The 57671-nt window shown below is 64.6% G+C and carries 47 protein-coding genes and 7 pseudogenes (2 of these 54 running past the window's edge); 23 read left to right on the top strand and 31 right to left on the bottom strand.

Features of this window, described 5'->3' with window-relative positions; translation table 11 throughout:
* The 3 genes and pseudogenes from QP164_RS04295 to QP164_RS04285 all read right to left on the bottom strand — a co-directional run.
* Nucleotides 1–1597 carry the 5' portion of a type I secretion system permease/ATPase gene (locus QP164_RS04295; RefSeq protein WP_333922262.1) on the bottom strand. It extends 212 nt beyond the left edge of the window, so only the first 1597 of its 1809 coding nucleotides appear in the window; its start codon is at nucleotides 1595–1597; the stop codon falls past the left edge of the window.
* Nucleotides 1598–1913: 316 nt separating this feature from the next.
* A pseudogene (locus QP164_RS04290) lies at nucleotides 1914–2432 on the bottom strand (hydantoinase B/oxoprolinase family protein); the annotation flags it as partial.
* Between the two features lie 10 nt (nucleotides 2433–2442).
* Nucleotides 2443–4491 (bottom strand): hydantoinase/oxoprolinase family protein, encoded by a 2049-nt coding sequence (locus QP164_RS04285; protein ID WP_333922261.1) that lies wholly within the window; start codon nucleotides 4489–4491, stop codon nucleotides 2443–2445.
* Nucleotides 4492–4680: 189 nt separating this feature from the next.
* Between QP164_RS04285 and QP164_RS04275 the strand changes: the two are divergent.
* Nucleotides 4681–6174: pseudogene (locus QP164_RS04275) on the top strand (aldehyde dehydrogenase family protein).
* A 308-nt stretch (nucleotides 6175–6482) separates the two neighbouring features.
* Here QP164_RS04275 and QP164_RS04270 read toward each other — a convergent pair.
* Nucleotides 6483–7384, bottom strand: a pseudogene (locus tag QP164_RS04270) (SDR family oxidoreductase).
* A gap of 96 nt (nucleotides 7385–7480) precedes the next feature.
* Here QP164_RS04270 and QP164_RS04265 point away from each other — a divergent pair.
* Nucleotides 7481–8317, top strand: a complete 837-nt coding sequence (locus QP164_RS04265; RefSeq protein WP_333922259.1) for a helix-turn-helix transcriptional regulator — start codon at nucleotides 7481–7483, stop codon at nucleotides 8315–8317.
* 161 nt (nucleotides 8318–8478) lie between these two features.
* Here QP164_RS04265 and QP164_RS04260 read toward each other — a convergent pair whose 3' ends face one another.
* The gene (locus tag QP164_RS04260; protein ID WP_333922258.1) at nucleotides 8479–9330 is read right to left on the bottom strand and encodes an alkaline phosphatase D family protein; all 852 of its coding nucleotides are present in this window, start codon (nucleotides 9328–9330) and stop codon (nucleotides 8479–8481) included.
* Nucleotides 9331–9348: 18 nt separating this feature from the next.
* Between QP164_RS04260 and QP164_RS04255 the strand changes: the two genes are divergently transcribed.
* Nucleotides 9349–9534, top strand: coding sequence for a hypothetical protein (locus tag QP164_RS04255; protein WP_333922257.1), 186 nt, complete (start codon nucleotides 9349–9351; stop codon nucleotides 9532–9534).
* Between the two features lie 2 nt (nucleotides 9535–9536).
* Here the strand turns inward: QP164_RS04255 and QP164_RS19760 are convergent.
* Nucleotides 9537–9605: pseudogene (locus QP164_RS19760) on the bottom strand (hypothetical protein); the annotation flags it as partial.
* A 415-nt stretch (nucleotides 9606–10020) separates the two neighbouring features.
* Here QP164_RS19760 and QP164_RS04245 point away from each other — a divergent pair.
* The 4 genes from QP164_RS04245 (at nucleotide 10021) to QP164_RS04230 (ending at nucleotide 13066) form a co-directional block, all read left to right on the top strand.
* Nucleotides 10021–11241, top strand: a complete 1221-nt coding sequence (locus QP164_RS04245; protein WP_333922255.1) for an MFS transporter — start codon at nucleotides 10021–10023, stop codon at nucleotides 11239–11241.
* A 145-nt stretch (nucleotides 11242–11386) separates the two neighbouring features.
* Nucleotides 11387–11704: a hypothetical protein gene (locus QP164_RS04240; RefSeq protein ID WP_333922254.1), complete on the top strand. Its 318-nt coding sequence runs from the start codon at nucleotides 11387–11389 to the stop codon at nucleotides 11702–11704.
* A gap of 25 nt (nucleotides 11705–11729) precedes the next feature.
* Nucleotides 11730–12134, top strand: a complete 405-nt coding sequence (locus QP164_RS04235) for a (R)-mandelonitrile lyase (RefSeq protein WP_132736742.1) — start codon at nucleotides 11730–11732, stop codon at nucleotides 12132–12134.
* Between the two features lie 65 nt (nucleotides 12135–12199).
* Nucleotides 12200–13066: a LysR family transcriptional regulator gene (locus tag QP164_RS04230; protein ID WP_333924179.1), complete on the top strand. Its 867-nt coding sequence runs from the start codon at nucleotides 12200–12202 to the stop codon at nucleotides 13064–13066.
* 228 nt (nucleotides 13067–13294) lie between these two features.
* Here the strand turns inward: QP164_RS04230 and QP164_RS04225 are convergent, their stop codons facing one another.
* Nucleotides 13295–13480 carry a hypothetical protein gene (locus tag QP164_RS04225; RefSeq protein ID WP_333922253.1) on the bottom strand — a complete coding sequence of 62 codons (186 nt, stop codon included), beginning with the start codon at nucleotides 13478–13480 and terminating at the stop codon, nucleotides 13295–13297.
* Between the two features lie 15 nt (nucleotides 13481–13495).
* On the opposite strand from QP164_RS04225, the gene QP164_RS04220 reads away from it, so the two are divergent.
* On the top strand, nucleotides 13496–13939 hold the full coding sequence (locus QP164_RS04220; protein ID WP_333922252.1) for an alpha/beta fold hydrolase: 444 nt from the start codon (nucleotides 13496–13498) through the stop codon (nucleotides 13937–13939).
* Nucleotides 13940–14048: 109 nt separating this feature from the next.
* Here QP164_RS04220 and QP164_RS04215 read toward each other — a convergent pair whose 3' ends face one another.
* The gene (locus QP164_RS04215) at nucleotides 14049–16529 is read right to left on the bottom strand and encodes a PAS domain-containing hybrid sensor histidine kinase/response regulator (protein WP_333922251.1); all 2481 of its coding nucleotides are present in this window, start codon (nucleotides 16527–16529) and stop codon (nucleotides 14049–14051) included.
* Nucleotides 16530–16612: 83 nt separating this feature from the next.
* Nucleotides 16613–17185 carry a TetR/AcrR family transcriptional regulator gene (locus QP164_RS04210; RefSeq protein ID WP_132896561.1) on the bottom strand — a complete coding sequence of 191 codons (573 nt, stop codon included), beginning with the start codon at nucleotides 17183–17185 and terminating at the stop codon, nucleotides 16613–16615.
* Between the two features lie 346 nt (nucleotides 17186–17531).
* Here QP164_RS04210 and QP164_RS04205 point away from each other — a divergent pair, with 346 nt between their 5' ends.
* Nucleotides 17532–18644, top strand: coding sequence for an alkene reductase (locus tag QP164_RS04205; RefSeq protein ID WP_333922250.1), 1113 nt, complete (start codon nucleotides 17532–17534; stop codon nucleotides 18642–18644).
* 213 nt (nucleotides 18645–18857) lie between these two features.
* Here QP164_RS04205 and QP164_RS04200 read toward each other — a convergent pair whose 3' ends face one another.
* The gene (locus tag QP164_RS04200) at nucleotides 18858–21332 is read right to left on the bottom strand and encodes a PAS domain-containing protein (protein WP_333924178.1); all 2475 of its coding nucleotides are present in this window, start codon (nucleotides 21330–21332) and stop codon (nucleotides 18858–18860) included.
* Between the two features lie 617 nt (nucleotides 21333–21949).
* The gene (locus QP164_RS04195) at nucleotides 21950–23566 is read right to left on the bottom strand and encodes a M28 family peptidase (protein ID WP_333922249.1); all 1617 of its coding nucleotides are present in this window, start codon (nucleotides 23564–23566) and stop codon (nucleotides 21950–21952) included.
* Between the two features lie 270 nt (nucleotides 23567–23836).
* Here QP164_RS04195 and QP164_RS04190 point away from each other — a divergent pair, with 270 nt between their 5' ends.
* Both QP164_RS04190 and QP164_RS04185 read left to right on the top strand, forming a co-directional pair.
* The gene (locus QP164_RS04190) at nucleotides 23837–24943 is read left to right on the top strand and encodes a helix-turn-helix transcriptional regulator (RefSeq protein WP_333922248.1); all 1107 of its coding nucleotides are present in this window, start codon (nucleotides 23837–23839) and stop codon (nucleotides 24941–24943) included.
* A 333-nt stretch (nucleotides 24944–25276) separates the two neighbouring features.
* On the top strand, nucleotides 25277–25663 hold the full coding sequence (locus QP164_RS04185) for a hypothetical protein (protein ID WP_132896565.1): 387 nt from the start codon (nucleotides 25277–25279) through the stop codon (nucleotides 25661–25663).
* Nucleotides 25664–25921: 258 nt separating this feature from the next.
* On the opposite strand, the gene QP164_RS04180 is transcribed toward QP164_RS04185, so the two are convergent.
* Both QP164_RS04180 and QP164_RS04175 read right to left on the bottom strand, forming a co-directional pair.
* On the bottom strand, nucleotides 25922–26377 hold the full coding sequence (locus QP164_RS04180; protein ID WP_277982828.1) for a phosphate-starvation-inducible protein PsiE: 456 nt from the start codon (nucleotides 26375–26377) through the stop codon (nucleotides 25922–25924).
* Nucleotides 26378–26461: 84 nt separating this feature from the next.
* The gene (locus QP164_RS04175) at nucleotides 26462–27016 is read right to left on the bottom strand and encodes a fasciclin domain-containing protein (RefSeq protein WP_333922247.1); all 555 of its coding nucleotides are present in this window, start codon (nucleotides 27014–27016) and stop codon (nucleotides 26462–26464) included.
* A 473-nt stretch (nucleotides 27017–27489) separates the two neighbouring features.
* Between QP164_RS04175 and crtI the strand changes: the two genes are divergently transcribed.
* Nucleotides 27490–29154, top strand: coding sequence for a phytoene desaturase family protein (crtI, locus tag QP164_RS04170; protein ID WP_333922246.1), 1665 nt, complete (start codon nucleotides 27490–27492; stop codon nucleotides 29152–29154).
* Nucleotides 29155–29238: 84 nt separating this feature from the next.
* Here crtI and QP164_RS04165 read toward each other — a convergent pair whose 3' ends face one another.
* The 6 genes and pseudogenes from QP164_RS04165 to QP164_RS04140 all read right to left on the bottom strand — a co-directional run bounded on the left by QP164_RS04165 (nucleotide 29239) and on the right by QP164_RS04140 (nucleotide 34579).
* Nucleotides 29239–29664 carry a fasciclin domain-containing protein gene (locus QP164_RS04165; RefSeq protein ID WP_332756231.1) on the bottom strand — a complete coding sequence of 142 codons (426 nt, stop codon included), beginning with the start codon at nucleotides 29662–29664 and terminating at the stop codon, nucleotides 29239–29241.
* Nucleotides 29665–30055: 391 nt separating this feature from the next.
* Entirely contained in the window at nucleotides 30056–30877 is an 822-nt protein-coding gene (locus QP164_RS04160; RefSeq protein ID WP_333922245.1) for a phospholipase domain-containing protein, read from the bottom strand.
* A gap of 12 nt (nucleotides 30878–30889) precedes the next feature.
* Nucleotides 30890–31024, bottom strand: a pseudogene (locus tag QP164_RS04155) (alkaline phosphatase family protein); the annotation flags it as partial.
* Nucleotides 31025–31137: 113 nt separating this feature from the next.
* Nucleotides 31138–32004, bottom strand: a pseudogene (locus QP164_RS04150) (alkaline phosphatase family protein); the annotation flags it as partial.
* Nucleotides 32005–32216: 212 nt separating this feature from the next.
* Nucleotides 32217–33932 (bottom strand): TonB-dependent receptor domain-containing protein, encoded by a 1716-nt coding sequence (locus tag QP164_RS04145; protein ID WP_333922244.1) that lies wholly within the window; start codon nucleotides 33930–33932, stop codon nucleotides 32217–32219.
* Complete coding sequence (locus QP164_RS04140) at nucleotides 33869–34579, bottom strand: Plug domain-containing protein (RefSeq protein ID WP_333922243.1); 711 nt, start codon at nucleotides 34577–34579, stop codon at nucleotides 33869–33871. The genes QP164_RS04145 and QP164_RS04140 overlap by 64 nt, the downstream gene beginning before the upstream one ends.
* 163 nt (nucleotides 34580–34742) lie before the next feature.
* On the opposite strand from QP164_RS04140, the gene QP164_RS04135 reads away from it, so the two are divergent.
* Complete coding sequence (locus tag QP164_RS04135; protein ID WP_243693272.1) at nucleotides 34743–35501, top strand: DeoR/GlpR family DNA-binding transcription regulator; 759 nt, start codon at nucleotides 34743–34745, stop codon at nucleotides 35499–35501.
* Nucleotides 35502–35507: 6 nt separating this feature from the next.
* On the opposite strand, the gene QP164_RS04130 is transcribed toward QP164_RS04135, so the two are convergent.
* Both QP164_RS04130 and QP164_RS04125 read right to left on the bottom strand, forming a co-directional pair.
* Nucleotides 35508–36782: a DUF5690 family protein gene (locus QP164_RS04130; protein WP_333922242.1), complete on the bottom strand. Its 1275-nt coding sequence runs from the start codon at nucleotides 36780–36782 to the stop codon at nucleotides 35508–35510.
* Between the two features lie 183 nt (nucleotides 36783–36965).
* Complete coding sequence (locus QP164_RS04125; protein ID WP_333922241.1) at nucleotides 36966–38120, bottom strand: alkaline phosphatase; 1155 nt, start codon at nucleotides 38118–38120, stop codon at nucleotides 36966–36968.
* Nucleotides 38121–38390: 270 nt separating this feature from the next.
* Here QP164_RS04125 and QP164_RS04120 point away from each other — a divergent pair, with 270 nt between their 5' ends.
* The 4 genes from QP164_RS04120 to QP164_RS04105 are packed head-to-tail and all read left to right on the top strand — an operon-like array spanning nucleotide 38391 to nucleotide 42722.
* Nucleotides 38391–39113, top strand: a complete 723-nt coding sequence (locus QP164_RS04120; RefSeq protein WP_333922240.1) for a TonB-dependent receptor plug domain-containing protein — start codon at nucleotides 38391–38393, stop codon at nucleotides 39111–39113.
* A complete protein-coding gene (locus tag QP164_RS04115) occupies nucleotides 39020–40897 on the top strand; it encodes a TonB-dependent receptor (RefSeq protein WP_333922239.1) in 1878 nt (625 codons plus the stop codon). Before QP164_RS04120 ends, QP164_RS04115 begins: the two co-directional genes overlap by 94 nt.
* Before the next feature lie 14 nt (nucleotides 40898–40911).
* Nucleotides 40912–41985, top strand: a complete 1074-nt coding sequence (locus QP164_RS04110; RefSeq protein ID WP_207894121.1) for a phosphatidylinositol-specific phospholipase C1-like protein — start codon at nucleotides 40912–40914, stop codon at nucleotides 41983–41985.
* Entirely contained in the window at nucleotides 41982–42722 is a 741-nt protein-coding gene (locus tag QP164_RS04105; protein WP_333922238.1) for an acid phosphatase, read from the top strand. Before QP164_RS04110 ends, QP164_RS04105 begins: the two co-directional genes overlap by 4 nt.
* On the opposite strand, the gene QP164_RS04100 is transcribed toward QP164_RS04105, so the two are convergent.
* The 7 genes from QP164_RS04100 to QP164_RS04070 all read right to left on the bottom strand — a co-directional run bounded on the left by QP164_RS04100 (nucleotide 42713) and on the right by QP164_RS04070 (nucleotide 48667).
* Nucleotides 42713–43195 (bottom strand): hypothetical protein, encoded by a 483-nt coding sequence (locus QP164_RS04100; RefSeq protein ID WP_333922237.1) that lies wholly within the window; start codon nucleotides 43193–43195, stop codon nucleotides 42713–42715. The genes QP164_RS04105 and QP164_RS04100 overlap by 10 nt on opposite strands.
* A 61-nt stretch (nucleotides 43196–43256) precedes the next feature.
* Nucleotides 43257–44069, bottom strand: a complete 813-nt coding sequence (locus tag QP164_RS04095) for an NPP1 family protein (protein ID WP_333922236.1) — start codon at nucleotides 44067–44069, stop codon at nucleotides 43257–43259.
* Nucleotides 44070–44181: 112 nt separating this feature from the next.
* Entirely contained in the window at nucleotides 44182–46362 is a 2181-nt protein-coding gene (locus QP164_RS04090) for a TonB-dependent receptor (protein ID WP_333922235.1), read from the bottom strand.
* Entirely contained in the window at nucleotides 46328–47173 is an 846-nt protein-coding gene (locus tag QP164_RS04085) for an STN domain-containing protein (protein WP_333922234.1), read from the bottom strand. Before QP164_RS04085 ends, QP164_RS04090 begins: the two co-directional genes overlap by 35 nt.
* A 155-nt stretch (nucleotides 47174–47328) precedes the next feature.
* On the bottom strand, nucleotides 47329–47844 hold the full coding sequence (locus QP164_RS04080) for a FecR family protein (protein WP_333922233.1): 516 nt from the start codon (nucleotides 47842–47844) through the stop codon (nucleotides 47329–47331).
* Complete coding sequence (locus tag QP164_RS04075; protein ID WP_333922232.1) at nucleotides 47841–48107, bottom strand: hypothetical protein; 267 nt, start codon at nucleotides 48105–48107, stop codon at nucleotides 47841–47843. The genes QP164_RS04080 and QP164_RS04075 overlap by 4 nt, the downstream gene beginning before the upstream one ends.
* Complete coding sequence (locus tag QP164_RS04070) at nucleotides 48104–48667, bottom strand: RNA polymerase sigma factor (protein WP_333922231.1); 564 nt, start codon at nucleotides 48665–48667, stop codon at nucleotides 48104–48106. Before QP164_RS04070 ends, QP164_RS04075 begins: the two co-directional genes overlap by 4 nt.
* 1250 nt (nucleotides 48668–49917) lie before the next feature.
* Between QP164_RS04070 and QP164_RS04065 the strand changes: the two genes are divergently transcribed.
* From QP164_RS04065 to QP164_RS04050, 4 genes are all read left to right on the top strand, one after another.
* Nucleotides 49918–50448, top strand: coding sequence for a molybdopterin-dependent oxidoreductase (locus QP164_RS04065; protein ID WP_443027419.1), 531 nt, complete (start codon nucleotides 49918–49920; stop codon nucleotides 50446–50448).
* Nucleotides 50441–51205, top strand: coding sequence for a ferredoxin reductase (locus QP164_RS04060; RefSeq protein WP_333922229.1), 765 nt, complete (start codon nucleotides 50441–50443; stop codon nucleotides 51203–51205). The genes QP164_RS04065 and QP164_RS04060 overlap by 8 nt, the downstream gene beginning before the upstream one ends.
* A gap of 207 nt (nucleotides 51206–51412) precedes the next feature.
* Nucleotides 51413–52009 (top strand): epoxide hydrolase N-terminal domain-containing protein, encoded by a 597-nt coding sequence (locus QP164_RS04055; protein WP_333922228.1) that lies wholly within the window; start codon nucleotides 51413–51415, stop codon nucleotides 52007–52009.
* The gene (locus QP164_RS04050) at nucleotides 51898–52572 is read left to right on the top strand and encodes an alpha/beta fold hydrolase (RefSeq protein ID WP_333922227.1); all 675 of its coding nucleotides are present in this window, start codon (nucleotides 51898–51900) and stop codon (nucleotides 52570–52572) included. Before QP164_RS04055 ends, QP164_RS04050 begins: the two co-directional genes overlap by 112 nt.
* A 196-nt stretch (nucleotides 52573–52768) precedes the next feature.
* Here QP164_RS04050 and QP164_RS19755 read toward each other — a convergent pair whose 3' ends face one another.
* From QP164_RS19755 to QP164_RS04040, 3 genes and pseudogenes are all read right to left on the bottom strand, one after another.
* Complete coding sequence (locus QP164_RS19755) at nucleotides 52769–53062, bottom strand: DapH/DapD/GlmU-related protein (protein WP_443027418.1); 294 nt, start codon at nucleotides 53060–53062, stop codon at nucleotides 52769–52771.
* A 214-nt stretch (nucleotides 53063–53276) separates the two neighbouring features.
* Entirely contained in the window at nucleotides 53277–54008 is a 732-nt protein-coding gene (locus QP164_RS04045; protein ID WP_333924177.1) for a TonB-dependent receptor domain-containing protein, read from the bottom strand.
* A 254-nt stretch (nucleotides 54009–54262) separates the two neighbouring features.
* Nucleotides 54263–56182: pseudogene (locus QP164_RS04040) on the bottom strand (TonB-dependent receptor plug domain-containing protein); the annotation flags it as partial.
* Between the two features lie 175 nt (nucleotides 56183–56357).
* Here QP164_RS04040 and QP164_RS04035 point away from each other — a divergent pair.
* Both QP164_RS04035 and QP164_RS04030 read left to right on the top strand, forming a co-directional pair.
* Nucleotides 56358–57635, top strand: coding sequence for an extracellular solute-binding protein (locus QP164_RS04035; protein ID WP_333922226.1), 1278 nt, complete (start codon nucleotides 56358–56360; stop codon nucleotides 57633–57635).
* On the top strand, nucleotides 57632–57671 hold the 5' portion of the coding sequence (locus QP164_RS04030) for a carbohydrate ABC transporter permease (protein WP_333922225.1). The gene runs 842 nt beyond the window's last position; only the first 40 of its 882 coding nucleotides appear in the window; the start codon lies at nucleotides 57632–57634; the stop codon falls past the right edge of the window. Before QP164_RS04035 ends, QP164_RS04030 begins: the two co-directional genes overlap by 4 nt.

Below are 57671 nucleotides of genomic sequence, written 5' to 3'. Positions count from 1 at the left end.
CGTTGGGCTCGTCGAGGAACAGGATCGTCGGCGTCCCGAACAGCGCGCGTGCCAGCGCGACCGACTGGTTCTGTCCCGCCGACAGCCCCGATCCGTCCGCCATGCTGAGCATCGTCGCATAGCCATTGGGCAGGCCGAGGATCACCTCATGCGCGCCCGCCGCCTGCGCCGCCTCGACCACCGCGGCGTCGAGTTGCTCGCTCTCGCCGGCCAGCACCGACTGGAACCGCGAGATGTTGGTGTGGACCGAGGTCGGGAACAGCGACGGCGATTGCGGCATGTACCCGACGTGACGGCCGAGCTGTTCGCGGTTCCAGTCGGCCAGGCTCGCGCCGTCGATCCGGACCTCGCCGGTGTCGGGCGACAGCGCCCCCGACAGCACGCGGAGCAGCGTCGACTTGCCGGCCCCGCTCGGGCCGACCAGCGCTACGATCTCGCCGGGTTCGATCGCGAAACTGATGTCCGACAGCAGCGCTCGGTCGGTCCCCTCGGCACGCACGGTGACGCCGCGCACGTCGATCCGGCCGACCGGCGTCGGCAGCGTGGTCGCATCGATCGACGGCCCCGGCATCGCGCAGAACGCATCGAGATCGCGGTAGGCGTTGCGCGCGGCGGCGAGCGGCTTCATCGCGCCGAGGATCTGCTCGACCGGCTGGAGCGCGCGCCCGAGCAACAGCGACGCGGCAAAGATCGCTCCACCCGAGATATCCTGCCGAATCGCCAGCAGCGCCCCAAGCGCCAGCGCCAACGATTGGAGCAGCAGGCGGAGGAACTTGGTGATCGCGAGGAACTGCCCTGCGGTGCCGGCTAGCGCGGACTGGCGGCGAACGAGTTCGGCACGCTCGAGCAGGTGGCGCGTGATCAGCGCGTTGCGCATGCCCATCACTCGCGCAACCTCCGATCCGTGGATCGACACGTCCTGTTCGCGCGTCGCCAGCACCGCGCGCGCATGCGTGTCCCGCGCCGCGGCGGCGGTGACGCGGTCGCTGACAATCGCGATCCCGCCGAGCAGCAGGGCGCTGACCAGCGCCAGCACACCGATCCACGGATGAAGCAGGAACGCGATGCCGATATAGATCGGCGCCCAGGGCGCATCGAACAGCGCGACGATCGTCGGCCCGGTCAGCGTGCCGCGCACCGTATCGAAATCGCGCATCGCCTGGCTGCGCTGGCCGATCGTCGCGCCGTCGGTGCCGAGGATCCGCAGCAAGATGCCCGGCGCGGCCTGACGTTCGAGCCGCGTGCTCGCGCGCAGCAGCAGCCGCATCCGCACCGCGTCAAGGATCGCGAACACGATCAGCGACAGCACCAGGATCAGCGTCAGCAACAGCAAGGTCGCACCGCCGCGCGTCGGCACCACACGGTCGTACACCTGAAGCATGAAGATCGACGGGACGAGGTACAGGACGTTCACCAGCCCTGAGAACACCGCGGCGAAGACGAGATGGCGTCGACACCCCGAACGGCGTTGGCCAGGGCATTCTGGCGATGCCCGGACGTTGCCGTCGCAGGCGCGGAGAAGGACGTCGGCATGCCGTCCGCTTAGCCGCCAAAGGTTAAACGAACGGTTTCGCAGACACTTGCAGCTAGCCAACACGGCGCATTTCGATTGCGTTTCACCGACCTACCGCCGCCTAGTACCCCAACGACCTACGCAAAAGGTATGATAACGCAGCGCGGCAAACCCGATGCCACGCGCCGGCCGAGTTTCGGCAGGCAAGGGTTTTTTGCAACCATTCCATACGCCCAGCCGCTGCTGGAGATTGGGCATGTCTGAACCGATCAACGCCAAGCGATATTCGGCAGTTCGACAATCCTGCGTTCTCACGTCGGAACGTGTCCCCCGGTAGGCTGCCATGGCCAACGGCAACCGAGCAATGTTGCAAGTAGTTGAAACATCGCGGGGGAGGCTAGAGATCCTCGGTGTGCACGCCCTGCTTCCACAGCTTGACGGTCGGGATGCGGACGCCCTCCTGGAAGATGCTGGTCGCATCGATCGGCATCGATCCCGGCACCTTGCCGCCAACATCGCTCATATGCCCGAACATCGAGGTACAGGCGACGAGGCGGCCGTCCTTGAACACTGGCATCAGCACGAGCCAGTCGTTTAGGTGGCTGATCGCGCCCTGCACCGAATAGGGATCGTTGAGGAGGATCAGGTCGCCATCCTCGACCGTGCCGTCATAGCCGTCGAGGAACGGACCGATATACGAGCCGAATTGGCCGACGATCATGCGGCCCTTGCTGTCGGCGATCAGCGGGAAGGCGTCGCCCTGTTCGCGGATGCCGGGCGACATCGCGGTGCGGACCAGCGTCGCGTCCATCTCGATGCGGGCGTTGCGGAGGGCGTTTTCGATGACTTTCAGCGTTATCGGGTCGATCGGGACCGTGGCGAACGGCGTGTCATTGGCCTGGATGATGCGTGCGGGCATGATGGTCCTCTCAGGCCAGATTGATCAGGATGTTGCCGACCGAGTCGACGACGCCGATGCAGCCGCCTTCGATCAGCGTCGTGGAATCCATCTCGACGATGATCGCCGGGCCGGGGATGACGTCGTTGGCGCGCAGTTTCGACCGGTCGTAGATGACCGCAGGCCGCATCGCGCCGTCGGTCCAGAGTTCGTGGTCGCGCAGTTTCGCGGCGATCGGATCGCCGTTGCCTTCGGGGAGCACCGGCGCTTTGAGGTCGAGCAGCGGCCCGAGTGCGACCGCGCGGAGGTTCACGAGTTCGTGCGCGGTTTCCATATTGAAGGTGAACAGCCGGTGGTGCTCTTCGTCGAACCGCGCGGTGACGCCGGCGAGCCCATCGCGTGCTAGGGTCTCGGCATCGATCGACAGCGGCACCTCGAACGCCTGGCCTTCGTAGCGCACGTCGATCTCGAACAGCGAGGTGATGTCGGCGTCGGCGATGCCCTCGGCGGCGAGTTCGGCCCGCGTTTGCGCGGCCATCTCGTTGAGGATCGCCTGGACTTCGCTCTCGTCGGTCTCGCTGAACCGGCGCGAGAAGCTGCGTGCGGTCTCGGTCCGCATCTGCGTGGTCGCATCGCCGAGTGCGCACAGCACGCCGGGCGAAACCGGCGACACTGCGGGCCAGCTGTCCATCAACCGCGCGACCGCGTTGACGTGGAGCGGCCCTGCCCCGCCGAACCCCATCAGCGCGAAGTGGCGCGGATCATAGCCCTGCTGGACCGAGATCATGCGGAGCGCGCCGAACATGTTCTCGTTGACGATGTCGATGATCCCGCGCGCCGCCTGCATCAGGCCGATGCCAAGCTTGTCGGCGATCCCCTGCACGACAATCTTGGCGCCCTCGCGGTCGAGCTTGAACGCGCCGCCGAGCAGCGATTCGGGCAAATAGCCGAGCACGACATTGGCGTCGGTCACGGTCGGCTCGACGCCGCCTTTGCCGTACGCAACCGGCCCCGGCACCGGGCCCGCGGACCGCGGACCTACCCGCAGCGCGTTGGACAGTTCGGGGACGTAGGCGATCGAGCCGCCGCCAGCGCCGACCGTCTTCACGTCGAGCGCGGACGCTCGCACCGCCAGATGCCCGACTTCGGTCGTCCGCACGCGCCGCGCCTCAAGGTTCTCGATCAGCGCGACGTCGGTCGAGGTGCCACCGACGTCGAGCGTCAAAATGTTGCGGATACCGGCGTTCTTGCCGACCCAGAGTGCACCGGTCACGCCGCCCGCAGGCCCCGACATCAGCAGTGACACCGGATGCTCCTCGGCCTTTTCCGACGACATCAACCCGCCATCGGAGCGCAGCAACGATAGGCTCCCCGCCATGCCGCTGTCACGCAGCTTGGTGCGCAGGTTACGGACGTAGTTGCGCATGATCGGGTGGACCGCGGCGTTGGCGACGGTCGTCAGCGTGCGCTCGTATTCCTGCATCTCGGGCAGCACGACATGGCTCAGCGACAGCGGCACGTCGGGCAGGATCTCCGCCGCCAGCTCGGCCACGCGCAGTTCGTGCGCGCCGTTCAGATACGCGTTGATCAACGACAGTGTCAGCGCCTCGATCCCTTGCGCCTTCAACGCCTCCAGCGCCGCGCGGATATCGGCGTCGTCGATCGGACGGACTTCATTGCCCTGCGCATCCATCCGCCCGGCGATCTCGACGGTATCCTCCAGCGCGGCGAGCGGCTCGGGCTTCGGCCAGACGATCCAGCCGGCAAGGCCACCGGGCACGAAGCTGCGCGCGATCTGCATGATCTGGCGATACCCCTCGCTGGTGACGAGACCGACGCGCGCACCCTTGCCTTCGAGCACCGCATTGGTCGCGACGGTCGTGCCGTGCAGGAAGAACTCGACCTCGGCAGGCGTGATGCCCGCCTCCGCGCAGATCGCGTCGACCCCGGTCAGTATGCCGACCGAACTGTCATGCGGCGTCGACGGCGTCTTGTGCCGCCAGAACCCGCCGCTCTCCTGATCCAGCAGCAGCAGGTCGGTGAAGGTCCCACCGACATCGACGCCCAAACGATAAGCCATGATGTTCCCGCTATGATGATCGCGCGGCCACCATCCGGGCCGGCGCTTTTGCTGGGGCCTTCCTAGAACCGCCCGATGATGCGATTGGCCCGCGTCACCGCGACTATCCGCTGTGCGACTTTTCAGGCGTGGCGATTGGTCACGCGCGGCCGGCTTCGCCACGGTGCCAGCCTTGCAGGAGAAGCCGTCATGATCGTCCGCCCCGAACTTCGCGCCGATACGCGCGCCTTCCTAGATCGCCGCGCGACCGGGTCCGGATTGCTGATCGGCGGCGCTTGGCAGTCGGCCGAGGGAGGACGTACGTTGGGAACGCTAGACCCGGCGACCGGCGAAGAGATTGGCCGCATCGCCTTCGCCTCGGCGGGCGACGTCGACTAGGCGGTAATCGCTGCGCGCGTGGCCTTTGACGGCTGGCGCACCACCACTCCGGTCAACCGGGCACGCATATTGTGGGCGATCGCCGACCTAATCGAGGCGCATGTCGACGAACTGAAGACGCTTGACCAGGGCAAGCCGCTGTTCGTCGCGCGCTGGGCCGAGATCCCCGGTGCGATCAACCAGTTCCGCTTTTTCGCCGGCCAGGCGATGGCGATCGAGGGCAATACGATCGAAAGCTCGATCGATTACCAGCCGGCGGGCAAGCAGATCTCGACCTGGACTCTCCGCGAACCCGTCGGCGTGGTCGCGGCAATCGTGCCGTGGAACTCGCCGCTGGTGCTGACCGCGATGAAGCTCGCCCCCGCGCTGGCGGCCGGCTGCACGATCGTCCTGAAACCGGCGGAGGACACCTCGCTCAGCGCCCTCCGGCTCGGCGAACTGATGACGCAGGCGGGGCTGCCCGCGGGCGTGCTCAACATCGTCACCGGGCTGGGCAGCGAGACCGGCGCTGCGCTCGCCGCGCATCCGAGGGTCGACAAGATCGCGTTCACCGGCTCGACCCAGACCGGCCGCGCGATCCTCGATGCGGCGAAGACCAACTTCAAGCGCGTCACGCTCGAACTCGGCGGCAAGTCGCCCGCGATCGTGCTGCCCGACGCCGATCTCAACCTCGCCATCCCCGGCGTCGCCAACGCGATCTTCTTCAACGCCGGCCAGGTCTGCATCGCCGGCTCGCGGCTATATGTGCACCGCTCGATCCACGACCAGGTGATCGAGGGCGTCGTCGCCTATGCCAAGGGCCTCGCGATGGGCCACGGCCTCGATCCCGCGACGCAGATGGGTCCGCTCGTGTCCGCCCGCCAGGCCGAGCGCGTCGCAAGCTTCGTCACGGGCGCGCGGGACGAAGGCGCGACCGTCCTTACCGGCGGCGACCGCCCGGGCGAGGCCGGCATATTCCTCGCGCCGACCGTCGTAGTCGACGTCCGCCCCGACATGACGATCGTCCGCGAAGAGGTGTTCGGCCCGGTCCTCGTCGCAGAGCCATACGACGATCTCGACGAAGTGGTAACGGCGGCGAACGACAGCCAGTACGGCCTCGCATCGAGCGTCTGGACGCAGTCGCTCTCCAGCGCACACCGCCTCACCGGCCAGTTGCGCGCAGGAACGGTCTGGATCAACTGCCACGCGATGTACGACGCCTCGCTACCGATCGGCGGGATGAAGGCGTCTGGCTGGGGGCGCGATAGCGGCAAGCAGGCGATGGATAGTTATCTCGAGTGGAAGACGGTCTGCGCGGTTATCTGAACTCCACTATATCCGAGATGCAGCCGGATACGTCGCCCGCAACCTCAGTCTGCAATTCGCGGCGTGGCCTGATTTAGTGCCCAAAAGCTGTGTACCGCGGCCAGTCATGGACTTCGAAATGCCCGCCCCCAATTATTGCACAGTGGGTTATGCGGGCTGATCGTGTTGTACCAACTCCTATACCGGTAGCGCGCATCGATGACCTGTATTTGACGGGCAGGCATCGGTTTGGCCCCTCCTGAAGCAGCAGCACAAGTCGCTGCCCGCCGGCATGACGTCCTGGTAAGCCAGCGCGCAACGACAGTCGGTCAGGCTTCCGCGGGCGCCGAATAATCCATCGCGGCTAGGTCGGTAAGCAGGTCGGGCCCAGTCGGCTCCCACCCCAGCCGCGCCCGCGTCCAGGCGTTCGACGCGGTCATATCGAGCGCTGCGAACGGTGCCATCCAGCCGAAATAGCGCTCTACCTCGTCGGCCTCGATTCCGCGGACGGGCAGCCCGGTTCCTTTTCCGATCGCCTCGGCAATGGCGCGTGCAGTGACGCCCTCCTCCACCGACGCATTGTATCGGGCACCTGGCTCGCCCCTTTCCAATGCGAGAACATAGAGCTTCGCCACATCGCTGACGTGCGCCGCCGACCAACGGGTCCCCCCTCGCCGACGTACGCCACGGCCCCAGCACGGCGCGCCTCGGCGACCAGCGGCGTGATCAGCCCGGCCTTCATGGTGTCGTGTACCTGCGGCAACCGAATGGTGCGCACGTCGATGCGTCGGGCGATCAGCGCCGCGCCGGCAAGCTCGGTGGCGATCCGGGGATTGGCATGCCGCGGGTTCAGCACGTCTTCGGTTGCAGGACCTCCATTGATCGGTGTGCCGATGCCGACGCCCGAGGTGATCAAGATCGTCTTCTGCGTCCCTTCCAACGCCGCGCCCATCGCCGCGATGTTGCGTTCGTCCTTCTTGGTATTCTGGAAAAAAGTCGCAAAATTGTGATCGAACGCGCAGTGGATCACCGCGTCGGCCGCTGCGGCGCCGCTCGCCAGCGTCTCGGGCTGTTCCAAATCGCCACGATGCACTTCGACACCGGCGTCCTCGAGTCGACGAGCACCGGCGTCGGAACGGGTCAGGCCAAGTACCTGATGCCCGCGATCAAGCAGCATTGGAATGACGTGCGAGCCGATGAAGCCTGTCGCCCCGGTGAGGAATACGCGCATGTAAAATCTCCTTCTTGCGAAAGCGACGTATCGCGGTACATCCAAAAGTATTAAAGTAGTGCCTTTATAGTGGTATAGCTTTTAATAGGATCGATCATGGCCGGCGAAGCACCCAACCAACTCGGAACCTATCTTCGCGATCGTAGAGCACGTCTCGATCCCGTGGCATTCGGGTTTGACAGCGGCCGGCGGCGTACCCCGGGGTTGCGTCGTGAAGAGGTGGCAAGCCGCGCGAACATCAGCCCGACTTGGTACACGTGGTTGGAACAAGGTCGTGGTGGTGCGCCTTCGGCGGATGTGCTCGATCGCATCGCCAGGGGGTTGATGCTGACCGAGCCCGAACGCGAGCACATTTACATGCTGGGTCTGGGCCGTCTCCCCGAGGCCCGCTACCAACCCGTCGACGGCATCAGTCCCCGGCTTCAGCGGGTACTGGACGGGATGTTGCTGAGCCCGGCGATCATCAAAACGGCGATGTGGGACGTCGTTGGCTGGAACCGGGCGGCTGCGCTGTTGCTCACCGACTATGCCAAGCTTCCGCGCGAAGGACGCAATATCCTTCGCCTGATATTCGGCAGCGACCATATCCGCGCCCGGAACGAGGATTGGGACGACATCGCCCGGTATGTCGTGGGTGCCTTCCGCGCCGACGTCGCGCGGGCGGGCGCCAACAACAGTGCGGCAGCCACCACGCTGATCGCCGAACTGTCTCGCCTCAGCCCCGAGTTCGCGGCGTTATGGGAGGACAACAACGTGTCCGCTCATACCGAGGGGGTGAAACGTATCCATCATCCTGACGCGGGGCTGCTGGCAATGGAGTTTTCCTCGTTCGCCGTCGAAGGACGACCGGAACTCGGGATGATCGTCTACAACCCAGCGTCGCCGGGAGATGCAGAGCGGCTACGCGGGCTACTAGACGTGAGGCAAGAGTGAATGGACGAAAGCTAATTGTCGACTTGACGATCGGACTCCTGCGGAAGTTATGGTGCCGGATGGCATCCTAATCATGACCGTTACTTGTTCGTAAAACCGTCGCGCGCGTGAAGGTGCTGCAAAACATCAGGCACTTATTCCTAAGCGTACGTATTGGACCGTCAGCCCGATTGCGGGCCCGGCTGTTTGGGATCAACCGCGAATGTCGCCAGCGTCGAGATCGATCCGCCGGGCCGATCGACCTGGTCCATCACCTTCACTTCGGCGAGCCATCGATCCGGGGTCACGGTGAAGAGCTGATAGCCGCGCTGATTGTTGAGCAAGGCGACGTTCGGGTTGTTGTCCAGCGTGCGGTTTTCGCCTGGATAGTGCAGCCCGCCGGTGCCGCCCGAGGAGATCGAGGTCGCGAGAAACTCGGTGGCGATCGCGGGGCCGCCGACGTCTTCGGCGGTCCGGGGCACCGATCCGATGACGTTCTGGTGAAGATCGCCGCTGCCGATCACGACATTGGTCAGGCTTCGCCGCGCGATGCCGTCGACGAGCCGCTGGCGAGACAGCGGATAGCCGTTCCAATTGTCCTTGCCGACGATCGGCGTCGTGTCGCCGTCCTTGCGCGCGTCATAAGGCATGAACAGCACTTGTTGCGCGACGAAGTTCCAGTGGGCATCGTTGGCGAGTCCCTGGTCGAGCCAGCGTTCCTGTGCCGCCCCCAGCATCGTCCGCTCCGGCCGATCGACGGGAACGCACGCGTCGAGCTGCGCGCGCGGCAGTCCGGGGCGCTCGCAGAGCCGATCGCTGCGGAACGAGCGTGTGTCGAGAACGTGCATCCGCGCGAGCGTGCCGTAATCGAGCCGGCGATAGGCGTGCGTGCCGTTCGTCCCGGGCCGCTGTGCGCGACGGACGGGCACATGCTCGTACCAGGCCTGCAGCGCCGCCGCCTTACGGTGCGCGAAGATCTCGGGCGGGTTGCCATCCTTGTCGAACTCGCCCGCCCAATTATCGTCGAACGACATGATGGAGGCGACCGCGGCATGCGCCGCCTAGAGATCGGGCTCGCGGGGACGTGCGCAAAGGCGGTGAAGAAGCCCGTCTCGAAATCCTGGCAGCCCAGCATCGCGAGCCGCAACCGGTCGAGCGATGCCCCACCCGCCGGCGCGATCCGTGCGGTGCCGATCGGGCTCACGCCGGCACCTGCAACGCGGAAGCGGTACCAATAGCGGCGATGCGGCCGCAGTCCGTCGACATCGACATGGACCGAGTGCGCCAGCGCCGCTTCCGCCACCGCCACCGCCACGCCGGTGCGGACGATCTTGCGAAAGCCGGGGTCTTCGGCGACCTCCCACTCGCCGACCTGTCATAATTTTCGCTGAACCGCCCCCAGTAGGGACGAACGCGATCAGCTGGCGGCGCCGGTGGCGAACGAGCCCCGAAATCGAGGGCGATATTTTCGCCAAGGCAATCACGCTTGACCGGAGGTTGAGTCCCGCGGGGCTTGTCCGACAACGTCTGCGACTGATCGATGTCGCAATGATGAGTACAGCTCATCGCTTCATCAACGACGCGGCGAATTGTTCGAGCAGACCAGACGGACTATTTTGCGACCTCGCCGTACAGCCGGTCGTCGCCGACCGCGCTCGAGAGAACATATGAGCCTGCGCGTACATCGTCCGGGCACTCCCCATCCGCCGGAAGGACGCGCCGACATGGCCACCCTCGTTGCTACTCCAGCGACTCGATTCGATGCGACGCAAGGCAGTGCCAGGCCGGCATGCTGGGGCGCCGTGTATGCGATGGCGCTATGCAGCTTCGTGCTGGTCGCATCCGAATTCCTGCCGGTCAGCCTGCTCAGCCCGATCGCGGAGACGCTGCACCTGACCGAGGGGCAGGCCGGTCAGGCGATCGCGATCTCCGGTGTGTTCGCGGTCGTCACGAGCCTGTCCTTCTCCGTGCTGCTCGGGCGGATCGACCGCCGCCGCGTCGTGCTCGCGCTGATCGCCATGCTGATCGTCTCAGGTGCGATGGTCGCGTTTGCGCCGAGCTACCTCGTATTCATGACGGGGCGTGCGCTGCTCGGTGTCGCGATCGGCGGGTTCTGGTCGATGTCGGCGGCGATCGCGATCCGACTGGTGCCCGAGGAGTCGGTTGGCAAGGCGCTGGCGATCATGAGCGGCGGCACTGCGCTCGCGACCGCGCTTGCCGCCCCGCTCGGCAGTCTCCTCGGCAGCCTGATCGGTTGGCGTGGCGCGTTCTTCTGCGTGGTGCCGGTAGCGGTCGGGGCACTCGCCTGGCAGGCGATCGCGTTGCCCAGGCTCCCCGTCGCGGAGCATCAGTCGGCACGCGCGACGATCGGGTTGCTGCGAAGTCGCGCCGTGCTGCTCGGGCTGTTCGCGGTTGCAATGCTGTTCGTCGGCCAGTTCGCACTGTTCACGTATCTCCGCCCGTTCCTCGAACAGGTAACGCACGTCGGCGTCGTCATGCTCTCCGTCATGCTGCTGATCGTCGGCGCCTCGGGCTTCGTCGGGACAGTTGTGATCGGTCGGGTCATCGTCAAGCGCCTGTTCCTGACGCTCTGGGTACTGCCCGCGGCGATGGCGGCGGTCGCGGTTGGCCTCGCGCTGTTCGGGGGATCGACGCTCGCTACGGCCGCATTGCTCGCGATATGGGGCTTTGCCGGAACCGCGGCGCCCGTCGGATGGTGGACCTGGCTCGCCCGGACCCTGCCGGAGGACGCCGAGGCGGGGGGCGGCCTGATGGTCGCGGTGGTCCAGTTGGCGATCACGCTCGGTGCGACCGTTGGCGGCCTGGTGTACGACACCGCCGGTGCCGTGCCCGAGTTTCTCAGCAGTGCCGCGTTGCTCGGCGTGGCGGCAATCGCAGCGCTCGCCGCCGCAAGCCATGACCGCACCACTGCTGTCGATCAATGAGCAATTCTCACCGCTCCGTTGAGCCACGCCACCGACACGAAAGCCGCGGCGCTGCGTTAGTATCCAGTGAACATACCCTGTCTTGGGCCAAAGCCTGCAATCTTTGTGGCGCGGCGCAAGCCGGTCGGGAAGGAAATTGAGTTTCATGTCGGACGCCCCCGAACTCGAAGTTTCGCGCCGCGGGCTGCTCGCCGGCAGTACCGCAACCGCCGTCGTCGCCGCGACGCCTGCCGCCGCCGCCCCTCCCCAGACCAAGGCTGCCCCAATGATGCCCGTGAGTTTCGCGGTGAACGGCAAGCGCGAGACGCCGTCGCTCGACCCCCGCACCACCTTGCTCGACGCACTGCGCGAGCATCTCCACCTCACCGGTACCAACGCGGTCTACAACGCCACCGGGGTCCGCGTGCGCGACTATCCGGTGACGCTCGACAACCAGTTCGATGGATTGCCTGAAATCGCCTGACACATAGCCTCAAAGGAGTACGACCATGGAATTGAAACGCGCAGGATCGCAGCCGTCGCAAAAGGGCCCCGCCGACTGGTTCACGGGCACGGTCCGCATCGATCCGCTCAACACCGCGAAGGAGCCCGCACGGCACAGCTGTGCGGCGGTGACGTTCGAGCCCGGCGCACGGACCAACTGGCACACGCATCCGCTCGGCCAGACGCTGATCGTCACGGCCGGCTGCGGCTGGACCCAGTGCGAGGGCGAGGCGATCGTCGAGATCCGCGCCGGCGACGTGATCTGGTGTCCGCCCGGCCACAAGCACTGGCACGGCGCGACGTCGACCACCGCGATGACGCATATCGCCATCCAGGAAGCGCTGGACGGCAGCCCGGTCGACTGGCTGGAGCCGGTGACCGATGCACAGTACCTGGGTTCGGCCGCGTAGGGCTCTGGGATACATAACAGGACATGGTCACGAGCCGATCCGATTTCGCCGACTTCAGCTAATTCCTGGCGATCGCGAAGCACCGCAGCTTCCGCGTCGCCGGGTTGGAGCTCGGCGTCAGCGCGTCGGCGCTTAGCCATGCGCTGAAGGGGTTGGAGGGTCGGCTCGGCGTGCGGTTGCTCAACCGGACCAATCGCAGCGTGACGCTAACGGCGGCGGGCGAGGAACTGCGCGATGCGATCACGCAGCCCTTCGCGGCGATCGACCAGGCCGTCGAGGATCTCAACCGTTACCGCGACGCACCGACCGGTCGCATCCGGCTGAACGTGGTCGTCGATGCGGCCACGCTTCTGCTCAGCCGGGTCCTGCCCGAATTCACTGATCGCTATCCAGACATCGACCTGGATATCGTTGCCACCGACCGCATGGTCGATATCGTCGGCGGTGGCTTCGACGCGGGGATCCGGCACGGCGGCACCGTCCCCGAGGACATGGTGGCGCAACGCATCTCGGCCGATATCCGCTGGGTGGTCGCGGGATCGCCCGCCTATCTCGACCGGTTCGGCGACCCGCAGCATCCCGACGAGCTCCAACAACACCGCTGCCTAGGCGTCCGGCTAGGCGACGACCGCATCTACCGGTGGGATTTCGAAGGCCCCGATGGCGAGTTCGCGGTCGGCGTGCCCAGCAAGATCTACGTTAACGAAGGCCGCGCGATGCTCGGGCTAGCACTCGGCGGCGCCGGGCTGATGTACGGCCCCGAGCCGCTGTTCGAACCCTATTGCGCGCGCGGCGAACTACGCATCGTCCTGCGCGATTGGGCGACGACGGGCCCCGGGTACCACGTCTATTATTCGAGCCGCAGACAGGTACCTGCCGGCCTCCGCTTGCTGATCGAACTCATCCGCGAACTGCATCCCTTGGGACTGTAGTGGGAAGGAGACCCGAAACATGTAGCGAAGCGGTGTTCTGGTCCGGTCAATCGCCTACCGATCCGGCTTTGCAATCTAAGCCGCTCGTTTACCGGCATCGGCGCCAACCATAAATGGAAGCAGCAGCTTTACCTCCGCCGATGTACCCAACAGCGCTCACTCAACGTACTAGAGCTATGCGCTGGAGCACGCGTCGTTAGCTTCTGAACCCGCTTCCGCTCGATCTCGTCAGGGCGATACCTGCTTGACCGGGCGGATCAGGATCTCCTCCACCAACACACGCGGCGGCTGCGCGAACGCGTAGACGAGCGCTTGGGCGACGTCCTCCGTGGTCAGCGCGTCCAGGCTCTCGCGACGGTCGCGCATCGCGTCGCGGACGTTCTGCTGCTGGCCCCGATGACACAACCGCCTCAAGCGATGCCTGCCCCGGTGGCAAGCGCGATCGAAGGCAACCCTGGTGCGCGTGCGCTTTTCGCCAATCTGTTTGGCACACCGATCAGTCGGGCGGCATACGGCTTGCGCTGGGGTAAGATCTTCGCGCCCGATCCGGTCCCGGCCGATTTCGCCACACGTGGCGGCGGCGGACTAGGCGATCGCCCGGTGTCGGTGAACGCCGCGCTGGTCGAGTTGGCCAGCGCCGATATCGACCTCACCGCGATCGTCAGCCGTTATGCCGATCTGACGATCCCGGTTGCGTTGCTCTATGGTCGTGACGACCAGGCGATCGCCCCGACGATCGACGGCGACCGCGCGGTCGAGGCCATTCCGGGCGCGACGCTGGAGATGACGGACGGAGGCCACATGCTTCCAGTCGCACATCAGCAGGCAAGCGCCGCCTTTGTCCGCAAATGTGCTGAGCACGTCTTGCGATAGGGCCCGACAATCGTAGTTGGCGGCGCATCCAATGCGCTCCGTCACCCCGGACTGGTCCGGGGTGACGGAGACTGAGAGGGTCTGGCCGACCCAACTTAACGGCGCCCGCCTATCGTCGCCGGTACCGCGCAACCTTCTGAATCGCCCTCGACAGTGCATCGATCGAGTAAGGTTTGTGCAGCAACTCGAAGCCGTGCGTCCCGCTCTGCGCAAGCACTTCGCTGTAACCGCTGGTGAGCATGACCGGCAGCGTGGGATATAGGCGGGCGATTTCCTGGCCGAGTTCCACGCCCGACATGCCGGGCATCATCACGTCCGAAAACACGACGTCGAACCGTTCGACGCCGGTCGCCAGTTCCGCCAGCGCCTTGGCCCCGTTCATCGCCAAGACGGTGTTGTAGCCCAGCTCCGCCAACGCCTGCGTCGCGAACATCCCGACCTCTGCATTGTCTTCGACCACCAGAATGCACGCGCCCTCGCCTAGCTGTAGCGATGTATCGCCCGCTTCGACCGCGACGTCGCCGAGACCCTCCACGCGCGGCAGGTACATGGTGAAGGTGGCGCCTTCCCCTTCCGTGCTTTCGACGAAAATGTCGCCACCCGATTGCTTGGTGAAGCCGAACACCTGGCTGAGGCCGAGGCCGGTCCCCTCGCCCACGCCCTTGGTCGTGAAGAACGGTTCGAAGATCTGGTCGATCCTGTCCGCTGGGATGCCCGGCCCGCTGTCGGTGAGGGAGACCGCGACGAATGCGCCGGATACCGCCGGATGTGCGCGAATGGCGGGCATCCGCGATGCTTCCGCCACCATGATGGTCAGGTCGCCCTCGCCTTTCATGGCATCGCGCGCATTGACCGCCATGTTGACGATCGCGGTATCGAACTGGCTGCGATCCGCGTCGATATGGCAAGGCTCGGACGGCAGCCGGACCGACACCTTGATGCGCGATCCGGTCAGCGTCCGGACCATGTCGCTGATCGTGCGGACGCTGGCAGCGGCATCGAACACTTCGGGCGTCAATGATTGACGCCGAGCGAAGGCAAGCAACTGCCCGGTCAGCTTCGTGGCGCGATCCGCCGTATCGGAGATCGCATCGATATAGCGTTGCCGCCGGTCGTCGGACACACCGGGACGACGAAGCAGGTCGACCGAGCCGCGGATCACCGTCAGCAGATTGTTGAAGTCGTGCGCGACGCCGCCGGTGAGCTGACCGATCGCCTCTACCTTCTGCGACTGGCGCAGCGCATCCTCGGCCTTCATCAGCTCGCCGGTGCGCTCGGCAACGCGCTGCTCTAGGTTTTCGTTAAGCGCGCGCAGCGCCGCGATCGCGCTGTCGCGTTGGGCTGCGACGGCACGCCGCTCCTGCACGTCGATCAGGACTCCGGGGAAGCTCGACGGCGTGCCGTCCGGCGCGTGTTCGACACGCCCGTTCGCCTCGATCCAGTAATAATTCCCGTCGACGCGGCGAACCCGGTACTGGTGCGCATAGGCCCCGCCACGGGCGATCACCTCGTTGATCGCCTCGGCCAGTCCTTCCTGGTCGTCGGGATGGACGGTCGCCACGATCTGGGCGAGCGGAATGCCACTTCTGCCCAGCGCCGGGTCCAGACCGAAGGCGCGCGCGAACGCCTCGTCGATCGTGAACTGGTCGCTGGGAAGGTCCCAATGCCATGTCCCGACGATCGCACCGGCGGCCAGCGCAAGTTGCACGCGCTCGACATTCTCGCGGGCCAGCGCTTCGCTGGCACGGAGCCGATCTTCCGCCTCACGACGTTCGGTGACGTCGTTGAACAGGATCGCGACCTGGAGCTCGTCAGGATCGCCGACCGGGACGGCGCGCACGTCGAACCAGCGCGCAAAGCCCTCGGCATAGCTTTCGAAATTGGCCGGCTCGCGCGTCCTGGCGACGCGTCCATAGGTCTCGAACCAGAACCGTTCGAGATCGGGCGCGTGCTCCGTTACCCATTTGCCCCGCAGATCGGCCCCCGACTGACGCGCGAAGGCGGGGTTCGCTTCGATGAAACGATAGTCGACCGGCCGATCATCGGCGTCGAACTTCAGCTGTATGATCGCGAACGCGGAATCGACGGTCTCCAGGATGGTCTGGAAACGCTCCTTGGCCTGTTTGAGCGCGACGCCGGCGACATGCTCCTCGGTGCGGTCCCGGAGGATCTTGACGAAGCCCAGATGCACGTTGCCGCCATCATGAAGCGGCATCATCTCGCCCGACGCCCAGAAGCGTTCGCCGGTCTTGCGCACATGCCAGCGCTCGTCCGACGCGCGGCCATCCGCTAGCGCTCGGGTCATCTCGTGATCGACACGCCCGTTCGCGACGTCTTCAGGCAGGAAGAACCGTTCGGCATTGTCGCCGATCATCTCCTCGGCAGCCCAGCCCATCACTTGCTCTGCGCCGGGGTTCCAATCGGTGATGATCCCATTCGGGTCGGTGATGACCATCGCGAAATCGGTCGAACTGTCGAAGATCGCGCGCTGCCGCGCCGCGCTGGCGACAAGCGCGTTCCGGCTGCTCTCCAGCGTCGCCACCTGTGCGCGCAACCGCGCATTCTCCGCCTCAAGGTCTTCTCTAGTCATCGAAATAAGGGCCACGCGCTTACGGATATCTGCCGATTGTCGAGGGTTGGTCGCTACAGACTAACCCCGCGGCGATTGCGCTATCAAGCCGGCAGGAGTCCGGCCGACCGGTAGCTGTCGATCATCGTGTCGAACAGCGCGATATCCGAACGGCCCCTCGCGAAGAGCTGCGCCCCTGCGACGGCCGCGTAGATGGCCCGCGCCCTGGTCTCGCTCTCGGCCGACCCGACGATCCTGGCGTCGACGAGGAGCTTGCTCAGCCAGGCGACGTTGACGTCGGCAAAGCCTTGGACTTCAGTTTTCACCGGGTCCGGAAGATCGTCATATTCCGCCGCCATGAAACTCGACAGACAGATGCGGTTGTCGTTCGATAGCGATTTTCGGAAGATTTCCGGATAGCGGTGCAGCGCCTCGAGCGGATCTGGCGTCTCGTCCGAAATCGCCGCTAGCTGCGCGACGGTGTCCTCCCAATAGCGCCGCGCGACCGCCGCGCCGAGATCGGCCTTGGTCGCGAAATGATGATAGATGCTCGGCGCCTTGATCCCGACCTCGGCTGCGATGTCGCGAAAATTCAGGCCGTTATAGCCGCGCGCCATCGCGCTGCGCCTTGCCGCGGCGAGCACGGCTTCCCGGGAGTTCGACGTCGCCAATCGCATTACCCATCCTGCAAACCAACCAAGTGGTAGATAGACCTTGACGCGTTGGACGCAAGCCCATATTTAGCCAGTTACCGATCACTTGGTAGAGGTCCGCACATGCAGCGCCGCTTGAAGAACGGGATGTGCATGCCGACGCGTTCTGGCAGCGCTTACAACGCCGCCTGACGTTCCTCGCCGCCTACGCCAACCGAAGCAGCGGTGTACCGGAACTCGACAACCGTCGCTAACCTGCACGCTGCCCGAAACTTCGACCGTCTCGGCGTCGCGTCGGAATCAAGTAGCCGCCCGCGCGTTACAGCCTCGCCCCGCCCGAATTCTCTCTATTTCTACGGAAGATACCGCCATGTCCGATCAGCTTGCCAGCCCCGTCCTGCAACCCGTCACGATCGGTGACCTGCACCTGCAAAACCGTATCGTCATGGCGCCGCTCACGCGCAGCCGCTCGAACGAGGAGGGCATACCGCCCGCGTTCGCCGCCGACTATTATGCGCAGCGCGCGGATGCCGGCCTCATCATCACCGAGGCAACGAACATCTCAGCGCAGGCGCGTGGCTACGCGCTGACGCCCGGCATCTGGTCCGATGCGCAGGTCGCAGCGTGGAAGCCGATCGTCGCGGCGGTCCACCGGCGTGGTGGCAAGATCTTCCTTCAGTTGTGGCACACGGGCCGCATCTCGCACCCCGATCTGCACGGCGGTGCGCTTCCGGTGGCGCCGTCCGCGATTGCGCCGGAAGGGCAGGCCTTCACCAATGACGGCCTGAAGGATTTCGTCACGCCGCGTGCGCTCGAAACGGACGAGATCCCCGCGATCGTCGAGGACTATCGGCATGCCGCCGAACAGGCGAAGACCGCCGGTTTCGATGGCGTCGAGGTCCACGCCGCGAACAACTATCTGCTCGAGCAATTCATCCGCGACAGCACCAACCAGCGCACCGACGACTATGGCGGCTCGATCGAGAACCGCCTGCGTTTTCCGCTCGACGTGGTCCGTGCCGTGATCGAGGTCTGGGGCGCCAATCGGGTCGGCATCCGCATCTCGCCGGCGACGACCGAACCTGGCAAGACCCCGCTCGATAGCCAGGTCGGCCGTACGTTCGACACATTCGTCGACGCGCTGTCCGAGATCGGGCTGCTCTATATCCACGAAATCGAAGGCGTGACCCAGCAGACGCGCGACGTGCCGGACGGTGTCGACTTCCAGGAACTGCGCAAGCGCTTCTCCGGCGCCTACATCGCCAACAACCAGTATACGCTCGATCTTGCCGAGCAAACGCTGGCGGACGGCAACGCCGATCTGTTCAGTTTCGGCCGGCCCTTCCTTGCCAATCCCGATCTCGTCGAGCGGCTGCGCACGGGCGCCCCGCTGGCCGAAGCGCCGAAGGACTATTGGTATGGCGGCGGCTCGGTCGGCTACTCAGACTGGCCCGGCATGAACGGGAAGATCGAGCTTGCGTAACACGGCGCCACAAAGCGCATGATGTGACCCTGGGACGAGGACGGGCGGCAATTACCCTGCTCTCGTCCCATCGGTCGCAAGCCTTGCACGACCTACATTGAGACCGAGTTCGATCCGTACTTTCCGGAAGATGACGTACGCTAATTTGATCTGGTCGCACTGGCGCCAACCAAAGCCCGACCAGAGACAGTCAGCCGGACAGCGACAGTCGCCCTATCTCGCCAACATCGTGGCGACCTTCGACGACAGCGCTTCCAGCGTGAACGGCTTCGTCAGCAATTCCATGCCTGGTTCCAGATGGCCGTTCCCCACGGCCGCATTCTCGGCAAACCCGGTGATGAACAACACCTTCAAACCCGGCCTCAGCCGTCGTGCTTCGTCGGCAACCTGACGGCCGTTCATACCGTTCGGCAACCCGACATCGGTAATCAGCAAGTCGATCCTCGCCCCGGACTGCAGCACCTTGATGCCAGCCGCACCGTCGCCCGCGCCGATAACGGTGTAACCAAGATCGTCCAGGACCTCGTCGATCAGGTGCCGGATGGTCGCCTCATCGTCGACGACCAATATCGTCTGCCCGTTTCCACCATCGACCAGCGCGCTAGTCTGGGTGTCGATGTCGAGCAGCGCATCACCGTGATGCCGCGGCAGGTATATGCACACCGTCGTGCCCTCGCCGATCTCCGAGTAGATGCGTACCTGGCCGCCGGACTGCCGCGCGAAACCGTAGATCATCGAAAGGCCGAGTCCGGTGCCCTGGCCGATCGGCTTGGTGGTAAAGAAGGGCTCGAACGCGCGCTCGATCGTCTCCGCGCTCATGCCGGTGCCGGTATCGGTCACGCACAGCGAGATATACTGGCCCGGCGGCAGATCACGTTCGCGGCTGGTGCGATCGTCGATCCACTTGTTGGCGGTCTCGATCGTGAGCTTGCCACCGTCGGGCATCGCGTCGCGTCCGTTGATGCACAGGTTCAAGATCGCATTCTCGAGCTGGCCCGCATCGATCTCGGCGGTCCATAGCCCGACTGCGCCGACAATCTCGATATAGGTCGTCGCGCCAACCGTACGCTGGAGCATTTCCTCAAGGCCGAAGATCAGCTTGTTCACATCGGTCGGCTTCGGATCGAGCGTCTGCCTGCGCGAGAAGGCGAGCAGCCGCTGCGTCAGCGACGCGGCCCGTCGCCCTGCACCCTGAGCCGCGTTGACGAACCGGTCCAGGTCGTCGTGCCGCCCGCGCGCGACACGCAACTGCAACAGCTCGAGGTTGCCCATCATCCCGGTCAACAGGTTGTTGAAGTCGTGCGCCAGCCCGCCGGTCAGCTGTCCAACCGCCTCCATCTTCTGCGCTTGGCGCAGCGCCTCCTGAGTCTCGGCGAGCTCGGCGTCCGCGCGAAGCCTGACCGATATGTCCCGGGCGTAGTGAAACGCGCCTATCACGGTCCCCGCTGCGTCGCGCAGTGGTGAATAGGAGACCTCCCAGCAGGGCTTGGCGAGATCGGGATCCCCGAATTCCTGGCTTACCGTATAGCTTTCACCGGCCAAAGCGCGCGCCATGAAACGGCGTATGATCGGCGCCTGATCGTCTGAAAACAGGTCGGGAAAGACCTCTCCAATCTGAACGCGATGGCCGTAGATCCGGTAGAAGTCGTCGCTGTGCGCCTGGTTGAACGCGATGAGCCGATAGTCGGTGTCGAACGCGCAGATCGGATCGACGCTGGCCTCGATGATGTCCTGCGACAGCTGGAGCTGCGCCGTCCGGCTGGCCACCTCCTGCTCCAGCCGCTCGTTCAGGCTCCGCAGCGCGTCCTCGGCGCGACGACGGGCGGAAATGTCGTTGAACAGGATCGCGATGCGCCCGTCATCGGCGCTGCCGACCCGGAACGCGTAGACGTCGAACCATCGGCCTAGAACGTCCGAGCCTTGCTCGAAACGGATTGGATCGCCGGTGCGCGCGACGCGTCCGTATGTCTCGTACCAATGCTCCTCCAGATCGGGGACGGCTTGGCGCAACCAATGTCCGCGGATGGCTTCGGGGAACCCGGTTTGTCGATAGAATGCCGGGTTTGCATCCGTGATGCGGTAATCGACCAATCCCGCCGAATTATGCTGCACGACCTCGGCCAGGCAGAAGCCGGATTCGATGGATTCGAACAATGTCCGGTAGCGCGCCTCGCTCTCCTGCGCCGCCGCATATTGCCGTTCGCGCTCGCGATCGGCTCTTCGCAGGTCCAGTTGCGCCATGACCTGACGCGACAGAACGCGTAGCGTCTCCAGTTGAAGCGCAGTCAGATCGCGCGGGCGGTAGTCGAGCACGCATAACGTGCCGATCGGTACGCCTTCCGCCGTTTTCAGAACGGCGCCCGCGTAGAACCGGATATGCGGCTCACCGACGACCAGAGGATTGCGATCGAAGCGACTGTCCTGCCTGGTGTCCGGCACCAGCAGGAACTCTTCCTCCAGAATCGCCTTCGCGCAGAACGAGCTGTCATAGGGCGTCTCGCGTACGCCGAGACCTGTTTCCGCCTTGAAGAACTGACGCTCGTCACCGATCAGGTTCACGACCGCGATGGGCGTGTCGCACAGCTTTGCGGCCAGCTCGGCGAGCTCGTCGAACGAGGGCTCGCGCGGTGTATCCAGAACCTCATAGCAGGCCAGTGCGGCAAGCCGCTGGGCACCGCGCACATCCATCTCACTCACGCCAGCCATCCCGGTTCAGTACACTACACGCTTTGGCATATCCGTGATGGTGACTCGAGGACACAAATTTAGTGTTCAACCGCTGACCGATGCGTAGGCTGTTGCCCTTCCTTGCCTGTCTGATGCTCGTCCTGACCGCCTGGGTAGGATCCGTCACCGACAAGCACACTACGCGCATGCGGAGCGCGTTCCAATCGATCCTGAAGCGGCATCGGATAGACACTACCTACTTCAACGAGGGCATATGATGTCCGCGCTGCACGGCGCTCGTCGCATGGGTTTGCGCGTGGCCGATTAGAGACCGTGAAACGGTTATGGCGTCGGACTGAAGGACAGCACGCGAGGCGCATGGGTGAGGATGATGCCCATCTCCTGACCGGTTCGTCAACGAGTGGGAACTGGCCACCGAGCCGATCAGTCCTGCTCGGTGACGCGAAAATGTAAATCATGGCTTGCTGTCGATGCTGTCGTCGAACCAGCCCTTAGAGGTAGTTCTCGGCCCGAGCATAGACTGGCAATACCTAGTACCGGAATTAAACGCTACTTTCCGCGCTTCCTCCTGCCAATTATACGGCGCAGGCAAACGTGGCCGCAAGAAGCCCCCATAATCAAGGCTGTCGGGCTGCCTGCGACTTTGCGCGTTCCGCTGCAAACGGCTCGACCGCGGACCAGGTAGGCCAACTACGTCCCGTGGCGATCTCGCGACCAAGCTCATAGGCAACGCTGCCCTCCTGCGCGGCCCCCGTCATGTCCCAGCGGGGATCGAATTCGTCGCAAGTCTGATGATAGCATGCCGCGTTGTAGCGCGCTCGCTCCCGCTCGCCGGCAACGAGACCACCATTGACGAGATCGCGGCCCGCACGGAAATACACGCCGGGCACGCCCTTCTGTGCCAAGGCGTAGTGATCAGACCGGTAGTACCAGCCTGCCTCGGTGTTCTCCTCAGGCACGATCTTGAGCCCTTGCGCAGCAGCGACGCGCGCTAGGTCGGTTTCCAGCGGCGTCCTGCCGACACCGATCAGCTCGAGATCACGCGTCCGGCCCAAGACGACATGCGGATCGAGATTAAACTGCGCCGCCGTGATTGCGAGCGTCAGCGCAGGGTGTTCGGCATACCAGCTTGCGCCGAGCAGCCCCTTCTCTTCTGCCGTCCACAGGGCGAACACTACCGAGCGCCGGGGTCGCTTCGCACTCACGAAGGTGCGGGCGATTTCCAACAGCGTCGCGGTCCCAGTACCATTGTCGATTGCGCCATTGCGGATGCGGTCCGCGGGCGGATCGAACGCGTTCTCGCCATACGCATCCCAGTGCGCGCCGTAGAGCACACTGCCGGCGGCTGGATCCGTGCCGGGCAGGATACCGACGATGTTGTGGCTGACGACACGGTCAAGAGAGACAGTCGTCGACGCGGTGAGATACGCGCCTTTGAGTTCGACTGCCCCAAAGTCGGCCTTCTGCGCGGCGAGCTTTGCGGCGGCATAGTCGAGACCACCCTGTTTGAGCAGCGCGATGCCGATGTCATTGCGCAGGGTTCCGCGCAAACCGAATGCAGCCGGCACGCTGCCGGTGTCGAGCGCATATCCCGGGACGGCATCGCCCTTTGCAAGTTGAAGCCATGGGTAACTCGACGGGAACGTGTCGTGGATCTGGAAGAACGCGGCAGCACCGCGTTTCTGCGCCTCAGCAAGCTTTGTGCGTACCGCGGGGGATGAGGCCCGGCCGCCGAAGCCGAGATCGCGCCCCGCCTCGACATCCGGATCGCCCGCGAGCGCCACGACCACCTTACCGCGCACATCCACGCCGCGATACGGATCATAGCCGAGGCGCGGTTCGACAACGCCATAGCCAACGAAGACGATGGCTGCGTGGTCCAACCCGGCGGTACCGACGATCCGGGAACTCGCCGCGACGTCGGTGCCGGGTGTAAGCGCCCGCTTGGCGCCCCCCAGATCAAGCGTGAAACTGGCACGATCGCGGGTCCAACGGAGCATCGGTACCGTCTGGCGATATCCCTCATCCCCGCCCGGCTTCAGACCAAGCTGCTTGAACCGAGCATCAAGGAACGCGAGCGTTACCGTTTCACCGGCCTGCGTCGGTCCGCGGCCATGGAAATCATCCGCGCTGAGCGTGCGGACATCGGCCTTGATCCGAGCGGCGGACAGAATCGGTGGAGCCGGATCGGTCGCAGCGGTGAGGAGGAGGACCAGGGGAAGCAAGCGTTTCATTACAACAGGATGACCGCGAACCGGCATTGACACAAGCGCGATACGACAATCGATCGGACTGCATTACCACGCCGCTCGTTCGGCACATGAACTTCGCAAGGTATGCAATTATGGACTACACCAAACTCGGTACCACCGGCCTCGACGTATCGCGGTCGTGTCTCGGCAAGCGCGGAATGCCGCCGGAACGGGTTGGTACCCAGTCAGAGTACTAGAGCGGTACCAGACGCCATGGTTGGTACTTTCTCCCTAGGCGTTACCATGGCCGGCATGAAGACAGACAAGATCGACGACAGCATGCGGGCCGCGATCTTGCGCCTGACGACAGGTGAGCGGGAGTGCTTGAAGCGTTGTCTGGATCATCAGACGGCCAAGGAGATGGCGCTGGATCTGGGCGTCTCTCCTCACGCTGTCGAAAAGCGCCTTAAGATGGCGCGAGCCAAGCTGGGCGTGTCGTCCTCGCTTGAGGCGGCAAAGCTGGTGGCAGCAGCCGACGAGTCCAACCGCTTGGTACCCCAAGCGTCCGGCCTTTCCGGAACCGGCACGATCGTTGAGGAGGTTCCCGCCGCCATTCCGCACCCGCCGATCACGCGGGGTGAGCAGCGCCCCTCCACCTACGTGATTTCAGGAGCGATCCTTATGATCTTAGTCGCGGCAGCCGCCCTCATCGTCTGGCTCCAGGCCTCTGGCCCTGGCGGCCAACAGGCATTTCCACCCGCCGTCGCCAATGCGGCGCCGGCAACGTCAGCGACCGCAGCGCCAATACCAGGCACCGAAGCTGTGCTGCGGCAGCTTGTCGCCGGTCTCGCGAGCGGCTCACCTAATTACGAAAAACTTTCGCCTGGGTTCGCTGAGGTCGTTCGCCGCGACCTGCCCATGACCCACCCCATGTTCAAGGCCCTCGGCGAGCTCAAATCTGTGACGTTTCGCTCACGCGGCATGAAGAACGATGACATCTACAACCTTGTCTTCACCAACGGTGAGGTACTGATGTCGGCCGCGCTCGATGCCGAGGGCAGAATGGCGGGCGGCATACTGCAACCAGGCAACCGCATTCCTTCCTCGGCGGCGCCATCACCTGGCACTGAAGCTGCAGTAAGGCGCCTTGTCGCTGGTCTGGCGAGCGGCTCCCCGGACTATGACAAGCTTGCCCCGAAATTCGGCGATCTAGTGCGCAGTGATATGCCGATGTCACAACCCATGTTCAAATCCATGGGCGAGTTGAAGTCGATCACGTATCGGGGGAAGGGCAGAATGGGGGACGACGTCTACAATCTGGTTTTCGCCAACGGTGGAGTATTGATGTCTGCTTTCCTCGATGCGAACGGACGAATGGCCGGAGGGTTCATCGCTCCGCCGAGCACACCGCTTCCCTGATCCTGCAAAGTTGCGGCCGGAAAGAGGCCTCCATGACGCAAATGTTCACGTGTCGGGAGCGAGGTGACGTCTTACAACTGCCTCGTGACCTCGCTCAATCGCCTGAGACAGGGGACCCTTGAGTGAGCGCTGCCACGGTTTTGGATGCGAGAAAGCGGCCGTTTTTCCTGTGCAGCGCCGACCCATTTTCCGTCATTGAGCCTTTAGGTAATTTAGGTGATCAGCTGAGGTTGTTCGAGATACCTCACTCTGCACAAGGCATCCAACAAAAACTGTCGTGTTTGTCGAAGGCCTCACCTACAGACCGTCAGGCTTACGCAAGGAAACCTAGTGATGAGGCGCTGGATCACATTTGGAACCGTGGTGCTTGGGGTGGCGCTAGTTGCTTGCCTTGCCATTATGCTGCCGAATTCCGCAGTGGGAAAGGGCGAGAACGGGACCTTTGTCAACGACTACTGCGGAACGATCACGCTTACCGATGGCGAGATGTTACTGAACGGCCAGCGCAAGATCCGCTATACCGTAGCCCAAGACGCGGATGGGCCGTACATACTGCCACAGGTATATGTTGGCGCCGTTCCGGACATCGGGTTCGACGTAGACGGTACCCGCTCAATCTTGAAGCTTCGCCTCGACCGGCTCCCGGCACCGACCAGAATCGTCCTCCACGAAGGTCTTACGCCCTATGTCTTCACTCGACATGCACCGAGCCTCCGTTAGTTGCGGTCTCGAGGCCCCCCATGGCGTGGTGAGGGAACCACTCCAATGGTCTCGCCATGAAAATTCTTCCTGACCTGCCTTCGAATTCGACAAATCGGCGGTCGGCCCTACCATCTTCTGGCAGACCATAAATGTCCGTCGCTAGCCGGCCAGACGCGCTGCGCCGTTTTCGTCCTTCACGTGGCGTGAGCGGCTAAGGCCGCTCAACAACCCGCCCTCGTCCCTAGCCATGAAACGCCGCCCCATCCATCGCTCGATTTAACCCGTCGATCGACTGAGGCGCGTCATCGCCATCGCCGCCACCGCAAGCAGCAGGATCGCGCTCGCCTCGAACACGATATTTTCGGGCGCCATGTCCTTGCTTTGCAGCACGATGAGCCGCGCCAGCGCGGTGATCGCGATGAATATCGGATAGATGAAGGTCGCGCCCTTGCCGGTGTAGAACACATTCACCATGCCGATCACCTCGGTGTAGAGAAACATCAGAAGGATATCGGCGAGATTGATCGAGCGGGTCTGGTAGATTTGATAGATCTCGGTCGCGGCACCGCAGATCGTCATCAGCGCCACGAGCAGGAGTAAGATGCGTTCGACGGCACGAAAGCCGATCGACGCGACAGTGTGCTCGGTTTCGCCCACGGCCGGCTTGAAGGACCGATCGGCGACTATGTCCTCCTTCGAGGCGTCGGCCTGATGTTCGCCGAAAGACTTCATGCAAGGCCCTATGCAACGCGTATTGTGACCACTGCCGGGGGCAGAGAGGACGTGGCGCCGGACACGCCGGCGCCACGATTTGCGTCACGGCATGAGCACCGTGTCCACCACGTGGACCACACCGTTCGACTGCATCACGTCTGCCGTCGTCACGGTCGACTTGCCGCCCTTGGCGTCGGTCAGCACGATCTTGCCGTTCGTGACGCGCGCCGTGAGCGCCTCGCCCTGCACGGTGGTGAGCGTCGCCTTGCCGCCCCCGGCCTTGATCGCGGCCAGCGCATCCTTCGCGGTGATCTTCCCCGGCACCACGTGGTAGGTCAGAATACCCGTAAGCTGGGCCTTGTTCTCGGGCTTGAGGAGCGTCGTCACCGTGCCGGCGGGCAGCTTCGAAAAGGCTGCGTTCGTCGGTGCGAACACCGTGAACGGGCCTGGGCCGGATAGCGTCTCAACGAGACCGGCGGCCTTCACCGCGGCGACCAGCGTCGTCAGGTTGCTGGCGGCGGAGGCATTCTGGACGATGGTTTTGCTGGCATACATGGCGGCGCCGCCAACCTTCGGGTTAGCGGCGACCGCAATAACCGGCACCGCAACCGACAGTGCGAGGCAGACGCCCAATGTGCGCGCGATCCGTGATGTCATCTTGGTTCTCCTAGCATCATACACTCCCGTCTGCCGGCCACCGACAAGCGTTCGGGATCCTGAAACGACGGGCCTGAAGGGGAGTCACAGCGCCTTTTCGGGGCGCGAAATCACTCACCATCAGCCCGTCTGCGGTCTCGGCACTAGGCGTTCGCCAGGCAATACGGACCAAAGGACGGGTCCCACCTACCCCGATCGGCAATGCGATCCCCGATACGCTGCCGTGCGATCATATCCTCTCGTCGAGCGACGCGACGCTGGCCGGCACGGGATACGGCCCAAAGTCCGTATCGTGACACGATTGACGAGAGCGTAGCGAAACTCACCCGCGGGTCTGCCCCCACCAGCACCGATCGGGCGTTGCAGCCGTTCGCCCCTGTCGCGGTGCCGCATCCGCGGTTATCGCGCGGGATCGAACGACCGCTCGTAGAGTGCCGCAGATCCTCTACCGACTCCCAGGAAAGATGACCGTCATGACCCGCCAGCGCGCTATCGTAATCGGATCGGGGATCGGCGGCATCGCCTGCGCGATCCGCCTGCAGAGCCTCGGCTTCGAGACGCAGGTCGTCGAGCAGCTCGGCGATGTCGGCGGCCGCGCCTATGTCCGCCGCGTCGATGGCTTCGTCTTCGATATGGGGCCGACCGTGCTGACCGTCCCGCATTTCATCGAGGAGCTGTTCTCGCTGGAGCGCGACGCAGCGATGCTCGATGAACCCGATTTTCCGCCATCGGTGCTCGCGGAAGGTAGCCGCATCGTATCGGGCGCCAGCGGCGGCCCCAACACGCAGCGTTATGTCGACATCGTGCCGATCCTGCCGTTCTACCGGATCTATTTCGACGACGGCAGCTTCTTCGATTACGACGCCGATCCGGTCAATGTCCGCGCGCAGATCGCGCGGTTGGCCCCTGAGGATCTCGAGGGCTACGAACGCTTCCACGAGGCCGCACGCGCGATCTTCGAGCGCGGCTTCCTCGAGCTCGGCTATACCTATTTCGGCTCGCTGGGCTCGATGGTCGGCGTCCTTCCCGACCTGTTGAAGCTCGGCGCGATCCAGCCGCTGTTCTCGCTGATCTCGAAATATTTCAAGAGCGACAAGATGCGGCAGGTGTTCAGCTTCGAACCGCTGCTGATCGGCGGCAACCCGCTGAAAGTGCCGGCAATCTATGCGATGATCCATTTCGTCGAAAAGACCTGGGGCGTGCATTTCGCGGTCGGCGGCACCGGTGCGCTGGTCGCGGCGATGGTCCGCAAGTTCGAGGAACTCGGCGGAACGGTGCGACTGAACGCAAAGGTCGATCGGATCGAGGTCGAGAAGCGCGGTCGCAAGCGCGTCGCGACCGGCGTGACGCTGGCGAACGGCGAGACGCTGGCGGCGGATCTGGTCGTCTCGAACGCGGACTATGCGACCACCTATCTGAAGCTCGTCGACAAGGCGCACCGGCGGATCAATCGCGACGCGCTGGTCAAGTTCCGCAAGCAGAGCATGTCGCTGATGGTGATCTATTTCGGGTACCGGATGCAGGACGGCGACCCCGACCTGCGGCACCACAACATCATTCTCGGCCCGCGCTACGAGGAGCTTCTGACCGACATCTTCGAGCGCAAGATCCTCGCCGATGACTTCTCGCAATATCTCCACATCCCGACGATTACCGACCCCAGCCTCGCGCCGGCGGGGCACCACGCGGCGTACACGCTGATCCCGGTCCCCAACAACCAGAGCGATATCGACTGGGATGCGGTCGGCGAAGGCTTTGCCGACACGGTGCTGACCTTCCTCGACGAACGCGGTTACATTCCCGGCCTGCGTGAGCGGATCGTCCATCGCAGCTTCGTGACGCCGGACTATTTCGAGGAGGTGCTGGGGTCGCATCTCGGCAATGGCTTCGGGGTCGAGCCACGGATGACGCAGACCGCGTTCTTCCGCCCGCACAACCGCAGCGAGGATGTCACGAACCTGTATCTTGTCGGTCAGGGGACGCAGCCCGGCGGCGGCACGCCCTCGGTGATGATGTCCGCCAAGATGACCGCGCGCGAAATCGCGCGCGACTTCGCGATCGATCCGCGGATCGTCGGCGGCGTGCCGGCGGGGATTGGAGATGACCGAGCGCTGGCGATGGGGCTGGCCGAGGTCTGAACGCACCGACGATCGTAACCGTCCCGCACGTCTTTAACCGGTGGCACCGGGACGTTGCTGCCCCGGTGCCGGATTGTGGAGGTCTCAGCCGGTCGGCAGCAGCACCTTGTCGATCACGTGGATCACACCGTTGGTGCAGGCGATGTCGGCGGTCACCACCTTGGCGCCATTGACGGTCACGCCGTCGGTGCCATCGACATGGACCGTCGCGCCGCCGGCGGTTGCCGGGTCGAGCACCTTGCCGCTCACGTCCGCCGCCATTACCGTGCCGGGCAGCACGTGAAGCAGGAGGATTTCGGTCAGCTTGGCCTTGTTCTCGGGCTTGACCAGATCGTCGACGGTGCCGGCCGGCAGCGCGGCGAATGCGTCGTCCGACGGTGCGAAGACGGTGAATGGCCCCTCGCCCTTCAGCGTGTCGACCAGCCCCGCCGCGCCAACCGCGGCGACCAGCGTCGTGAACGAACCCGCAGCGACGGCGGTATCGACAATATCATGCTTGGTATCGGTCATCTTGTTCGTCCTGAATCAGAGCAAATTAGTGCGTTTGCCAAGGTTCAACCGGCGCCACGATCCGCCGCGGCCACCGTTCGAGGTCGAAGATCAGAAGTCGTTGCGCCGTGTCATCCGGCGCACCCCTCATTCCACCCGGCCATGCGATGCGCGATATGACCTTTCGGTCGTATGGAAATCGGCGTCGTCATGCCACGTGCCAATCCACCTCCGGAAAAGCGCTGCGGCTTTTCCAACAGGTCCGGGATGTCGGCAGCGCTGCCGTAGGCATCCGAAAGCTTTTCCAGCCAGGGTCACCAAGTCCGATCGCAACCCAGCCTAAGCGACGTATCCGATGTCCGCAAAACCCGGTTGCGGAATGCACGGTCTTGTCGAGACTAATTGACGAGGGTCAGACCCGCGGAACCATCACGAACGGATCGCTACACGTAATTCGGCCGGGGGCGTCGATGCGCCCTGATACCCGCCTTAGATAGTTGGGGACTTTCGCTGCACCGATCGTGATGTCGTACCACCCATGGCTCTTGCTTAGCGGCCAGCTACGCTGGGCCTCGGTCAGCGGCGTCACCAGGGTCGACGCGCCGATGCGTTCGGTCCGCGCGATCAGCTCGGACGTGCGGTGCCCGGCGGGAAGAAGCAATGTCATCTCGGTCCTGGTTGCGCGCCAGACCAGCTCGGACAACGGTGCGGGATCGTCCCTGTGCCCCATGAAGTGTCGGTGAAACCCGTTCGGACCGAGCACCCAGAGATCGTAGCGGCCTTCGTGATCGAACGGCCAGCGCCCATCCAATGCGCGTCCGGGCTCGACCGTGAAGCGGCGCGGCGTCTGGGTCAGGTTGATCCGATCATAGACGTGGAACACCGCAGCCTGCGTGCCGTCCGCCGCGAAGCGAAGCGTGATCGCGCCATCGGCGATGGTCTCGCCGACGGTCAACGCATAGGGTAACGGGCGGGCACGACGGATCCCGGGTTCCTGCCATGGAGGTGATGAACCGGCCGGCGCCTGCGGGCTTACCTGCTTGGGGATCGCAGCAGCCCGCGCGGCGTCGGTACGCGGATCGGGCATGGCGGCGAACGGCGCAGGATCTGCGGCGGTGAAGTCGAACGCGGAGGTCAGGTCACCGCAGACCGCGCGGCGCCAGGGCGTGATATTGGGCTCGTGAAAATCGAACCGCTTTTCGAGGAAGCGGATTACCGAGGTGTGATCGAACACCTGCGAATTGACCCACCCGCCGCGGCTCCACGGCGAGACAACGTACATCGGCACGCGCGGCCCAAGTCCGTAGGGACGACCGCGATAGGCGGCGAGGTCGATCGCCGCATCGCCCTTGCTCGGTTCCGTGTGATAGCTGCCGGCCAGATCGACCGTCGAGCCACCAAGTAGCGTGCCGTCAGCCGAACGCGATGGCGGCGCAGGGGCGGGACGTGATCGAAGAAGCCGTCATTCTCGTCGAACATGACCAGCAACGCGGTCCGCGCCCAGACCTTCGGATCCGCGGTCAGCGCGTCGAGCACCTCTGCGGTATAGGCGGCGCCTTGCGCGGGGCTCGACGGGCCGGGATGCTCCGAGCCTTTCGCGGTGGCGATCACGTACGACACTTGCGGCAGTCGCCCGGCGAGCACGTCGGCCCGCAACATGTCGAGCCCGCGTGTCGTCAGCGCACGGTCACGTAATGCAGGATCCCCGCTACCCTGGTGCGCGTCGCGAAACGCCGCGAAGCCGACCAGCGGGTTGTCGGTGAAATTGTCCGCCATGTCCTGGTAGATGCGCCAGTCGACGCCCTTGGCCTGCAACCGCTCGACCACCGTCGTCCAGCGATACGGCTCGGCAGCGCCGCCGTCTGCGGGGAAACTGTCGTGCGAATTGCCGATCGCGGGGCCGCCCAGCGTGCCGCCGGGATCGTTAGTGCCGCTCCACAGGAACAGGCGGTTGGTGTTCGTGCCGGTCTGGACCGAGCAATGATACGCGTCGCAGACCGTGAACGCCTCGGCGAGCGCGAACTGGAACGGGATGTCCTCTCGCCGGTAATGCCCCATTGCGCGCTGGCTCTTCGCCTCGGGCCAGTGCGCCATCCGGCCCTCGTCCCACCCGCGCTGCGCATCGGGCCAGCTGTGCGGCGTGCCCTCCATCCGCATCAGGTCGAAATTCGTGCGCGTGGCTAGATGGAACGGTAGGACGGTACGCGCGCCGCCGGCCGCCGTCCGGTCGCGCTGATACCAGACCGGCGCAGGCTTCGTCGCATCGGCCGCCGAAGGCACGGGGATCGGCAACCGGTCCGCAAACCCGCGGACGCCGCGCAAAGACCCGAAATAATGATCGAAACCGCGATTTTCCTGCATCAAGATGACGACATGCTCGACATCCATGATCGACCCGGTCTTCACATCGGGTGCGATCGCCGCCGCCCGCGCGATCGCCGCGGGAAACGCGGACAGCGCGGCCCCGGTAAGGCTGGCACCTAGCAGCGAACGGCGGGAAACGTCGGTCATCGGGGCAATCCACATGTGAAGGACATGGTCCGCAAACGCCGACGAACCATGCCCATTTCAGATCAGAAGTCGAGCGACAGCGACGCGGTCACGGTCCGCGGCGTGCCGAGGAACGCCGAGCCACCATCGGCACTCGACAGATAGCGTTCGTCGGTTAGGTTGGTCGCCTGCACCGTGAACGACACGCCCTTAAGCTGCTCGCTCACCGCCTCCAGATCGGCGCCGACATAGCCGCTCACCAGCGTGAAGCTGCCGGCCTGGGCCTTGCCCTGCGTGTCGATATTGCGGTCGCCGACGAACTTGGTGGCGATACCCGCCTTGAAGATCGACTTCTTATAGTCCGCCGAGACCACCCACATCGTGCGCGGCGAATTGATCACCTGCTGGCCGGGCGTCACGCCGACATCGGCATCCTGCGCGGCGTTGCCGGTGCCGATATAGGTCGCGTGGTTGTAGGTGAAGCTGCCCGACAGCGTCAGCGGTGGCAGCACGCGGTAGGCGAGCGCCGCCTCGATACCGCGGCTCTTCACGCCGCCGACGTTGAGATACACGCTGTCCTGCTGTTCCAGATAGTCGATGCCGGTGACGAGGTTCGACGAGATCGAGACGATCTGGTTCTTGAACTTGATATCGTAGCCGGTCAGCGACGCCTGGATCCGCCCGGTGTTGTAGCGTGCGCCGATCTCGATGTTGTTCGCGGTTTCCGGCCGCAGGTTGCGGATCGTCTCGGGCGGCTGGCCGAGCGGACCGTTGCCGATCGCCGCGAAGTTCTGCGAATAGCCGGCGAACAGCTCCATGCCCTGCAACGGCGTCGCATAGGTCAGGCCGGCGTTGATCAGCGGATCGGAATGCGACCGGATCGACGTCGCGCTCAAATTGCCGAGCAGTTCGGTGCGGCTCTGGTCGAGGAAGAACTGCTTGACGCCGAGCCGTGCGGTGACCGGGCCATAAGTCACCGCGTCTTCGGCATAATACATCACTTCGTCGAGCCCGTAGTCGGTGCTGAACTGCACGTAATACGGCGTGCCGTCGAAGGCTGGCCCGACCCGCGCGTTGGTGATCTTGTGCCAGTCGCGAAGCTGGTTGGCGCGGCTGTGCTCGAACCAGAAACCCGCGCGGAACTGGTTCTGCACCACGCCGAAGTCATGCTGCCAGTCGACGTCGCTGGTGAAGCCCATGCGGTCGTTCTTGTAGTGGGTGTGGCGGTACGACATGACTGGCGTCGCGTTGGATGCGTAGCAGGTCGGCGAGTATTCGGCGGGCACGCCGCTGGTGCCGACGCACCCTGGCGTCAGGGTCGCCGCCGCACCGGTCGGCGTGACGAAGTAGATCTTGCCGAGCGCGTCGCTGCCGCGCACCGTCGGGCCGCCGACATATTCACTTTCCGGGTTGCCGCTGCCGTCGTTGCGGACATCGACAAGGTACGGCGGTGCGAAATCGCCGCGGCCGCGCATCCGGTGATAATAGCCTGCCGCCTGCAGCTTCACCTCGCCGAGTTCGGTACGGGCCTTCAGATACCCGAACAGGTTCTTCCGCAGCGCGCGCGAGGTCGGGCGATAGGCCTGGTCGACATACGGCAGCCCGGTCCAGCTGTCGGTATAGGCGTCATGGTTCGGGTCGTTCGCGAACTGCGCGGGCGAAACCGATCCGAACTCGGATTCATCCGCATCGTCGTACGAGACGAAGCCGGTCAGATCGACCGTGCCGACACGGCTCAGCACCTTGGCGTCGATATGGTCGCGGCTGGTCTTGCCCGATCCGCCGATCCAGTCGCGCACGCGTGAGGTCGACGCGCTGACATAGGCGGTAGTATTCGGCGCGATGGTGCCGGTATCGCCGCGTACGTAGAATTTGCGCGCACCGAAATCACCCCGGCGGCAGTGAAGCGCAATCGGCTGTCCGCCGTCGGATCGGAGGTCACGTAATCCAGCGTCGCACCGAGCGCTTCGTTGGAGCGCGACGAGATGTCGGCAGTGCCCTGCGACACGTTGACGGTCTTCAGGTCGAGCACGTCGATATACCGGTTGGCGCGCGATCCTCCGCCATAGCCCGAGCCGCCGTTCGGCAGGCCGTCGATCGTCGAGCCGATCTGCTGGCCGCCGCCGCCGCCGCTGTTGAAGCCGCGGATGCTGATCGAGGTCGCCCAGTCGGACGAGCCGAAAGCGTCACCCTCCGCGACGAACACGCCGGGCAATTCGTTGATGACGTCGTTGACACTGGCGAGCGCGGACTGGCGCTCGATCATAGCCGTGGTCACGCGCGTGTTTGCGAATGCGGTCGACTGTCCGGTCACGACGATCTCGTCGCTGCGCGGCTGTTCTGGATCGCCAGCAGGCGTCGCGGACGGCGTTACGGTCGTCTGCGCGCGCGCATTCGTCGTGGCCGCGATCGCCAGGATCGCAGCCCCCATCATCCACTTGGTCATGTCGTCTTCCCCTTGCCACGGTCCGAGTATTGCCGGGCATCCTGTGACGCAGCCCTTGCAAGCGCCGTGTGACATGGCTGTGACATCGTGTGGATATTGTTGGTATTTTGTGGCTTGTACCCAACGGGAGATGCGGAGAAACAGGCCGTACAGGAGAAGCCGTGTGACGCAGTCGGATCGTATCGCCAGTCTGGTCGCGTTGCTCGAAGCGCGGGGCTCGTGTTCGATCACGATGCTCGCCGATCATTTCGCTGTGTCCGACGAGACGATCCGGCGCGACGTGCGGCAACTGGAAGCGAGCGGTCGCGCGTACAAGGTGCACGGCGGGGTCAAGCTTCCCGACAATCGCCTGGAGGCGCCGTACCGGCTGCGGATGCAGGCCCAGGCGGACGCAAAGCAGGCGATCGCGCGGCGTGCCGCAACGCTGATCGAGGACGGGATGACCGTGCTGATCGATTCGGGCACCACCTCGTGCTGGGTTGCACGCGCGCTCGCCGATCGGCGACGACTGACGATCGTCACGAACAACCTGGAGGTGGCGGGCGACATGCTCGGTTGCGACGGGATCCGCGTCTTCCTGGCCGGCGGCGCGGTCAACGTGGACTACCGCGCGACGTTCGATGCCGAGGCGATTCGCTACTCGCGCTGTTTCTCGCCCGATGCGACGATCCTGTCGATGGGTGCGATCGAAGCGAAGCGCGGCTTCATGGATTTCGAACCCGACGAGGCGGCGTACAAACGCGCGCTGCTCGATGGCGCGCGCCGAGTAATCGTCGTCGCCGACGCGGCGAAGTTCGACCGCGCCGGCACCGTCCATGTTGCCGACTTCGCGCAGGTCCACGATCTCGTTACCGACCTTCCCGCGCCACCGGCGATCGCCGATGCCGCGACACGCGCCGGCGTCCGGCTCCACACCCTCTGATCGCCCTCACCGCGTCGGCGGATGGCGGACGAACCAGAATGCCGAGACGAACGTCAGCACCAGCAGCGCGGCGCCGGTCAGCACGCCGGCATCGAGGAACAACCCGAGCCAGTTCCGCCCAGGGGCGGTCGTGCTCCGCATGAGCAACAGACCGATACTGCCCGAATAGCCGAACGCGTCCGCCAGATAGATCAGGAATCCCGCGGTGCCAGGCGACGGACTCGCGGCCATGATGCGGTCGAACAGGATCGCGCTGAACGGGGCATAGGCGAGGTAGATCCCGATGCCGGTCAGGATCATGCCGGTCACCGGCCCGATCGCCCCTGCGCGCAACGCCAGCATCGATCCGCCAAGGATCACGGCGCCCGCCATGATGACGCCGTGGATCGTGACCACCGCGTACCGGTTGTCGCGTACCAGCCCCAGCATCGCCAGGCCGAACAGCACGATCACCGTAACGGGTACCTCGGTCGCGACGTACAGCGCGGGCGTCGCCGGATGATCGAGCGCAATCCACAGTTCGGGTGCAAAATTGTCGCGCAGATCACGGAGTGCGGCCAGCATCGTGTAGCCTGCGACCAGCGCTGTCACCGGTACCCAGTGGTCCCGCAGATAAGCGCGCAGCGCTACCGCATCCATCGGACCGCGAACGCCTCTCGCGGTGGCATCCGCTGCATCAGGCGGTGGGGATCGGGCAAGCGCCGCCATCCCCGCCAACAGCAGTGGCGTGAAGATCAACCCGGTAAGCGCAGGCATCCAGAACGCGCCGACGCCGTGCACCAGCAACAGGCTACCGACCGATCGCGTCGCGCCCGACGACAGGATGAAGCTTGCCGTCAGGATCGACGCCAGCACCTCCGAGTTGCGCCGCCCCTCCAGATAGCTGAAGACCAGCCCCCAGATCATCCCGAGCGGCAAGCCGTTCAGCAGCATCGCCAGAGGGCCAAATCGAGAGGGCAGCAGTGCGAGCAGTAGCAGCGCCGCCCACGCCGCCCCGATCAGCGACAGCATCAGGCGCGTGCGGTGCTCCGGCCGATGGACCGACACGACATGCACGCCAATCATCTTCGACAGCGCATAGCCGACCGCTTGGGACAGGATCAGCGCCGTCTTGTAGTCGAGCCCGGCAAACACGGCCGGCACGCCGTCGAACCCTGCCGCCGCGATCGGCTTGCGAAACCCGTACATCGCAAAATACACGCAGAACGCGGCGATGCCCGGCGCGGTCGCCGTCAAGCTGGTTGGGAGGCGCATCGACGACGACAGGGACCGTAAGTTCACCGGCAGTCGCTAGACCAGTCACGTTTCATCCGCGTGACGCCGCTTTATGTCAGGCTGCCGTGCCCCTCCACCAAATCCGGATCACCACCAAGACGCCGCGGTACGCCACCAGGTTCTTCCACAGCCTGGATCCGAATAACCCTTCTTCCATGACCGCGTTGCCGCCTCGCGACGTCACATCGCTCAAGACTCCTTCGTCCATCCGATGGCATTCAGGAGGACGTCGAACAGATGCGTGTTTGCGAAAAAGCCATGGATAGTCTCCGCCCCTGGCCCCGAGGCAGCGGCGATGACTTCCTCGCCGGTATGACCGTCCTGGACCCCGATCACGTCGTTGCTCGCGATCGTGGCGCCTGGTTTGGCCGCGGCTGCGGCAAACTGTTCGGCGAGCGGTGCGTCACGATCGCCGCCCGACATACGCAGGCCAAAGCTGTGGTCGGCCGTGAACAGGATGAGCGTGTCCTTGCCCGCAATGGCGGTAACGCGGCGGATCATGTCATCCATTTCGATGACGTGGCGCAGCCCTGCTTGCGGGTTATCGGTGTGCATGTCCCATTCGACCATCAGGAAATAGCCCTTGGGGTTGCGCGCGAGTTGGCCGATCGTTGCCTCGACAGCCGGTAACGGCGCGTAATCGTCGTCGCGCAGAACGGCGGCCCGCGCAGCGGTGCGAACGAGCGCCGGATCCGAACCGTAGCGATACCCCGCCTTGGCAAAGGCCTGCTCGGGCGTCTGCTGGATCTTCCCAAAGGACGCGACCGCGTCCTTGCGGCCCTTGCCGATCAAGATATCGACGCCGTTGCCAAACCGGGGCGCCAACATCTGACGGAAAATCTCGTCCTTGTCCTTGCGGGACGCGACGTGCGCGTAACACGCTGCCGGGGTAGCATCCCAGATCGGCATGTTCGTGACGACCCCGGTAGAAAGACCGTGCTGCTCGGCATATTCGAGGAACGTCTTGACCGGCTTCACCTCGCCGCCCGAGCTCGCCGGCACGACCGATACCATCGCGTTGTTCGTCTTCCGCCCGGTCATGATCGCGGTCATGCCCGCACCGGAGTCCGTGACCCAGCGGTTGAGCGACGAAGTGTCCGATAAGCCGATATATGGCATCGACTGGATGTACAGGGATTGCGGTTTATCGTGCGCAAGGATGCCAGCGGCGTTAAGCGTCGGCAGACCGCCGGCATCGCCCAGGAACACGATGACGTTGCGGGGCTTTACGGGTCGCGCTTGAGCGGACGCTGCGCCGCTCCCCACCAGACCGGCGGCCAGACAGCACGCTACCAATACATCCTTACGCAGCGTGCGTTCGGAAGTGCTTCCGGTTCTTGTCATTGGTCGAGTCCCAGACTGGTAACGTTTTCGAGCGAAGATTTGTGAGTTGTCGCTACAGCGAGCATCTTACCCAATTGTGACAGCAGCGTCTGCGATCCCGCTGCGAAACCGCGCCCCTTAAAGGCGGCCAGGAATGACACCCGTCACCGTCCAGTCACCCAATCATCATGGGACAGTAATGTTACCGTAGTCCCGCCGTCATAGCCCGCCCCCATAGCGCTGTGGACACGTCGGCTGGCAAGGCCGGGACACATTGGGGTTCGAGTTACCATGCAGACGATCACGATACTGCGGGGGACCGCGGCGTTGATGGCCATCGCCGTCGCCACCGGCCCGGTCGGTGCACAATCAGCGCCGATCGCACAAAAAGACACTATGTCGGCGCCCGATGCCGGTTCCGGTGACGAGATCCTGGTCACGGGCCGCCTCGGCACCGTCGCGCAGAAGAAGGTGGATGCGAGCTATTCGATCACCACGATCAGCGAGAAGGACCTGCGCGAACGCGCGATCGGCAACCTGGCCGAGGCGATGCAGCAGATCCCGGGCGTGTGGGCGGATTCCTCGGGCGGCGTCGGTGCGAACAACACGCGCGTCCGCGGCATTCCGCGCGGCGGCTACGAGTCGCTCGCGGTGTACGAGGACGGCCTGCCAATCCAGCACGATCCCGGGATCAACTGGATCAATGTCGACCAGTTCCTCCGCATCGACGAGACCTATTCGGGGATCGAAGCGGTTCGCGGCGGCCCGTCCTCGATCTTCGCCGCCAACGCGCCCGGCGGCCTCGTCAACTTCATCCCGCGCAAGGGCACGCCGCAGCTGAGCGGACTGCTCAAGCTGACGACGTCCGATTACGGCCAGATCCGCGGCGACGCGTGGCTCGGCGGGCCGATTGCGGACGGGTGGCGCTTTCGGTCGGCGGCTATTACAACAAGGACCAGGGCATCCGCGATCCGGGGCCGGCGGCGAACAACGGCGGCCAGGGCCGCGTGCTGATTTCCAAGGACTTCGCGCGGGGCAGCATCTCGTTCGGCGTGAAGTACATGGAAGATAACAACTTCTTCTTCGACGCCATCCCATTGGTGCGCAACGGCGACGATCTGAAGCCGCTCGCGCCGTTCAACGGCCATGACGACACGCTGACCGGGCCGCAGGACGGTCGCGTCCAGATCAAGACGCCCGACGGCATCCGTAAGGCGCAGTTCAACCTGTTCAACCAGACGAGCGACCTGCAATTCACGCTGAAGGGCAATACCGAGTTTGACGACGGCACGACGATCAGCGGCGGGTTCCGCTATCGCGACTCCACCACCGATCGCAACGCGCGCGGGCTGAACAGCCTTAATACGCAGGCGGCGCAATTGTCCTCGGTCCGTGCCAACGCGGTCAAGGCGTTCGCAGTCCGCGGCGCGACCGACGTGCGGCTGGTCTATAACGACGATGGCAGTGCGTATGGCGCCAATGCGAACGGCAACGGCCTGGTCGGGGTCAACACCTTCCAGTCGATCCAGAATCCGATCAAGGAGACCATGGGCCTGATCGAACTCGGCCATGTGTACGAGACCGGGATCGGTCGTCACGACGTGAAGCTCGGCCTGTACGGCACCACCGCCGACTGGGCGCACGACCGCAACGACGGCGTCGGCCTGACCGAGGTCGCGCCGAACGCACGCCTGCTCGATATCGTCGCGGTCAACGCGGGCGGACAGGTCGTCGGGCGCGTCACCGACACTGGTATCCAGCGCTACGAGGCACGGTTCGCGCATTCCTATGGCGGGTATGAGGACGTCGCGTTCTACATCTCCGACGAATGGCAGGTCACGCCCAAGCTGCGCGTCGATGGCGGCTTCCGCTACGAAACGATCTGGATCCACGGCTATTCGGAGGGCGTGAAGAGCTTCAACCTCGGCAATGCCGACACGCTCGCCGACGACAACGTCCTGTACGGCTCGGGCGTGTTCAACCGCTTCGACCCGAAGTTCAACGACCACAGCTACACGATCGGCGCGAACTGGCAGTTCATCCCCGAGGCGGGCATCTTCGGGCGCTACACCAGCACCTACCGCCTGCCGCAGATCGGCCAGTACCGCGACAACGTGCTGCCGACCGGCATCCGCAGCCAGTCGATCGAACAGGCCGAGGCGGGCGTGAAGTTCCAGAAGCCCTGGGGCAGCCTGTACGCCACGCTGTTCTACAATTCGTTCAAGGACGTGCAGTTCACCAACACGTATATCGACCCGGCCAGCTTACGCATCGTCCAGGAAATCAATTACGGCGACGTCAGCACGACCGGGGTCGAGCTGGAAGCGAACCTGAAGCCGGTGCGCTGGTTCGACGTCTCGGCGACCGCGACGTACCAGGAGCCGAAGTTCAAGAACTATACCTACAACACGATCGTCGCCGGCGCGCCTGTCACCACCTCGTTCGACGGCAACCGCCCGTCGAGCATGCCCAAGGTGATGGCGAGCATCCGCCCGCGCGTATCGCTAATCGGCGGCCGCCTGCGCGTGCTGGGCGAATGGCGGTATGAGGGCGACAAGTTCAACGACGATTCCAACCTCGTGAAGCTGCCGGCGTTCTCGGTGTTCAATGCCAGTGCCGAGCTGGACGTGACGCAGAACGTCACCGTGCAGGTCAAGGGCACCAACCTGTCGAATGCACTCGGGCTGGGCCAGGGCGGCGGACAGCAGCTCGTGCCGGGGGCGGCGGATGGTGCGGTGATCCTCGCCCGACCGATCTTCGGCCGCGCGGTGCAGGGTTCGGTGTTGTTCAAATTCTGATCGGGAGAGTATCCGTGAAGCGATCGATCTTGGCGGGGCTGACCCTCGGCCTTCTTACCCAAACGGCAATGGCGCGCGATACCGCGCCGCCGCTGCGGATCAACGACGTGGCGGTGATCGGCACGCATAACAGCTATAAACAGCCGATGCCCGCCGCGACGATGGCGAAGGTCCGTGCGGCCGATCCGGCGATGGCGGATGCGCTGGATTACTCGCATCGCAGCCTGACCGAACAACTCGATGCCGGCGCCCGGCAACTCGAGATCGACGTGAACTACGATCCGCAGGGCGGCCATTACGCGCGCGGCTCGAACGATCCGAAGCTCAGACGGCCGGGCTTCAAGGTGCTGCACATCCCCGGCATCGACAACGCATCGAGCTGCGTCCTGCTGACCGAATGCCTGACGATCATCCGCGACTGGTCGGCAAAGCATCCGCGTCACGTGCCAATCCTGCTGATGTTCAACGCCAAGGACGAGCGCAACGCCGCGCGCGGCGGGATCGATGCGCTGGCGTTCGAGACGGCGGCATATGATGCGCTCGACGCGGAAATCCGCTCGGTAATGGCGCCCGGCAAGCTGATCGTGCCCGACGACGTGCAGGGTCGCTATCCGACGTTGCGCGACGCGGTGCTCGCGGACAACTGGCCGTTGCTGGAGGTCTCGCGCGGGAAATTCCTGTTCGCGCTCGACGAGCCGCCCGCCAAGGTCGCGGTGTACCGGGGCAAGCGGCGTTCGCTCGAGGGGCGCGTGTTCTTCATCAACACCGACGAAGCCTCGCCTGCGGCCGCCTATCTGACGCTCAACGACCCGGTCCGCGATGCCGACCGGATCCGCCGCGACGTCGCTACCGGGTTCATCGTCCGCACGCGGGCCGATGCCAACACGCGCGAGGCTCGTGCCAACGACATCGTTCCTCGCAACACCGCACTGGCGGGCGGCGCGCAATATGTCTCGACCGACTATCTCTGGCCCGATCCGCGGCTCGCCGGCGGCTATCACGTTGCCCTGCCCGGCGGTCTGGTCGCGCGCTGCAACCCCGTGCGCCGTCCCAAGGGCTGCGGCGATCTGGAAGGCGCTGCAAAGTGATCCGCAGCCTGTCGCTGCTCGCGGTCCTCGCGCTGACAGGCGCGGCGGATGGTCCCGCGGCTTATCTCGCGAACCAGCCGATGCCGGACCTGATGCAGGTCCTGCCCGCCCCGCCCAGGCCCGGTTCGCCGCAGGATGCCGACGACCGCGCAACCTTCCAGCAAACGCGCGCGCTGCTCGGGACGCCGCGGGGCGAAATGGCGACCCGCGACGTCACCGACGACCGCTTCACCGTCTTCGCCTGCGCGATCGGCCGTAAGCTCGATACGACGTCGTCCCCTGCCCTCACCCGCATCTTCGCGCGAATGAGCGACCAGGGCATGGTCGGCCGCGCCAAGGATGGCTTTGCCGTCAAGCGTCCGTACCTGAGGGACGACCTGCCGATCTGCGAACCCAAGACCGCGCATCTGGCGGGCAATGGCGATTACCCGTCGGGCCACACGAGTTCAGGCTGGTCCGCCGCACTGATCCTCGCCGAACTGATGCCGGACCGCGCCACGCAGATCCTGCGCCGTGGACGCCAATATGGCGAGAGCCGCTACATCTGCGGATCGCACAGCCGAAGCGCGGTCGAGGCGGGCTATATGGCGGGATCGGTGCTGGTCTCGATGCTCCACACCTCGCCGGACTTCAGGCGTGAGATGGACGTGGCGCGATCGGAACTCACCGAGATTAAAGCGCCTGCACCGGACGCGGAGCGGTGCAGGGCCGAAGCAAAGGGCGCCGATTACGGATGATCATCGGCCGTCACGTGCGCACGGATATGGAATGTGTTGTCCGCCACTTCGTCCATGTCGAACGGGACCGCCATGCGATAGCCGTCCTCGGCAAGTGCAGCCGCCAGTCCGCCGAGCAACATTTCCTGTCGCCGATCTAGATCGTTCTGCGACACCAGCGGGCGGATCGTCGCGGTCAGCGAGCATTGCCTGGTCCGACATTCCATCGCGACCTCGGATAGCAGGGGATACGCACGGCGGAGGTCCGCAACCGCAGTCTCGACTGGCATTGCGGTCGGTGCGACGCGGGTAGGCCTGATCGGGGTGAGCGGTACGGCCTTGGCGGCGGTAATAGGCGCGCCGCGGACCACGACGATACCCGTTGCCGGATCCGAACGCGCGCGAGGATGCCATCCGGCGATTATCCCGCTCACGGCGAGCATCGACGTCACGCCGAGCAACACCGCACCGGATCGGCAACGAACGCTTTGCATACGGCCTCCACAGCGCCGAAGGACCCTGCGCTACCGAGTGACCGGCGGCGCAGGGTATCGATCAGCAGATGGTGGAGCCCGATGGGCATCCCGGCGAGTCACCGCCGGCATCGACGTTGGCATCGAACCCGGGGGCGATGCCGCTCGCATTGGCCGCCGCGAGCGTGCCTGCGAACCGGGCGTCCTTGTTATCGAAATTCGCGCCCTTGAAATCGTAATTGGAGACCGCGTTCCTGGCCCCGACCGACGGGTAGCCGTTCCAGCTTACCAGCGGCTGGATCAGCCATTGCCCGGTGCCGTTCTCGGCGGGTTCGTCGCCGCCGTCGGTCTTGGAGAAGCGCCACAAATGGGAGAAGCCCCAGGTCTCGTAATGGAAGACGAGCTTCGCGTGCTCGCCGCTCGAGTCGCTGACGAAGCGGAGCTGATCGCCGCTGCGCGTATCCCATTTGCCATGATCGCCGCGCGTGACGCCGACGACGCGGCTGCCGGTGCCCTGGTCGGTGGTCCAGACGATGATCGATTCCCAGTCATAGGCGTGCGAGAAATCGGACTGCCAGAAATAGCTGTAGACCCGCCCGCAATAGCCGTTGTTGCAGCGGCTGCGCGCATAGACGTTGCTCTGCGTGCGATAGCTAGCGCTGCGACACGATGCCGGTGGTCGCGTGGCGTAAGTGGATGCCGCCGGGCTGATCGCGCCTGCCGCGTCCACGGCCGGCACATTGAAGCAGACGTCGGTGTCGAAATCGATCGCAGGCTGGAAACGCTTGTCGAGCGCGGTGGCACGTTCGGGCAGCGGCGAGACCGGCGCCGGCCAGCCTTGTGCGAATGCGGGCGTCGCCTGCGCCACCAGCATGGCAGCGGCGGTGCCGATCATCAGGGATCGCCGGCTCGTCGAAACATGGCTTTTCATACAAACTCCCGTTGCAGGATGTCGTGAGGTACGCCGTACGCTCTCGTCCGCACCGTTGCCGCCGCGGACGAGGAGTTCAGAAACTGGTCGTCACGCCGAAGGTGAAGATGCGGCTGCTCCGGGTGTAGACGAGCGTCCGGTCGGTCGAGAGATCGGTGAACTGCTCGATCGGCCGGTTGGTGACGTTGATCCCCTCGACGACGAAGCGCAGGTTCTTGGCCGGGCTGTAGCGGATCTGGAAATCGACGTTGTTGGTCGGGCGGATGCCGTCGCCGACATTGGCATTGCCGCCTGCTCCCGTCAGATACCGGCTGCGATAGGCGGTCGAGACACGTGCACCGAAGCGTTCGGTCTCGAAGTAGAGCGTCGCGTTGGCGGCCCATTTCGACAGATTGTAGAGCGGGATGCTTTTGACGACGCCGTTGTAGACCGCGGTCTGATCACCATCGATCCAGGTGCCGTTCGCGACTATGCCGAACCCGTCGAACGGCGCTGGCAGGAAGGTGAAGTCGTGCTGGAACGCCGCCTCTATACCCTTGATGCTGGCACCGTCTCCGTTGATCGGGCGCGTGTAGTTGTACGGCGTCGTGCCGTCTTGGCCGGGCAGCAGCAGCGAGACCGGAAAGCCTGTTGCGCTATAGGGGACCTGCGACGTCTCCGACGTGATGAAGCTGTTGAGATCCTTCCAGAAGAACCCGACCGACGCGAAGCCGTTGCGATCTATGTAATATTCGAGACCCGCCTCCGCCGAGGTGGAGCGGAACGGCTGGAGATTGGGGTTGCCGACGGAGACGGACCCACCGAACGGCGCCACGGTCAGCGTCCCCGCCGCGGCAAGCTGGGGAAGGCCGGGACGGTTGACGTTGCGGCTGGCGGAGGCGCGCGCGATCAGCTTCGGCGTGATGTCGAGCGCCACGTTGAGCGCGGGCAGCCAATCGTCGTTGCTGGTCCCGACCGTCACCGGCTGAAGCGCCGTCACGCCGTTGGTTGCGGTGGCGAGCGACCCGCTGGAGACCAGGTCGGTATGATAGTAGCGGACGCCCGCGTTACCGCGCAGCCGCATCGAGCCGATGTCTGTGTCGAGATCGAGCTGCGTAAAGCCTGCCCAGGTCTTCTCGCGGATGCGAAAGTCGCTGCCCGCGGTCAGGTTGGCGGCGGTCAGGTCCCGGTTGTTGCCGAGCAGTGCGTAGATCCCGGCGATGTCGCCGCCGATATACGGGAGCAGGCTGTCGCGATTGATGACGTATTTCAGTGCGTCGGGTATCGCGCGATCGCTGGTCGCCGCGGTGCCGTAGAAGATGTTGGTGAGATACTGATACCCGCTGTTGGTGAAGCGCTTATACTCGCCGCCGACTTCCAGCTTCAGGATCGGCGTGAGGTCGTAGACCGCCTGGAGCTGACCGTTGAGATAGTCGCTCTTGATCATGTTCTCCTGCGTGACCAACCGCTGGACGTTCCAGTTCGCCGGGTTGGTGAGGTCGAAACCGTAGGTGTTCACGGGAATCGTCGGCTGCATGTCGAAACTGAACGCAGTGTTACGCGCCTGCAGGAAGATCTTGTCGAACGTCGGCTGGACGAAATTCGACTTCTGGTAGCCGCCCAGCGCGGTCAGCTTCAACCGATCGCCGACGTCCCAGCTGACATTCGCCACCGCCTGGTAGAAGTCGGTCTGATTCTCGACACGGTGATGCTCGGTGCGCTGATCGATGCCGGTATAGCTTGCGGCGACGAGCGAATTGCCCTGGATCGTCGCGGACCGGATCACCTGCGTGCCACTGACGTTGCCGGTCAGCGCGTTGTAGCCGCCCGCGGCGATCGCCCAGTCGTCGCGCTTGTCGGCAAGGTGTCCGTACAGCAGGTCGACATCGATCTTGAAATTGTCGCCGGGATGATATTGCAGCGCGCTCGTGACGCCGATCCGCTCGCGATCGGTGTACCAGGTCGACGGCGATTGTGCCTGAGGCGCGAAGATCGTGCCGCCGCGCAGCAACGCCCGTGTCGCCGCGTCGATCTCGGGGCCGATATTGTTGGCGCCGTAGGTGACCTTGCCCCAGTTCCAGTTGCGATAGCCATATTCGTTGTTGCGCACCTTAGAATAGGCGACCGAGACGAGCGCGCCGAAATCGCCCTGGCGCTGCGAGAACAGGCCGACGAGCCGCGGGGTGACTCCGCTGGTCTGGTCGTTGGTCTGGGCCTTTGCGGACAGCACGATCTTCTGGCCGTCATAGTCGAACGGTTTGGCGGTGAAGAGCTGCACGGTGCCGGCGATGCCGCCCTCGTCCTGGTTGGCGGCGTAGCTTTTGCACGCTCACGCGGTTGAACAGCTCGGACGCGAACAGGCTGAAATCGAACCCGCGGCTACGGCTGACATTGCCGCGGTTGTCCATGCCGGAGGCGGTGTTGCCGAGCACTTCCATGCCGTTCAGCTGCGTGCGCGTGAAATCGGGGCCGAGACCGCGCAGCGCGATCTGGCGTCCCTCGCCCGTGTCGCGCGTGATGGCGACACCGGGGACGCGCTGGAGCGCCTCGGCGAGGTTCATGTCCGGAAACGCCGCGATGTCGGATGCCACGATGTTGTCCTCGGTCCCGACGGCGCGACGCTTCAGGTCCTGCGCCGCCAGCAGGCTGCTGCGATAGCCGTTGACGACGATGTCCGGGGTGGTCTCCGGCGTTTCACGCGCGAGTGTGGTCGCTTGGCTAGCGGCGGCCGCAACGACTGGCGCGTGCGCGCCAACAGTGCTTGGCGGCGGCGGTGCCTGGTCCCGGCGGAGGATCGTCACGCCGTTGCTCTCGACCGGACGCAAACCCGTGCCGCGTAGCAGCATCGCGAGCGCGGCCGACGTGGTGAGCCGCCCACTGACGCCCTTGGTCCGCTGCCCATGAACGAGCGCGGGCGCGGCGATGACCTGCATGCCGGTGACGCTCGAATAGGCTGACAGCGCCCGTGCGAGATCGCCCGCGGGAATGGCAAACATCCGTGCGCCCGTCGACTGCGCATCCGCCACCGTCGGTGCGGCTAGAGCGAACGCTACCAAGGCCAGTGCCGACGTTCCGTGAAACCGCGTCATCATATTCCCCCGTCTTGGCGCCATCAGACGCCACCCGGAGGGAAGACGGCCGGTGCCGCCAAATCCGGACAGTGTTTTTCGTCAGTGCGCGGTTTCGAGCGTTAACGTCCCCTGCCGCTGGATTACGGTGAAGCCGAACCCGCTGCCAATCGCGTTCAGAAGCCGATCCGGATGGTCGGTGCGAAACCGCCCGAACACGGTCGTCGATGCCAGCGGTTCCGCCGGGCGTGCGATCCTGACACCCCCTGGCGGTCGAGAATTTCGACCAGATCGTCCAGGCGCATACCCGCCGTGTCGATCCAGCCCTTGCGCCAGTCGGGCAGCACCGGATCGAACCGGGTCGGTGCTGCCGCCACACCGCCACGGACGGCGCTGCGGTACCCGGCCCGGACCACGACACCGCGCGGCGTCCCGACCGGGTCGAAGCCGACCGCGCCGCGGTAGACCGCCAGTGCAACCTGAGTCCGGGTCAGATCGAGGTCGAACGCGGTGCCGAGGACGCGTGTCTCGCTAGCTCCGGCGCGTACGACGAAGGGGCGAGAAACGTCATGCTGCACGTCGAAGAACGCCTGTCCCGCAAGCAATTCCGCGCGGCGCTGTCGGTCCGCATAGACAATTCGAAGCCGCGTCGCGCCGTTGAGCGAGACGGTCGAACCGTCAGCCAGCGTCACGGTCGTGCGTTCCCCGCTCGGGTCGCGAACATACGCGTCGAAACCGGCGCCGCGGTCGGTTTGCCGACAAACGAGCCGGCGCCCACGAACAGCAGGGCGATGGCGACCGGCGCCGTTGCAACTGCCGCGATGGCGGATCGCCGTCGACGCCTGAGCGACCGGACCTGCTCGTCCGAGAGACGACCGCAGCGCTTCGCCGCCGTCTGCAATGCGTCTGCGAGCGCGGCTTCGCTCACCGATGGTGCACTGCTGGCGGCGGTCACGCGCCGGCCTCCATCGTGAAGCCGCGCTTGGCAAGCGCGCTGCGCAGGTCCCGAAAGGCGCGGACGACATGCTTCTCCACCGCCGCCATGCTCATGTCGAGGCTCTGGGCGATCGTGTCGGTCCTAAGACCGTCGAGCCGTTTCCGCAGGAAGATCTCGCGGCGAAGCGGCGGCATACGCTCGAGCGCGTCGGCCATGATTACGACAGCACGACGGAAGGCCAGCACCCGGTCGGCAGTCGGCTGCGGGCAGACGATCGCTTCGTCGAGTTCGACATGCGTGGAGCGCCGCGCGGCGCGGTGATGATCGAGCAGCAGGTTGCGCGCGATCGCAAAGCACAGCGCCTTCATGTCGTTGACCCGCGCGGTCGCCTGATAGGCGAACAGCCGCAGATAGGTTTCCTGCACCACATCGTCGCCATCGGCATGGTGATCCAACCGACCTTGCACGAAACGCCGCAACGCGCCCGCCAATTCGGCATCCGGATATTCCAGCGCCAGCCTGTGATTGGGTAACGGGCCGTTGCCGATACCATCGACAAGAAATGCTCTGCTGCTCACCACGCCCCCGTCTGCAGTTCCGGAGCGGCTTATGAGACGATCGTGAAGGCGGGATGACAGCGATCGAAATCGTTGATCGGTACACGGCCCTACCCCTCTGCTCTCTTCGCTAGCTTCGGCTTGGCGAACGGCTCGTCCCGTTGGCAAGAGGTCGGCGCGGTCGCCGGCTTACGGCCGCGCGGCCCTATGTCCGGCTTCCAGACGCACCGGCGGCCTTGACGAAGGCGTGGACGGTCGCCGGCACGCGAGGCTCGAACGGGGTCGGCGCAAAACCGAAGCCACGGGTAAACCGCCGCCGTCGACGATGCAGGGACGCTCCCAGGTTAAGCCGACATAGTCGACCTCCTCGGCAAACCGATACACTAGCCCGATCAGCCGGAGCAGCGCGAAGGGCCGCGGCGCGGGCAATGTCGAAAGCCTCGGCGAAGTCGAGCGGACACTGGCGCTCTTTCAGCCGGTGAAGCCGAAAGCTGCCTTGCCGGATGGCGGAGGGTGAGACGGCATGACGAACGCCGTGACCAGCGGCTCTGGGCTGCGCGCCTTTACGCCGACGCCATCATTTCTGCTTGGCTCCATTTAGCAGCGGTCGTTCAAGTGAGAACGGGCGTCGCCGCAACCATACCCGACGAATTTTTTCGTTTGGTACGTGACTTGCCGAGGCTTCGTCGTAGTCGCCGCTTCAACGCGGCCTGACCGATTAGCTCTCCAACGAAACAGGGGATGCGACGGATGAAAACAATTGGGCGCGATCCGTGCGAGATGCAGCGTGCTCTCCTTCGGCAACGCCTGTCGCGGCGTTGCTGGCCGTCGCCACGATCCACCGCCGGCACGGTCATCGCACGTACCGGATAGCTCGCCGACCGCCTCGCGTATGTCGAGGAGGGTGAAATCGAGGCAGCCGGCTCGTCGAGCGGGATCGAAACCTATATGCGGGCGCGGCGTTGCGATGCTATGGAAACTATAGCAACAGGGTATTAGAAAATCAGGATGGCATGGCGCTACAGTCCCCATGCAATCATCACGTTTCGTAGCGGACGATGTCATCGCTATTCTGATACAGAACTCGGCATATATTTGGCAGCCGATCGATTGGCCGGTTGCGAATGCTAAGATTCTGCAAGAGATATTAAATCGAAGCCGATTTCAACCCGTCGTGACAAGCAAGGGGATTCGCAATGGTCACAAGAGGATTTACGGGCCGCGGCTCGGGCGGGGATCAGTCGAGCCGGATTCCACCAGGCCAGCATCTTGTGGAGGATTTCCCCGTCCTGTCCGCCGGCCCCACGCCGCACGTGGAGCCTTCCGATTGGAAATTCACGGTCAAGGTCGGTCCAAAGCCCGTCAAAGTCTGGAACTGGAGCGAGTTCAACGCGCTGCCGAAGACGAAGGTGACCAAGGACATTCACTGTGTCACCTCCTGGTCCAAGCTGGATACCGCATGGGAGGGCGTACTCGTCGAAGACATCCTCGCCGATGCCGGGCTCGATCAGCCTACCGATTTCGTGTTGGCGCACTGCTACGATAAGTATTCGACCAACGTGCCGCTGGCGGATCTTCTATCGGGCAAGGCGATGGTCGCGCTCACCTATGGGGGCAAGCCGCTTTCACGCGACCACGGAGGGCCGGCGCGCCTTCTCGTCCCGCATCTCTATTTCTGGAAGTCGGCCAAATGGGTGAATGCCCTGCAATTCACGACGCGGGACGAGCCGGGATTCTGGGAGGGGCATGGCTACCATATCTACGGCGATCCGTGGCGCGAGCAGCGATACACCAATGACTGAGGGCGGTGCGAAAACCCTGCCGTGGCAGTCATGCACGATCGAGGACATCGTCCAGCAGACACCGAGCATCAAGAGCGTCTTCCTGCGGTTGCGCGAACCGTTCGCGCACATCGCAGGGCAGCACGTCGATGTCCGGCTGACCGCGCCCGATGGCTACAGCGCGATGCGCAGCTACTCGATCGCGTCGGCGACAATTTCGTCCCCGATCATCGAACTCGCGATCGAGCGCCTGCCGGATGGCGAAGTCTCGTCGTTCTTTCACGATGTCGCGGCGATTGGCGACGAAATCGAGCTTCGTGGTCCGCTTGGCGGCCATTTCCTGTGGCCTGACCCAGCCCCTGCCCCTGCCCCTGCCGTGGACGCGGTGTTGTTGATCGGGGCCGGCTCCGGCCTCGCGCCGTTGATGGCGATGATCCGACAACGCCGCACACAGTCCCCGGCGGTGCCAACGGCGCTGCTGCTGTCCGCCCGGACCATCAAAGACGTTCTCTTTTCGGACGAGCTTCATGCCACCGCGACCGGCGACGCGGCATTCGTCCTGGCGTTGGCGATCACGCGCGAAGAACCGGTTCGCGCATCGGACTTCGGGCGACGGATCGACGGCGTGATGGTGCAGGACGTCGTGGCTCGGCTCCACCGAAAGCCCAGCCACGTCTTCGTTTGCGGGTCCAACGGCTTCGTCAACATCGCGACCGAGGGCGCGCTGCTGGTCGGCCTGGACGCCTCCATCATCAAGACCGAACGCTACGGTGGCTAGGGGTGCAAGTGATCTCGCGTTGCCCCGATCGCGGGCGTGCGTAGTTCTTCGTCGAAGCCAGCCGCTAGGTTCGCGCGCTCAATCTTTGGCGAGGCAGAAAAGAAGCGACGGTCCGATCGGCCTGCTATGCCGGAAGAAACCGCAAGCGAGCGGCCGTCGCGTCTCACCCGCGGTCAGAATAGAGGCGCTGAGAGCTTGGAGACAGTAATGCCGCCCGTTTCATTCACGATAGACGTGCCGGACGCTGCGCTCGAAGACCTACAGAACCGACTGTCCGCGACGCGCTGGCCGGGTTCGATCGACGACGAAAGCTGGGACGATGGCGCAAGCCTCGCGTTCATGCGCCGGCTTGCAGACCATTGGCAGAACCGGTTCGACTGGAGACTTCAGGAACGACGGCTAAACCGTATGCCGCAGTTCATGGCCACGATCGACGATCAGGACGTCCATTTCGTACACCGGCGCGGCATTGGCCCCAGCCCGATCCCCATCGTCATCACGCATGGCTGGCCGGGATCGTTCGTCGAGATGGAACAGCTGATCCCGCTGCTCGCCGACCCGGGCGCACATGGCGGCGATCCTGCCGATGCCTTCCATGTCGTCGTGCCATCTCTGCCCGGCTACGGCTTCTCGCCCGCGCCGACGGAGGGGGCACAGGCTCGCGGGAAATCGCTTTGCTATGGCGCAAGCTCATGGCCGAGCTCGGCTATCACAGGTTCGCCGCGCGGGGCGGCGACATCGGCGCAGGGGTATCCGTCTGGCTGGCACGGCTGTTTCCGGACGTCGTCCGCGGCATCCATCTGAACTTCATCCCAGGCAGTTACCGCCCCCCGACATCTGCCGACACCGCGCCCGTCACCCTCCAGGAACAGGCGTATCTCGATCACGTCGCGCAATGGTCCGCGCAGGAGGGAGCCTATGCAGCTCTCCAAGGCACCAAACCACAGACGCTGTCGTTCTCGCTGACGGATTCCCCTGTCGGGCTCGCGGCCTGGATGACGAAGAAGTTCAGGTCCTGGACCGACTGCCACGGGGATCTCGAAAGCGTAATCCCGCTCGACGACCTGCTGACCGATATTTCGCTGTATTGGTTCGGTGGCTCCCTCACCGGATCGCTCAGGCTCTACAAGGAAAACCGGCTGCGCCCACTCGTGTTCAAGCAGGGTGAGCGCGTTAAACCACCGCTTGGCGTATCGGTGTTTCCACGGGAGATCGCCATGTCGCCGCGCTCCTGGGTGGAGCGGGTCTTCGACGTGCAACGCTGGACCGAAATGCCAGCTGGCGGACATTTCGCCGCGCTGGAGAAACCGGACCTGCTTGCGGCTGAAATGCGGGCGTTCTTTCGTCCGTTTCGGAAGCTAACGTAACACCTCATGCCCTGTTCGAACCGTCTGCTCTGGATTAACGAGCTGACCCATAGTCCGCCATTCACGCCCCTTCCCACGCTTCCCAACTTCAGGCATCAAATCATTCGGCTGATCGCCATTTCTCGGCGGTCCGGATCGCATGTCTTCACAGCTTGAAGCGTGCTGGAAAGCAGATAGCCGGCTTAGATTTCAACAATCAGTCGAACTCAAGGTCCTTGGTCCGAGCAGCGTAGGGCGGACAGTACAGCCCGTGCGCCTCGGTAGATTTTGCAACTACCGATCCTGCATTTATCACGCACCCCTCTCGTACAATGACGCCGGGATAAAGCGTGACGTTGGCGCCTATCCAGCAGCCACGTTCGATGAGAACGGGTCGGAGTCGATCTCCGTCGACGCCTCGCCGCCAGACTGAGCGCGTGATGTGGTGGGTCAGCGAGATGATCGTGCACCGGTAGCTGATCTCGCACCGCTTCGCCGATCTCGACGCCACCGCCGGCGTCGATTAGTCCTTCCGGGCCGACGAACGCACCCTTGCGCAGCGTCAGACGATGCGGATCGATGACCGTACAGCTCGGATCGATAAACGCGCCTTCTTCCATCGTGATGAGGCGCAGCATGTCTTCGGTCAGCACGGGCGTCTTTTCTCAGTTCTGCAATCCGCCGTCCGTCGTCGAGACGTCCCCCGCGGTCAACTCCCAAGCGTCTCAGTACCGGACCTTCGCCCCCGCGTAGAAATACCGACCGACCGGCGAGATCGGCACGTTGGTCTCGAAACCGATATCGGGCTTCTGGTCGGCGAGGTTGTTGACGCCGCCGTAGAACGAGAACCGCGCGTCGACCGCGACCTCGGCCTGCACGTCATGTTGCCACAGTTCCTTGTACCGGAAATAGCGCGGATCGACGAGGCTGGGGTTCGCGTCGGTATCGGCCTTGGCGAAACGACGGACGCCGTCCTGCCAGCGCAGATTGTAGCTCACGGTCAGCGCCCCCGCGGTCCAGCTCGGCGAGAAGGTGAAGGTATATTTCGGGCGGAACGGCTGGTCGACATTGTCCTCGGTAGTGGCGCCGGGCGTGGCGACCTGTTCGAGCTTGTCGAGATAGCCGCCTACCAACCGGATATCGAACGCCCCCATTCGCGCCGTCCGGAAACGATAGGCGATGTTGAGTTCGGCGCCGGCGGTGCGGAACGCCGCGACGTTCTGCGGCTGGACGACATAGCCGTTGATGAACCCGGTGCCGCGCTCCCGACTGATCGCGTTGCAATAGGCGTTGTCGAGCGTCGGCTGGTCGACGCACAGCGAGGCGATCGTGTTCGCATCAGGCGTGTTGATCGCGTCGCGCAGCCGGATGTCGTACCAGTCGAGCCCGATCGACAGCCCCGAGATCGGTCGTACGACGACGCCCGCCGTCCAGGTGCGGGCGACTTCGGCGCGCAGGTCCGGATTGCCCTGCTGCGTGCCGGGGATGAAGATCGTCGCGTTCGGGTTGTTCTGCGCGGTGAAGGTGGCGGGATTGCCCCTGCCCCGGTGATCAGCGTCTGGCAGTTCGCGGTGCGGAACTGCGTGCCGAGCGTGCGGTTGCTAAGGTAGCAGGGGTCGGAGAAGAAGTTGCTGCTGCCGGTCTGCGGGCGGAAGATTTCGCCGATGTTGGGCGCGCGGACCGAGCGACCATACGAGCCTCGGAAGCTGATCTCGCGGATCGGCGCGTAAATGCCGTTGAACTGGTAGGCGCGGGTCGAGCCGACCGTCGAATAGTCCGAATAGCGTCCGGCCGCACCGACCGAGAGCAGGCTGGCGAACGGCACGTCCTTCAGGATTGGCGCGTTGAGCTCACCGAACGCCTCCCATACATCGAAATGGCCGCTCGACGGGGTTGGCAGGATGTATTCGTCATATTGGTAGAACGCATTGTCGGTGATTGCCTGCGCCGGACGAAAGCTGCTCGACTCACGGCGATATTCGCCACCGACCGCGAACGCGATCGGGCCACCGGGCAACGTGAAAAACTGCCCGAAGTCGCCGTTCAGCGAGGCGTTGGCGACGTGTTGCGTCAGGCGCGCGTCACTCGCCGGGTTGCTCAGGAAATAGCCGAACGACGCCGGGTTCACGGTATTGCCACCGAACGTGTTGACCGGGACGCAACCGGCCGCGCGGGCATCGGCCGAGCGACAGACGATCGTTCCCCCTGGTCCACGCACCGCATCGAGTGCGTTCAGGAAGCGATCGTTGAGGCGGTCGTTGAGCTTGGTCGCGCGGACGTCGGTCTGACCGTAGGTGTAGGACACGTCGTAGCTGGCATGCTCCGAGATGCGACCGGTGACGTCGACGACGCCGCGATAGGTGCGCCGGCGGTCCTCTTCGCCACGCCGCGGGATGTCGAAATTGTTGCGATTGACGTCGACCGAGCCGAGCCCGGCCGCGGTCGCCGCGCCGAGGATGCTTGCCGGGATGTACGGATTGTCGAGCGCGATTGTCGCCGGATAATTGCCGCCGTAACCGCCGAAGCTCGTCACGGTCGACTGGACGAACTTGCCCTCCAGGCTGATCTTGAATGCGTCCGACGCGTCGTAATGCGTCAGCGCGTTGACCGCGTGGCGGCGGGTGCGCGGGAAGATGTCGCCGATATATCCGGCGACCGGCGTGTCGTCGCCGCCCACGGAATAGCTGTCGTTCTGCAGGAAACGGCCGGGCGTATAGACCGCGCCGTCACCGCGGAATGTCTGGTCGCCGATATACACGATGCCCTGGTTCGAGCTGTACGGATAGCGCAAGTCACGCACCGGTCCGATCTTGTAGCTGCCGGCGCGCGTCGGGTCGTAGCCGTCGAGATTGACGAAATACTGGCGGTCGCCCGGTGCGAGATACGCGCGGTCGTCGTTCGCGAGCGGCTGGTCGGCATTATACTCGTAGGCGAGCGTCAGATTGCCGCGGCCATCGGCGAAGTTGCCGCCGGCGATCAACGAGGCGAAGCGGTTGGCGGCGTCGCCCCGCTCGGAGATGCCGAACTGGCTTCGCGCTGCGACGCCGTCGAAATCGCGCTTCAGGACGAAGTTGACGACCCCCGAGACGCCGTCCGCGCCGTATACTGCGGAGGCGGCGCCGGTGAGCACGTCGACGCGCTCGATCAGGTCGGTCGGGATCGCGTTGATGTCCACGGCAGCGGTGTCGGGCTGGCCGGCGACGTGGCGGCGGCCGTTGACGAGCACCAGCGTCCGGTTGGGCCCAAGACCGCGCAGGTCGAGCAGGTTGAGGCCAACCTGCCCGAAGCTGCCGTCGGCCTGGGAATTGCCGGCTGTCCGCGTGCTGTCGCGCGAGTTGGTGAGCGCCGGCACGCGCTGGAGGAAGGTGGTGACGTTGGTGTTGCCCGACTTCTGGAGGTCGGCGGCGCTGAAGGAGACGATCGGGTTGGGCGCCTCGTAGTCCGGGCGCGCAATGCGTGACCCGGTGACGACGATCTCACTTGCCGGATCCGGGGCCGGATCGACGGCGGCGGGCGCGGGCGTATCGGAGGTCGGCGTACTGGTAGTCTGAGGGATGACCTGCGCTTGAGCAGAAGTCGCGGCAAGCAGGGCGACGCCAGACAGCAGATGACGGCGGCGAAGGATACGCATGACTTCTCTCCCTGTTCGCCGGCGTTGGCCCCCGCCGGCGTTCGTTGCACTCGGCTTAGGCGCATCGCCGGCTGCGGAGCAAGGTCATCGACTTTGCAAACGCTGCCAAGGCATTAACCTAGCGCAATATTTCGGCGGTTATCGCCTTATGCAGGGGGTGGCGCGGAACGCTACGATGCGCCACGATCCGACGATGGGGGAGCAGGCGCAGGACTGGACGCGGAGGGACGTATTGGGACTCCTGCCGACGCTCGGCCTGGTGGCCTGTGCCGGCACGCGCGGCGCCGAACCGTTGAAGTTCTGGGCGATGAGCTACGAGGGCGACTATTCGCCGATGCTGATACCTGCCTTCACCGCCGCGACGGGGATCGCGGTCGACGTTCAATCCTTGCCGGCGACCGCCAGCCACGAGAAGCTACTGACCGCGCAGGCCGGCGGCGCGATGCCCGACGTACTGATGCTGTATAACGGCTGGGTGCAGGAGTTCGCGACGATCGGCGCTATCGCCCCAGTCCTCTCGCCCGCTCTGGTCGCCGACATGTTTCCCGGTGTGCTCGATGCTACACGGGTCGGCGGTCGCGACTTCGCAGTGCCGTGGTCGGTCGCGCCTCAGGCGCAGTTCTACCGCCGGGATATTCTTGCCAGAGCAGGCTATGCAGCGCCTGCCGAAGACTGGGACGGCTGGCTCCGCATGGGCCATGCAATCAAGCGACAGCGACCCGACGACTTCGTATTCATGCTCCTGCTCAACTGGCCAGACACGCTCATCACGATGCTTGGCCAGACCGGCGCGACGATGCTCCGCGACCACGATACGCGCGGCAATTTCCAGACCCCGGAAGCACGGGCCGCGTTCGCCTACTACGTGCGGCTCTTCGCTGAAGGGCTCGCGCCAAAAGCGCTCTCCACCGAGATTCAGGACCCGGTCGCGGCCTTTGCGCAAGGCTATTTCGCGATCTGGCCAACCGGGCCGACGACGTTGCTCGACCTCCATCGGCGTGCCGCGGAGATCCCCGCCGAGCGTTGGGGTACGGCGCGGCTCGCGGGTCCGCACGGCGTCGGCGCGGTGTCTGGGCTGAGTACCAGCCTCTGCGTTTCCGCCGCGACGCCGCGCCCAGCCGAGGCGTGGGCACTGGTCCGCCACCTCAGTTCGCCGACAAGCGAACTCCGCTACCAGCGCCTGATCGGCAATCTCCCCGCCCGCCTGAGCGCGTGGTCGTCACCGCAACTCCGCGCGCCCATACTCGCGTCGTTTAAGGAGCAGATGCGCTTCCCCGCCGCCGCGCCGAAGGTGATTGAGTGGGAGCGGATCAAGCTCGAAATCCAGTTCGCCGCCGAGCGCGTCGTGCGGGGCGTCCAGTCGATTACACAGGCGCTCGCCGGTCTAGATACGCGCGTCGACCAGTTGCTCGCCAAGCGCCGCGCGCTGGTCGAGGCGGGGACGCTCGCATGACCCGCCAGGAACGCGCCGCCTGGCTATTCTCCGCCC

This window comes from Sphingomonas sp. LR59 (genome assembly GCF_036855945.1).
Lineage (GTDB): Bacteria > Pseudomonadota > Alphaproteobacteria > Sphingomonadales > Sphingomonadaceae > Sphingomonas.
The sequence above is the reverse complement of the archived record's forward strand: the minus strand, read 5'-3'. Positions and strand labels throughout refer to the sequence as shown.

What these genes read in the sequence shown, in the direction of transcription:
- QP164_RS04285 (WP_333922261.1), bottom strand. Translation starts at nt 4,491, where the DNA reads ATGGCTTATCGTTTGGGCGTCGATGTCGGTGGGACCTTCACCGACCTG.
- QP164_RS04265 (WP_333922259.1), top strand. Translation starts at nt 7,481, where the DNA reads ATGGCCGGCGAAGCACCCAACCAACTCGGAACCTATCTTCGCGATCGT.
- QP164_RS04260 (WP_333922258.1), bottom strand. Translation starts at nt 9,330, where the DNA reads ATGTCGTTCGACGATAATTGGGCGGGCGAGTTCGACAAGGATGGCAAC.
- QP164_RS04255 (WP_333922257.1), top strand. Translation starts at nt 9,349, where the DNA reads ATGCGCCGCCTAGAGATCGGGCTCGCGGGGACGTGCGCAAAGGCGGTG.
- QP164_RS04245 (WP_333922255.1), top strand. Translation starts at nt 10,021, where the DNA reads ATGGCCACCCTCGTTGCTACTCCAGCGACTCGATTCGATGCGACGCAA.
- QP164_RS04240 (WP_333922254.1), top strand. Translation starts at nt 11,387, where the DNA reads ATGTCGGACGCCCCCGAACTCGAAGTTTCGCGCCGCGGGCTGCTCGCC.
- QP164_RS04235 (WP_132736742.1), top strand. Translation starts at nt 11,730, where the DNA reads ATGGAATTGAAACGCGCAGGATCGCAGCCGTCGCAAAAGGGCCCCGCC.
- QP164_RS04215 (WP_333922251.1), bottom strand. Translation starts at nt 16,529, where the DNA reads ATGACTAGAGAAGACCTTGAGGCGGAGAATGCGCGGTTGCGCGCACAG.
- QP164_RS04210 (WP_132896561.1), bottom strand. Translation starts at nt 17,185, where the DNA reads ATGCGATTGGCGACGTCGAACTCCCGGGAAGCCGTGCTCGCCGCGGCA.
- QP164_RS04205 (WP_333922250.1), top strand. Translation starts at nt 17,532, where the DNA reads ATGTCCGATCAGCTTGCCAGCCCCGTCCTGCAACCCGTCACGATCGGT.
- QP164_RS04200 (WP_333924178.1), bottom strand. Translation starts at nt 21,332, where the DNA reads ATGGATGTGCGCGGTGCCCAGCGGCTTGCCGCACTGGCCTGCTATGAG.
- QP164_RS04195 (WP_333922249.1), bottom strand. Translation starts at nt 23,566, where the DNA reads ATGAAACGCTTGCTTCCCCTGGTCCTCCTCCTCACCGCTGCGACCGAT.
- QP164_RS04190 (WP_333922248.1), top strand. Translation starts at nt 23,837, where the DNA reads ATGAAGACAGACAAGATCGACGACAGCATGCGGGCCGCGATCTTGCGC.
- QP164_RS04185 (WP_132896565.1), top strand. Translation starts at nt 25,277, where the DNA reads ATGAGGCGCTGGATCACATTTGGAACCGTGGTGCTTGGGGTGGCGCTA.
- QP164_RS04180 (WP_277982828.1), bottom strand. Translation starts at nt 26,377, where the DNA reads ATGAAGTCTTTCGGCGAACATCAGGCCGACGCCTCGAAGGAGGACATA.
- QP164_RS04175 (WP_333922247.1), bottom strand. Translation starts at nt 27,016, where the DNA reads ATGACATCACGGATCGCGCGCACATTGGGCGTCTGCCTCGCACTGTCG.
- crtI (WP_333922246.1), top strand. Translation starts at nt 27,490, where the DNA reads ATGACCCGCCAGCGCGCTATCGTAATCGGATCGGGGATCGGCGGCATC.
- QP164_RS04165 (WP_332756231.1), bottom strand. Translation starts at nt 29,664, where the DNA reads ATGACCGATACCAAGCATGATATTGTCGATACCGCCGTCGCTGCGGGT.
- QP164_RS04140 (WP_333922243.1), bottom strand. Translation starts at nt 34,579, where the DNA reads ATGACCAAGTGGATGATGGGGGCTGCGATCCTGGCGATCGCGGCCACG.
- QP164_RS04125 (WP_333922241.1), bottom strand. Translation starts at nt 38,120, where the DNA reads ATGACAAGAACCGGAAGCACTTCCGAACGCACGCTGCGTAAGGATGTA.
- QP164_RS04120 (WP_333922240.1), top strand. Translation starts at nt 38,391, where the DNA reads ATGCAGACGATCACGATACTGCGGGGGACCGCGGCGTTGATGGCCATC.
- QP164_RS04100 (WP_333922237.1), bottom strand. Translation starts at nt 43,195, where the DNA reads ATGCAAAGCGTTCGTTGCCGATCCGGTGCGGTGTTGCTCGGCGTGACG.
- QP164_RS04095 (WP_333922236.1), bottom strand. Translation starts at nt 44,069, where the DNA reads ATGATCGGCACCGCCGCTGCCATGCTGGTGGCGCAGGCGACGCCCGCA.
- QP164_RS04085 (WP_333922234.1), bottom strand. Translation starts at nt 47,173, where the DNA reads ATGACGCGGTTTCACGGAACGTCGGCACTGGCCTTGGTAGCGTTCGCT.
- QP164_RS04060 (WP_333922229.1), top strand. Translation starts at nt 50,441, where the DNA reads ATGACTGAGGGCGGTGCGAAAACCCTGCCGTGGCAGTCATGCACGATC.
- QP164_RS04055 (WP_333922228.1), top strand. Translation starts at nt 51,413, where the DNA reads ATGCCGCCCGTTTCATTCACGATAGACGTGCCGGACGCTGCGCTCGAA.
- QP164_RS04050 (WP_333922227.1), top strand. Translation starts at nt 51,898, where the DNA reads ATGGCCGAGCTCGGCTATCACAGGTTCGCCGCGCGGGGCGGCGACATC.
- QP164_RS04035 (WP_333922226.1), top strand. Translation starts at nt 56,358, where the DNA reads ATGCGCCACGATCCGACGATGGGGGAGCAGGCGCAGGACTGGACGCGG.